This is a genomic window from Bradyrhizobium sp. WSM2254 (assembly GCF_000472645.1).
Classification (GTDB): domain Bacteria; phylum Pseudomonadota; class Alphaproteobacteria; order Rhizobiales; family Xanthobacteraceae; genus Bradyrhizobium; species Bradyrhizobium niftali.
Window position 1 is genome coordinate 1 of record NZ_AXAB01000053.1, and the last position, 56176, is coordinate 56176.

Genomic DNA, 56176 nt, shown 5'->3' on the forward strand with positions numbered 1-56176 from the left:
CCCTTCACGCCCACGCAGGGGCAGTATCTGGCTTTTATCCACCTCTATACCCGGCTGCATCGCAGGCCCCCGGCCGAGACCGACATGCAGGAATATTTCCGAGTCAGCCCGCCGTCGGTTCACCAGATGGTGCTGACGCTGGAACGTGTCGGCCTCATCAGACGGCAGCCAAGGACGCCTCGCAGCATCGAGGTCCTCATTGATCCGAAACTCCTGCCGGAGCTAATCTGACCGCCGCACCCAACCTGTCAAAATCACTGTGCAGAGCCACTAGGTGATCGGCCTGATTCGGCGCAGCAGCGAGTCGGCATACTCCTCGCGCTCGCGCATGAAGCGCTCTTGATGCGCTTTGAAGCACTCGACCCGCTTCCTGATCTCATCGCGTTCGCTGGCGCCATAGTCGGGCAAGCTGAGGCCGACTCGCTCGTCGACTTCTTTTGGGTGCGGCCGGGGCCGCTCAATCTCCACCTTCAACGATTTGGCGAACGCCATTGTTTCAGCGACGAGCGCATCGAGTTCGCTCTTCCAGTCATGCATTGACGTACCCCCCACGACTCGACCACGCTAGACGAGCCAGTTCATCACAAGCCAGGCATGCGACCATGGCGCAGACGCCAATCGCCAGATAGGGCAGCGTATCCCTCATCCGCTTCCTTGAAAAAGGCCGCCAACAATAAATATTGCCGGCGGCCCTCCGGGTTCAAAATGCCCATCGTGAAACAATGCAGTCCAGCCCCGGTCGCAACGATCCTAGACCTAGAACGCGTCGTTTCCTAGTTTTGCCATTCAGGAAGCTTAACGTAGCACGATGCGGCCCCCGCTGGGAACAGGGTGCGGTCTGGAAGGGATTACCACCACCCTCTTTCAAACAATGTGCACGGCCTGGACCTCTCTCGGACGGCTTGCATCAAGGCGTGTAATGGTCTTGTCCGACGCGGTCAGCCGTATTACCGCGACCGCAAGAGGTGTTGGCCAAGATTAGCAGTTGGTGACGTCCGGCCATACATCGTAAACTGGATTTCTGAGTTAGTGAGCGGTCGAAATGATAGATTGTGTGATTGTTCGGGCCTCTGGCAGGCAATTAGACCATTTGCGCGAAGAGGCATCGCGCATTGCACGAAAAAACAAAGTCGGCTGGTCGATTGAGCGGGGCTCCGAAGGGGCGCATTTTTCTTCGAGGACACAGAGGCGAAGAAGGCATTCGTCTCGATCTGCGAAGAGACTTCGCTGTTTCGTATAGAGATGCTAAACGGCCGAGGTCATGTGCAATACGTAGCGATGAGCCAAAGTGACACTGTGCCTTTTCAGGCGCAGATTCACATGACTGGGAGAGGATTCGATCCGAACAGAGAGCCAGCAGAAAGGCCAGCGTGAGCGGCGGTGGGCTCGCAAGCCTGCTCCCTTGGCGAATGCGTCCGAGAAGGAGCGATCGACACTATCCGCGGCAACAAGCTTCCGCTTGATGAGACCCCAGCGGAAGTAGAGGTCGATCGTGCCCTGCTCGTCTTTCGTCACACTGTCGTCGATCGGCACAATGCGCACCTTTGCGCGCGCGAGCCAATTCAGCGGCACCACGGCCGGCGATATGGGATTGCCGGAATGCCGGCCACCCTGTAAACGATCCCGGCACGCCGTCCGGCCGCCTTTCAGCGATTGCCCGCGGCGGGGGCCTGTAGCTCAATGGTTAGAGCCGGCCGCTCATAACGGTCTGGTTCCTGGTTCGAGTCCAGGCGGGCCCACCATTCTGAACGCTCAGGCGGAATCTGCCTCTTGCCGCCTCCTGAGCCGAAGGGTGGCGCGTCGATTTTCGCAATGATATCGAAGGGTTCGCGGTAGGTCACCGAGAGATGGCCTTTCTTCCAAGTGCAGTTCGATAGTGCGAATTTCAGAAGCCGCTTCTTGTCTGCGACGCTACGCTTCTCGAAAATCTCCTGTGCCCGATCGGCAAGGTCGAGAAGCCGAATACCATCTTCAAGGTAGGATTGGTCGGCCGCTTGGTGGAAGGACAGCTCTCGCAGCAGGGTCGCCTGTTCGTCACGCCATTGCGCTGACGTGCGGTCAAAAAAATCGCTGTCTATGCGTCCGTCCAGCTTATCCATGTACATCGCATGGAGGCGCTTCTGGATGCGATCGTATTCACCCTGGAGCCGGATGACTGCCGCATCGTGCTCCTTTCGCTGGTCAGCGTGGCTATCCCGTAGAGCCTCTTTCAGCCAAATGAGTTCATCTTCGCCAAATTTAAGCCTTGCGAGAGCCTCACGGAACTTCTCTTCCAAGACCTCCTCACGAACGTACCGCTCGCCACAGTCCCCCTTGAAGCCGGTGCAGTGATAGTAAACGTATCGGCCCTTCTTAAGTTCGCCGACGAAAGCGCAACCACAATGCCCGCACTTGATGGCGCCCGAGAATGCGAACTCATGCTTCACGCGGCGCAAATTAGACAGATTGCGACCGTCGAGCATTTGCTGGACGCGTACCCATAGCTCTCGGGTGATCAGAGGCGCATGCTTACCGGTGTAGACCCGCTCCTTCCAGACGAAGTCGCCGCTGTAAATGCGATTACGAAGGATGTGATGAATTCGGCTCTTTCCGACCGTTGAACCTGTAAGGCGGTTCACCAGCCCGGCGTTGCGCGCCTTTTCTGTCAGTTCGTCAATTGAGACGCCGCCCCCTGCATACCAGCCAAAGAGTTGCGACACGATCGGCCCTAGCGTCGGGTCAACCTCGATCGTCTTGCGCCCATCAGACCCGACCACGTTTCGGTATCCGATAGGAGCTGATGACGGCCAGATACCTTGCTCAGCTTTCTCTTGCATGCCCTTGCGGGCTTCCTCGGACAGATTGTCGACGTAGTTCTTTGCCATTAGCACCTTGATGCCGTGTACGAACTTTTCTGATGACCGCGAGTCATCGGAAAGAACGATACCCTCCTTCACGAGGTGAATCTCGATGTCGAGGTCGTCGAGCGTCACCCAATCCCGTAGATTGCGATACAGGCGGTCGGTCTTTTCGACGAGCACGGCCCGAACATCGGGGTGCTTCTTGAGATAGTCCACCATCTCCAAGAAATTCGTGCGACCGGCCATCTTCGCCGTTTCGACGTCGATGAACTCCTTTACGATCGTTAGCTGGGCTGTGGTGGCATAGGCCTTCAGCAGCTTCTGCTGGGCCGGAATGGAGAAGCCTTCTTTGTCCTGTTCCTTGGTAGATACGCGCGCGTAAGCAACGACCTTGGCGACCGCCGGAGTTGCTCTCTGCTGTGATTTACCGCGCATGATTTTTCTCACACATTATGTTTCTAGATTCTGCCTGTGAGCAGAGTCGCATGCAATGAGAAAGTAATTTTCTGCACGAAAAGTGATGTCAGCCGCTAGCTCCGCTTTCGGTGCTGCTCACTGGAGCCGCATTCGCGACATCAGCTTGCTTCTGTGCGCGGCGATCTTCTTCATCCCACTCGTGCAACAACTTGAAGAAGCCGGTCATGTTTTCGATGATCTGCCGAGCATCTTCACGCGTCAGTTCACGACCATATTTCGGCCCCCAGAACGCGATGGTCTCATCAAGGAATTCTGGGGTCGATTTCGCGGCAAAATAAGAAGTGCTGCCATGGCGCAGAGCCTCGGACCCGCCCTTGCGGATCCGAGGCCTCTTACCTCTCGTGCGCTTGGCGCCCACGGCTTACTCGACCCTCAAACTTCTTTGGCGAGGGTCTTGGTGCGGCGCTTCGTGTTGGGCCGCCGCACACGAACAGGGGCGACCTCCTGTGACTGATCGTCCGTGGCTTCATCGATGCGCCCGCGAACGACTGCGGCAAGCAGGTCCTCGGGCGAAGTCAGCATCAACTTGCTCTGTGTATTTCCTTCTTGGTCCGTCCAGGCCAACCGGCTCAGGTATGACTTCGTCGGCGTGAAGTTCTCGGCAGGCACGAAGGTCTCGACACGAAAGCCGACGGCAGGGTTCGTCGCCGCGCGATCGTTGGCAAGAAACCGGAAGCCGTGATCGGCCGCGAGTTGTTCTGGCGTTTCTTCGGAAAGGACACTGTTGCGGTCGAGCAAGACCACTCGCGCCTTGAACTCGCGTTCCGACCGCAAGGGATTTGCCGGCGGAACGAAAGGTTCGAACAGCGCAATCTGTTCGATGGGGATTAAGTGTTTAGAGATACGGATGACGTTCTGCATGATGTGCTCCTTTTTGTTGACCTGACGAGCACACCGCATTGCGGTCTCTGGCCGCAACGAGCCGCTTTGTCGAAAAAGTTTTTTTCAAGCAAATTGAGCGGTGCTCGTCTCAACGCACATCGCAGAGCATCGTGAATTCGTGTAAGACAGAAACGCGATATCGAAGTTTTCGCTTACACGGGCGGACGGCGATGACAGGATTGAAACGCAAGGCCTCTGAGGGGATAGACAGCGTAACGGGTTGGACTGCAGATAGTGATCAGAGTGCGGCCGCATTTGTGCTTTTCAACGAGCTTGTCGCTAGTCGCGACCGGCTGGCGAGTTTGCCACCGCTTACGCCGCAAGACCTCGAAAGGGTCGAGCAAGCCATGCACGAGGTCATTTGGTACTTCCTGACCCCACCGCAGGGCCGGCGTACCGAGTTGCCTTTGCCTGAGCCGGCCAAAACGTTCCTGCTTAAATGCGCCCGCAACCGGGCTCTCGACCTCTACGTGGCGACAGTAGCTCTGGTGGCGCAAAAGCTCGCCGCCTCTGATCGCGAGCCGTCTAGTTTACGAGGGGAACTAGCCGCATTGCGGGATGGGTTGGACGCCTTGACCTTCGACCACCGGGCGACCAAGACCAGCCTGCTGGCGGTGCTACGGGACCTGCGGAAAGACCTGGATGAGCGGATCGCTCATGTCGCCTCTACCCCGCCAAAGGGCTATCGGTTTGCGGTGCCGCCGGAGAAATACAAATCTCGGAAGAAGAGGTCAGAGAAGCCCGACCAGTTCTTCGGGCGTGTCTATGCTGCGCATGTTCCAAGGGGCCTGACGCAGGCCGATATCCGAAGAGCCGACCCCGCGTTTTACAACGTGCTGCATGTTTGGTGCTCGCGCCACGAGAAGAAACTATCGGGTCTCGTTCCCGCGACGCGGACTCGTCGCGGCTGATAGGTGGGATTGATTTTCCTCACTTTTTTGGGCAACCCATAAGTGCGCCTTCGCGAGACCAACCCTTTTCCCCGACCCTCTCCACCAACCCCCGATTGCCGTCGCCCGTCCTTTCCGACCTGCCGATTTCCTACCCCGCCACGCTGCGGCAAGCGCCCGATCGAACGCCTTGCTGCTCACGTTTCGGCCTTACCCGGACGCTCCGCAGGTGCATCGCCGTGCCCCGGCAGGAACGCCCCGCGAGACAAACGGAGTGCAAAAAAAGCCGCTGGAGCGGGTGCCCCAGCGGCTAGCGGTAAGCGACGGGTTACGTCGGCGCGGGCGCGTCGCCGTGGTCGGCGGGGCTGCCGCCGCTGCCGGCGCGGCGGCCTTTCTGGTCAATCAGGACCATGCCGGGGGTCATGGCGACGAACAGGGGCGTGACGTGGGTGCGGCGTGCCTCCTCCTCGACATGGGAGACATGGACGATGGCGGCAGTCCTCTCGCCGTTCACGGTACACGGCAGGAGCATGAACGGCTCCCGCGTCAGCACGGAGGTCGTCAGCGCCTCGAAGGCTTCCTCCATCCACGGGTCGATCTGGCTGACCTCCGCCGGAGCCGCCGCGCTGGCTTTCCCTCGGGCAAGGATGACGGGCGCGCGATTACCGGCCGGGGCCGGATTCGTGACGAGAGCCGCCGTTTCGCGGGCCTCGGCCTTGATGTCGCGGAAGGCGATCATTGCGCACCCCATTCCGCCGCCTCAACTGCGGCCGCGAGACTCTCGATTGCTCTGTGCGTACTCTTACTGAACAGATACGAGACTAGCTCGTGATTGAGCATCATCAGCACATCCTTCGCGCCGATGTAGAGGTCTTCGGCGGCGAGACGCGTCGCCAACTCCTCGGAACGCCAGGTTAGGGTTTTCCCGTTGGGGTCCTCAACGGTGATTTCATTGACCGGTAGCTGCCCGCTGAACCGTTCGAAGTGAAGCTTATCCGGATCGAGAGCCTGGGCGGCTGCCATGGCTTCGTTCGGACTGCGCGCTGCAACCTTGGTTTCGGCGAATTCGGTGTCGGTGCTGAGTTGAACGTTATAGATAGGCATGATGTCTCCTTGTTCTTGTTGCTTTAGCGTTCCTTGCGGAACGTGGAGTTCTTCGGCCGGGCGGCATCAGCCACAGCCGTCATCGCCGACACGGGGGGCGGCGCTGCCCGCTGCGCCGCCCCGTGGTGCGGGCTGGCGATTGACGGCAAGGCGCCGTCTGGCTTGCTCCACGATTCCGCAAGGTGCGCAGGCAACGAGACGAGCGAGCGATAAATGATCGAAGCGGTAAAGTAGGCCACGGCAGATGGCACGAGCCGAGCCGTCAGTAGAAATGCCTGCCGTCCTTCCAGACCCGCAACATGAGGGTGTTGACGTTCGTGCCGGCGGCACTGAACGAGCCTGCGGGTAGATCGTCAAACCGCGCGCGCATCTTCTGCATCAGCGCCCGGAAAGCGACCGCCTTGCGCGTTTCGCGGAACTCGGTGCCGGCCGACATAATCGCGATGAGAAATCCGTCTGGCTTCAGGAATTCGAGAGCGTGCACGACGTGATCGATGTCGCGCTCGCGATCGAAGGGCGGGTTCATGACAACGCGATCGTAAAGGCGCTGAGGATCGGGCTTCAGCGCCAGGAAATCGCACTGATAGACGTGGCGATAGATGCGCTCGCCGCGCAATGCTTCGGCGAGCGCGGGCTGGATCTCTACGCAATCGACGAGCGCCCGGTACGTATAGCTTTCGGACCTATGGTGTTCATTCCCGGCGCGGATCATGGCGCAAGGGCGCGCGAGGTTACCCGTTCCGGCGCTGGGTTCGAGGATGGTAAGCGGCGGGTCCTCCTTGGCCCGGTAGAGCGCCGTTGCGTCTATGACGCGGTCCGCCACGCCATCCGGCGTCGGATAGAAACCGTAGTTTTTCGCAAGGCTGGTTTTGGGCGTGAACAAACCGCCGTCGTCTTCGGGCGTTTGGCCGTCCGGGATCACCTCGCCGTAATAATCGGCGAGAAGCTTATTGACCTTCTCGACGAGGTCATCGCGCTTGAACCAGACGTGGGCGTTTCCGTTCTTGTAGACGCATACCTTGAAGAAATCGTTTTCGACGATGTCTTGACGGGGGCCATGTCCCCAGCCTCGGCGATGTCTGAGCATTCCGACGATACCGCCGTAGCTCGGCGGCACCGCAAGGCCTTCGATGACGAAAAACGTGCGCTCGATGTCCAACAGCGTCGCTTCCATATCGCGGTGATAATTCCACCAGCCATGCTCGTCGAACATGCGATCGAGGATGACGCGGCTTCCGATCTTGAAGCCGTCATGACTGCGAAACCGGCGATCGAGCTTCGAAAAGCAATTGGCGATGCCGCGCTTGAATATCGTGTCGGCATCGGCGATGAATTGCCGCAAAGTAGCGTAGATATTGTCGACCGTCGCTTCGGGCGGATCGGTCAAGAGCTGCTGATAGAGCTGGTCTTTGGCTTGCCGATCCATGAAGCGTTCGAGATCGGTCAATCTGATGACGGCGCTCCATAAGTCGGTATCGACGATCTTGCGCGCCTGCCCGAGATAGTTATCCCGGTTGGGTAGCTCGGGCACGGCAAGAAACTGTGCCTTCTCGTCGCGCTGGTGATGATTGTAACGGTCCTCATCTGCGCAAAGCTCCTTTCCCGCGCGGCAAGCCTTTTCGATGGCTTGCGACGCACACGATAACGCTTGATGTGCTTCGCCGAAGAGTGACAGGGCGAGGTTCCGCTTTCCGACAAGCGCTTCGACAGTAGCGCGGGGCATTAACCCGGTCCCCGCGGCGTGAGTCTCCTCGATATCGGTTGTCGCGGGTGCGAAGGCTGCTTTCATGGCGTCCCCCCTCACGCCACGATGCACTGATGAAGGCGGGCTTCCTTGGCGTAGGCCGAAAGCGACTTGTTCGCCTCGAAGTGGATGTCGCGCTCGATGCGCAGGCCTCCGGGGCCTACAAGCTCCTCGATTTCGCTCAAGCTGACGTTGCCGAGCTCGGGAAAACCCAAACCGAGGTCGCAAAGTCCAAAGGCAATGTCTTCATCTTCCGGGTCGAGTTCAGAGATGAGCCACGTCGCGCCTCCCCATGGGCAGAACAGTTTGACGACGGGATTGAAGTCCTGTTCGGCGAGTCCGTTTTCACGGAGGATGGCGTTCGCTCTTCCGTTTGCGAGCAACTCGGTGCGTTGTTCATCGAGTAACAATTTCATTTGGGGGTTCCTTTCTTGGTCGTTGGTTTTCGGCGCTGGGCGCAAGCCCGCGCTTGAAAACCAATGGACAGCCCTCTTTCGGGGTAGCGGGATGCAAGCATCCGCGCGGAGGGTCCGCACGAGGGGCCCCATTCAAAAATCAAAATCAAAAAGCATGGGGAGGCGTGTGGATGCCGCGCGGACTTGTCTTGTGCTTGCAGCCCGCTGGAGGGGTGTCCCCTCCTAAAGAGAAATGCGCGCGATAGCGCGGGGCACCGCGATCGTTACCCGAAGGGCCGAGACCCTGCGTAGCCTCGTGCGAAGCAGGGGCTCGGGGCGCGAAGCGCCTAGAGCCGGTTTCCGGCGAAGCCGGATGCCCCCTTCTAATAAGTTTGGACGTAATCCTTCTCGCCGGAATTCCGGCTGAGTGATATGTTCTTCACATGGATAGGAAGAAGGTGGATGCTGAGCTTGTCGTGCTGCGAGGTTTTATTGACTTCGTAAACCGTCAGGTTGGCGTCTATTGCGACTGCCTTGCTGGCTTTCAGGGAAACAAGGTGCGCGTCGAACGGCAGATGCCGCGCCTCCAGCGGCCGACCAGCCGCAAGATCGAAGACGGTCAACCCGTCATTACCTATGTGAGCGTCGAAGATCCTAGTCGTCCGGACGTACTGCACCATCGCATCATCCGGGCTGACGAATTCATCAACGTCAATTCCGAGGCGGCCTTCAACGAACAGCAGGTATGCTGGGCGATTGTGGTATTCATCTTTGCGTATTGGGATGAGGAGATTCGGCCTCAAATTGCGAGCATCCGGGGTATCGCGCCCAATGAGGTCAAGCTTGATGAGATGGGCGACCTGCGTACCCTACGCAAGGTGATCATCCATAACGGCGGGACGATTGCTGCCAACGAGCACGCCAAGTTAAAAGTCATGGCCGACATCTGTCACCCGGATACGCCACTATCCTTTACCCATGACCAGATGCACACGCTGTTTGTGCACGTGAAGCGGTCTATCGCCCGGCTTATTCTCGAACATACCGGCCATCTCCCCGGAGCCCCCGACGCGGACTCCATTGTGGGTGTGGCAATCTCCAACCATCGGTGACGCGGTCTGCTGCGAAATCCTAGGCGCATGCCGAAGGACCATAATCCGTGGTATTTTCCGGGTGGTCATTGAGAGCGATTCGGTATTTGCCGTTTTCCAAACGAGGACACGATGGTTGAAAAAGGTCCCGATGAGCGGGGCAAAAAGCCAACGCTCAAGGATGCCATTTACGGTCATATGCCATTGATCGATACGCGCCTTGCAGCGGACGAATCCCTTCTCGCTGTTCGTCCGTTTGAAGCGGCCGCGATGTTTGTGAAGGATTGCGTCTTCGAGGTCAGTAACGATCCCGACAAAGACGATTTTGCGGCCAAGCCATGGTTTGCGATCATCTATCACCACGTTGAGGCGTGGTATCGCGAGACATACGGCGACGCGATGAAACGCGGCGCCGGCAATGTGGCTTGCGGCGTGGTTCTCGTCCGCGATCTGCCGGTCGAGTTGGCGGTTCCTTTGACCCGAAGCAAGGTTGAAACGCCAGGCGAAACTGCGTGGCTATTCTTTCCGGTGACCGTCGAGCAGGATGAGGACCCTCTTGACTGGCTAATGGCAGCGCCAAGCCTTGCAACACTCAACAAGGCAGCCAAAGAAGGGGTTGGCAAGGATGCGGTCGCCATAGCGACAGCCCTTCGATCCATCCGGATCGACTTCATGGGTATAGAACCGCACGACGATGCGGTTTTCGGCCTATTGGAGGGCGTGCTTGCGGAATTTGAATCGGCGGCACGGCAGATGCTCCGGGCAGAACCAACCGGCCGCGCAAGCGCGTTGTGGACGCTACAGATGGCCGTGGAGCGAACCTTGAAGGCCTTCGCCCAGCACAAGGCCGGAACGTTTCGGCAGATTCATAATCTCTATGAGCTGTTCGACGACGTGGCCGGTTACGGGACCGGCGCGGATCGAAATCTCTTGAAAAAACTGCCGCGTGATCGTGATGTCATGAGCGACCGATACGGGCTGCGCGGAACACCCACGATTTGGGAAACCTACGAGGCTTACAAGGCCGCTTTGTTGCTGGTCAGTAGCTTATCCCGTCATTTCAAGCGCAAGATCAATGTTGGCGGTGGCGGCGTCTTGCTGCGCAAGCCTCCGTGGACCACGTTGCCGTCAGAGCAAACCAAAGCAGAATTTGGGAAGGCCACCGCAGGTGAGCCAAGTGGCTAAATTTAGTCCGCGTGGCGATTTCCACCCGCCGGTGACGGGGTCTGCCGTTGACGGGCAGCCCTACAACCCTAAATCTCTTATGGGCACCGCTCCGGCCTTTGGTCCATAATCGCGGCACCCCACTGGCCTACCAGCACTGCGGAGCCCCGATTGGCCCCAATAGAGATTTTCATTGGCGCTCCGATTGAGCACGCTTCCGAGCGGGCTACTCTCCAGCGCGCCTGTGAATTTTTGTCGGCGCAAGGCATTCCGGCGGTCATCCTTGCGAATGCGAATTTTGGTGACCGGCAGGTCGATCTCGTCATCGCGCTCGACCGGGCCGTGCTTGTTACCGAGTCAAAGGGATTTACTTCCGCCGTGCGCGGGGGCCACAACGGCGATTGGGAAGTTCGCCTCGCCTCGGGGGTCTGGAAAAAGACCGGCAACCCGTATCGCCAAGCCGACAGCGAGAAACTGGCGTTGCGCGATGCGATGCGAAGCTTCGCGGGGACCGATGTCCCTTATCCGAGTGCGGCCCTGATCTTCGTTCCCGCCATCCCAGCGGACTCGGTGATCCCGCAAAGCGATTTCAAGGTTTCGATTGGCGGGCTCAATGAACTTCCGCAGCTTATCACATGCATGAAGCGTGACGGATGGCCGCTCGATCGGTGGCGTGCCTTCGCAGCCCATCATCGGTTGCTCGCAGTACCGTCAATCGACGCGGCCTTGAGCCCGGAACTGCTCGAAGCCGAACAATTACTCGGTGCCTACAGCGAAGCTTTCATTCGAACCTACGGCGGGCCGGCGTCCGGGATGATGGCCATGTCCTGCGTCTGCGAAAGCAAGACACTTTCGTCGGAGGACGTGCTGGAACGGTCCACACGTGATGACAATCTATTGCTGACGGGGCCTTCAGGCTGTGGCAAGAGCCTGCTCTCCCAGAAGATCGGAATCATCGGCTTGGCACGCGGAAACGTGCCCATCATCGTCCCAGCGAAGGATTTTGAAGGAAACTTGCGCGACGTGGTGAACCGCGAAGCAGCCTTGCTCGATGCAAGGTCTGCCGCCGCGGTACTTTCCGCTGCACGGCGGCTCAACCGCCGCCTTGAGCTAGTCGTGGATGGCTACAACGAATGCACGCCAGCGGAACGACAGCGCTTAACGCGAAGCATTGCGGCGGCCGTGAAGCGGTATGATGCGCGGGCCGTCATCTCCAGCAGAATTCCAGTCGAGCGCGGCGATCTCTTGCCCGCGCGCAGTTATGCGGTACAGCTTCCAGACATCAAAACCAAACTCGCCATCGCGCAACAAGCCGCTGGCGATGTTTCGGTCGAACCGTTCACTGAATTGCTCGGTACAATCAGCAGCGGCCTCGAAGCCAAGATGATTGGACAGTTGGGACAACAGCTACCGCTTGGCACCAGCAGATATGGTCTATTCGACGCCTATGTGCGTGAGCGGCTTGGTTCATTCGCTTCCGACGGCATCCGCGCCTTGTCCCGTATCGCTGGCATGATGACTACGCGCATAAGTTTCGGGCTTTCCGTTCGGGAGCTCGATCGCCTGTCAGACCGCGAAGGCGTCTCAGGCGCTTTATTGCAGATATTTCAAGACGCTAACATTCTGGATAGGCGCGGCGACCGGGTGAGTTTCAGCCATGAAATGTTCCTCAATGTATTCGCAGCCGAGGCGATACTCCGGCGCGCGGGTGATGATCCCGAAGCGGTGGTGACGGCGCTACGGTTGCCGCAACACCTTGAGATGAAGCCCTTCGTACTGGGAGCGATCGACGACAACAGCTTCCGGCGTCAGGTGTTACCCCATGTATCCGATACGCGGGTAATCCAGGCGTGCCTTGCGGGGCAATGTGGACCTGACGCGCAACTTTGGGCGAACGATAGTTGCGACGACGTACTGGCGCGGGTCGGCCAAGAAATCGAGACCGTGCGGTTTGATGTTTCGGAGGAATTCCTCTGGCACGTCCAGGCAAAGCCGGAGACGGTTCAGCCGTGGTCCGCGCAGGACCGTGCCATCCTTGCGGCGCTTCCGCACGAGCTAGTAGCGGGCCGCCGTCTCGATGAATTGCTCGATCTCATAGGGAAAATGGACATCCGGCTAGCTGAAGAGCACCGCCGATTGTTTGATCAAGCTAAGGAAAAGAAGCTCAATCTGCGAACGGGCCTGTATGCGGTCTGCTACGCGGGCGTGGGGATGCGCGAAACCGGCCTTTCTCGCATTTGCAATCCCATTTCCAGTGGTAACCTCTACAGCGGACCAAAGGTCGCGACGTTCGCGAAACTTCACGGGCGGCTGCAATCCGAAACCCTGAGCCCTGGTCAGGTTGGCCTGCTGATCGAACTCGACAAGTATTCTGATCGCGGCGCGCCCTCCATCGGAACGATACTCCCTGGGCTCCTCACGCGCCTCTGGCCGATAGCTGCTCATCATCTGCGGCTCGCGCTTATGCATGCAGCGATGATGAGTGCCCACGCATTAAATGACGGGGAGCGCCGTGCGTTGATTGCCGCTATCGAGGCAAAGTGCATGGTCAATGGCGGTTTTGATGCGTGGGGTATCATTGATGCGCTCAAATCGCTCGGCGCGCTGGATGACGATCAAGAGGGGCATGTCGCGACCGTTAAAGCTGAGATGGACGCAGTACTGGCCGATCGGGACAATCCCGTCATGTGGAGGCGTGCGGCTGGCCTATGGAATGCGCAATTCGATCATCCCTACGACGGCGCGTATTGCGAATGCTGGAACAGTCTTTCAAGCGACGACCGCAAGGCCTTGCAGATCATGGCCGCGAAAAGCATCGATAACGAGCCGATGTTCACTTCTTCCCTGATTGCGGACGTCGCATCCCATTCGGACCCGGCGGTCGGGCCAATCATCGAGCGATGGACAGCGTTACCGCCCAAGAGGGATGCGTTTTTTCAGGACAGTATTCACAAGTTTGAAATGGCCCACGCGGCGCTCGCGCGCCTGCGCTGCCCCTTGCCTGACCGTTCGGCAGAAGCGGCATCTGCGGCGGACCATGCGCTGTTGGCCTGCGGCGGCATTCTCTACTGGCTGAACCGCGACGATCTTCCATTGCCGGAGCGCAAACTGAATTGTGCAGCCCCGCTCGCCATCCTGGCATACCCCGAAACCGGTATCGCGGCAGCCGTCGTCGGCGAATTCTTCAGATCAGATCACATTTTTGCTGAAAGCGCGCGGCGGCTTCCGGGTTCGGAGCCGGTGGTGACGTCTTTTGGGCAGTTCTTCCCCGATGAGGTTGCAGCGGTTTACCGGGCGGCACTTGAACAGCCGACCGCTCAATCCGGTTATTACGAGTTCTTCCGCATTGAAGACGTGATCGAAAAGGCTTTGGTGAATTTGGGCCGGTTCGGCAGCGTGAGTGACATTCCGCTGCTTCGTGCTTGGTCAAACTATCCTGATCTGGGACGCTTCGCGATACAAGCGATCAGGGAGATTGAAGAAGCACCCAGTCAAATGAAGATGCGCGCGAAGCGTTAACGCTAGGGCGAGGTGATCGATGTTCGGCCGGATTTGGATGAACCATGAAATTCGCGCTTGTTGAAGGTGAATGCCGCGAAGCTCAGCCGGGTCTTTCGGGACAATGCCGGGGTTGTGGCGATGCAACGGTTGCCAAATGCGGGCGCCATCGCATCTGGCATTGGGCGCACCGGGGAAGTCGCACGTGTGATCCGTGGTGGGAAAGCGAAACACAATGGCATCGGGATTGGAAAGACCACTTTCCCAAAGATTGGCAGGAGATAATCCATTCCTCGGATGCCGGTGAGAAGCACATCGCCGATGTGAAAACCGAGGCTGGTGTGGTGCTGGAATTTCAGCACTCATTCCTGGGCGACGGTGAACGGCAGTCGCGTGAGCTCTATTATCCCAAGATGGTCTGGGTTGTTGATGCGCGAAGGCGCGTGCGGGACCGGGCGCAGTTTTTCGCGTCGCTTGGCCTCGTCCTTCATAAACAGCCGCTAATTGTTGCAGCTCATAGTAACGATGCCGCACTTTTTCGAGACTGGAAAGCGAGCCGCGTGCCGGTGTACTTCGATTTCGGGGTGAGCGAATCCTCCGATCCTGTGCGGTTCGAGGCACCGACCCTATGGCGGCTTAACTCCGGCGGCGCAAACGGCAGAGCTTATCTATCGCCGGTCGCCAAATCTTGTTTCCTGGAAGTCCACCGCAGCGGGATGCCTTTCGATGAGCCATTTACGGAGCTCGTCGGGCTCGTTGCCGCCAATTATCTAAAGCGCCAGGTTCCCCAGTACCGTCTGCCAACAGCCTTTGATCAATACATGGCTAGGAAGCAACGCGCGAGGCGTCGCTTATAGGCAAGCGACCACTAATGGGGCTCAAGCACGAGGCGTGATCGCAAAACACGCCTCGATTGGTGGACAATGCCGGATACGCAACCATCCATCGCCGCAATTAGATCAGTTCAACCGAGCCCAATTCAGCAGTTACATCGCGGACGCCATCTGCTTTCCACACATCGTCATGCAAAATGAACTTGTGGCTGTTCGTGTGAGGGACAAAGGTCGCGCGGGCGGCCACCACGCTATAGGGAATGAGTGCCGCCTTTAGTACGTCGTAGGATTCCGTGAACAGGACAGCGGCCAGGAAGTCAAAGTGCTTTCCCTCGAATTCGCGGATGCTGCCCAATTGGCGCGATTTGTTATGGCGGGTCGTACGTCTCCCTTTGATTTGGTAGCGCGCGCCATCTGGGGCCGTCGCGTCGATGTTTGTGTTTGAGTTACCCGCTTGCGTCCAGCCAAACGCTTTGCAAAACAAGTATTCGGCAAGGTCGCCTGTGGGATTGTTTGAACTGCGCGTGATGCCGCGCGCTCGCAATTCCTCAGCTACTCTAGAATGGAGCGCCAGTAATTCTCTCGGGGGCAGCTTTGAGACGTCGATCATGTCGAGCGTGAGCTTTCGGAATGATGGCTACCGCGACTCATGTCAGAAGTTCCTCTAGAACCGACCCAAAGTACGCTGGAAATTGATGGAGGATTTCGCGTGCCTGCGCGGCCGCATTGCGAGCGGCGATCCGCGCCGATTGGCGGTCGACGACGTCTGGAAACGCTTCTGCTAATGACTGCGCGACCACACGGTCTGCAAACCCCGCCTCAAAGAACCCAAGCGCTGCAAGAGACGGCAAACCGCATTTCAATTGCCTCTGAAGAAATGTGAGTGCACCGGGCAGATCTCCCTCATCTCCATCCGCAAGGTCGGCAATGGTGGCAAGGATCATGGCTCCTTCATATCCCAAGCCGCTTTCGCAGATCGCGACGGCATCCTCGACCGTTGGATGGCGGTTGTTGCCGCCGATGCGAATATTTCTCTCCACCATTAGTTGGTGAACGGTTGCGAAGGTATCCCCATTGACCCACTTCCCAACAATGAGCGGCATGACCGTCGGATCGGACAGGGATGTTATCGTGCTGCTGCGATTGAATTGAAGTACGACGGCCGTTATGGAAGCAAGCAGTGTCCCGGCCCCGAGCGCTTCGGTGAGAGCTGCACGGTTGGCCTCCAACCACGCTTTCAAGGTATTGACCGTGGTCGGCGCAAGCGGGGAGCGCCGCAGGGTCGCGCGTAACTCTTCGGTTGCCGCACCTTCGAGAATTCGCTCGGCGATGGTTCGAAACACAGTTTCGATCTGCGTTTTCTTATCGTCGTCAGCGAGGTAGTGAGCCAGGGTGTTCTTCGCAAGAACGACCGCGCGTTCCGCCAAGCCGTCGCCCGCAAAGTCCAGATGAGCAAGAAGGAACGAGGCAATGCCGTGTACGATCTGTACACGCTCCTGCAGGAACCTGCGAAACTGCCGGGCATCGATGCCCGGAGTGCCGTTAACAATGCTCGTCACGCTGGCGTCAACAGTAGTTTCGTCGTCGAAAACCAGATTGTGCAGCAACTCCACATTTACCGTGATTATCTGGCCGCGACGCCCGTATGAGAATGGCGTAAAGATCGCCGATATGCTGCTGCTGGACGGCTCTGCATTGGATGGGTCTAAAAGATTTTTTGCGGTGCTCCAGCGCCATCTTTCCTTTACGTCATACTTCTTATCGAACACCTTCGTGTCGGCAAAGATGATGCTGCCTTCGGTATGCATGCCGGCACGGCCGGCGCGCCCGATAAGATTGTGAAAGTCACGGACGAGCATTCGTTCGCCGCCCTGGTAGACGCCCGTTACAATAAGATAGCGGATGGGAAGATTCACGCCTTGCGCCAAGGTGGATGTGCAAACCACGAAGTTTATGAGGTCGGTCTTCATTGCGTATTCAACCGCAAGGCGCAATCCGTTCGGAACGCTGGCGTGATGGGGAAAGATGCCTAGTTCCGCAGCCTTCGTCGTTGAGGCAGCCTCGCCGATATGCCGGGCAAATAGCGACGACAGCCTTTCGACTTCTCCCGGATCAGCTTCGTCTACCGGCTTATTGAAAGCCGTGGTCCGGTCAAATATTTCAACTGCTTTCTTGCAGATGTTGACAGCCGTGTCCTTGCGGCCGCAAAAAATCGCAACGCTACCCTTGGAAAACAACTTCAGCCCGAGATAGAGGCCAGTCGAGTTGCCATCCCCAGCCGTTGGGAAGTATTGGTTCTTGGATTTCGGCGTGAGTTTTCTAAGCGCAACGCGGTCAATCACGCGCGGTACGAAGAACTCGGTATCGTCCGGATCGAGCGGGCTCACATACTCAAGACGGCCCAGTTGTGTTTGCCAGCTCGCGAATGCAACGCGGCGGGCCGTTGGCATGAGTCCTGCGCCATCGACGATGGCGTTTTCATCATTGATCAGCCATCCTGCGATACTCCGGGCGTTGGCGATCACGGCAGAAATCAGGACAATCTGGGTATTCTCGGCCAGTGACAATTTAAGCGAGGTCAACAACAGCTCGTAGGTGACGCCTCGTGCACCGCTATCAAACTGGTGTCCTTCGTCGTAGATGACGAGGCCGATGTGCTGCGCCAACTCAGGCGTTCTTCGCAGCAGATAGAGGAGCTTTTCCGGCGTGACGATTAGGATCGTCTTCTGCTCCCAAAGGGCTTCGACCGTGAGATCCTGCTGAAAGCTATCGGTCGCCTCGTTCAATACGACATTCTCGCCCGAAAAGGCACGCGCCATATCCCCGCGAATATCGTGGCAAAGCGACCGGAAGGGACAAACGATAACGGCCAGTGAGGCACGGTCACTAAGAAACCCGCTTCGAAGGATCAGCTCGGTGGCCCGGGTCTTACCGGCGCTTGTGGGCATTTGTATAATGGCTGACGAACCGTGAAGTACCCCGGCCTCACAAATACGTCGTTGTGACGGCCATAATTCGCGGGGAAAAGCAACGCGCTGCAAGGCGGGCAGCCAGACGTCGAGGGCGAGCCCCGAAGCAGACGGCAGGATTTCACGGGCAGAGTTCTTTATTTTCCTGCGGACGATCGCGTTTGCAACGTCCGCGTAAAGCAGTTCCCGGCCGTCCCCCGAGCGATAAGCTTCTTCGCGAACGCTATCCACGAGGCTAAGGGCGTCATCTTCGCCGGCCGCACCGCTTAGGTATGAGGAAAGCGCGGCCAGTATCCGATCAGAAAACGCGCCATAGACCGCATCGCCGATGGGTTCGTAGCTTGATAGCAGAAGTCGATGGCACAACAGAGCCAATCCCGCGCCAAGCGTGGCCGGAGGCGGCTCGGCTCCTCTCGCGACGACCATCGCGCTTCCTGGATTATCCGCCAGATAATAGGCAGCCGCGCCGAGGATTGAAAAATCGGCGTAAACGTCGTCATTGAGGCGGCTTTCGTTGAACGCTTCAAAATAAGTCGCGGCGAACACCAGCGATTGATCGGTAGTCTGCTCGCGGCCGGCGACCGCCTCGCCAGCAGCGACAGCCGCCGCACCATCTCCCAAAAGGCCGACAGCCAATGAGAACAACACCTCTGGCCGCTGCGGAAGATCAATATGCGCATCCAGTGGCACGTCGTACTCATACATCTTGGCTTTTGAGCGCGTGACGGCGAGCAGGCGCTGTGCATTGGATTCAGGCCTCATTTGCGGCCCTCCCATACAGCGCGTTCACCAACGTCATCAACGTCGCACCGCGAATGACAATAAGCTTGAGATTGGCACCGTTGAAATGACCGTTTGTAGTGGTTTGCGCGAGTAACGCCTCGTCATACAGCGGCGAATTCAACACGGCTGCTGCGCCGCTTATCCGCTTAAACGGTCGATCGGCCATGTCTTGAAAGCGCTGCACCTTTAGCGCCGGTGCAGATTCCCCGCGGTCGAGGAAACGCTGCTTGATCGCACTCAACGTCATCGCTTCCCGCAACGCGTCCTTCCCGGAATCAGTTACGGCATCCTGCAAGCGATTGATCGGCTTGTTTCCGGACATGGTCGCTTTGGACTCAAAGACAAACAGCTCATCGTTCGGGTCGATGCCATCGCTCTTTACGAACTGAAAACCGATAACATCGCAGCCCTTGGTCGATTCATTACGGTTCAATTTGTGATCGTAACGCAATTGCCGAGGACACCAATATCCGAGCTTATATTCTATGTAGTCGGCAACGAGGATTTCAGCAAAGTCCCCGGAACGTATGCTTGGACCAGGCGGAGCCTTTTCATCGGGGAATTTCACTTCGAGAAGGAATTCTCCAGCGGTCTTCCCTGTGCCCGCGATAAGCTTCTTCAGCATATCGTCGTCGCAATAATGCTCGCGAAAATGCTTCGCCCATGCCGAGAGCACCGCGGGATCATCGCCGTATTTGAGTTCCCAGACTTCAATTTCAATACCATCAGCGGATGTCAGTCGCTCGCCGGTATCAACGAGCCAATCAAGATAGGCAGGCGTAGGCATGGCAGGGGAAAATCCTTGAAAAACAGAGATAGTCAGCGCAAATCGTTTTCGAGATTCAAGAAAGAATATGTTCGAGGCGTTGTTTCCGGCGGCGCCAATCCGGCATTAGGGATTCTAGCAATTCATAAAACGCTGGCCCATGATGGGGATGGATCAAATGAACCAGTTCGTGGGTGATGACATAGTCGATGCATCGCGTGGGTGCGCGTATGAGATCGGGATTGAGGGTTATCCGGCCGCTGCGGCTCCGGCTTCCCCAGCGCCGCGGCATGGAGCGGATGATCGGCGCCGGCGGCTGACATCCCATTTTTGCGAAGCGGGCCGCGATGATCTCGAAGCGCTCGGCGATCCGCAGCTTCCCTTTCTCACGATACCAGCCTGAGACAAGCCGCTTGACTGCGCGCGGCTCGCGGGGTTCCGGCGAGGCGACGTGAAGGAACGCTCCCTTCAGCTTGATCTCCTCCAGGGCACTCTTGCGGAGCTTGAGACGGTATTGCCGGCCAAGATAAAGGTGAGTTTCCCCGCCGACATAGCGGCGCTCAGGCGCACGCGGACGAAACTGCTCAAAATGCAGGAGCTGGCGGATCAGCCAACGGGCGCGCTTACGCAAGCGCTGTTCCACCTCCTGCTGCGATGTTGCCCTCGGTGCGATGACCCGTATCGCGCCGTCGGGAAACACGGTGATCGCCATCGTCGCGCGATCCGAGTACTGCGCGGTATAGTCGAAGGTATGGGCTGAATAGGCGATCGTTCCCTGCATGGCGTCAATCCGGCAAGCGGGTGCGCGCGATGCCCAAGACCCGGTCTATGATCTCATCCATGAGATCGGGCGTGAGGCCATGGCCTTTTTCATCGCGCACGACGTCGAAGAGATAATCGTCTAGGTCGTTGCGCATTTCATTCTGAATGTCATCGCGCTGCTTCCAGTTGACCACGCGCCTGCGCGCAATGAGATCGAGCATGGCCTCGGCGGCTTCGGCGGCATCCGCGCGCACGTCGCGCCCCTGTGCAGTCGCCGATGCAAGTTGCTTTTCGATCGCATGATAGAAGGCGACGGCGGTGGCGTTGTCGCGCAGATGCTCCGGCACGTCGTCGTGGCGCGGGCGAACCACCTGTTCGCGCGCATCGCGGACAATGTTGAGGAATTCGAGTTGGGAAATCCGCTGCGCCCGGTGGTCGTCGATGGCCTTTTGAATGAGCGCCGAAATTCTCTCGAAATAAACCGGGTCTTCCTCCATGCGCTCGGTGATAGTGCGCTGGGTGAGGCTCGCGATCATATCGGCCTTGGAAGCCGGCGTAGACTGTTCACCGACGGCCTCTTCGAACGCTCTCTCATCAAAAATATCGACGGGGGCGGTGAGAGTGATGACTTCGCTTGCGTGAATATGCTGGTCGAGAAGCTTGCGCACGCGCTCTTCGTAAAGCTTGAAGTCGATATCTTCCTGATACCGTTTACGCACCGCCGTCCGAAGCTTTTGGAAACGGCGCAAATCCTCTTTGTACGACGCGATCGATGCTTCGTTCCGAGGATCATTGATCCAGTCGGCCGTCGAAAGCGCAATGGCAAGCGTGCGTGCGAACAATGCAAGCCGCTCATAGAAATCCTCGCGGCGCTCTTCATCGCCCAGGTGCCGCTCGAAGCCTTCCTCATCTATTTTGTTGGGCAATTCCTTGAAGAGGTCCCAGAGCTGATGCTGTCGCTGGGGCAGCTTCTCGACCTCATCCAAGGTACGGCTGATAACACCCTGGACATCCTCGGCCTCGAACTCCGCGAAGGCGGAATAGGTCTTGAGGGCGGGGTCAAGCTCGCCGAGCACGCCAGCGTAGTCGATGATGTAGCCGTATTCCTTCTCGTCCTCGACACGGTTCACGCGTGCGATCGCCTGCAACAGACCATGCGCCTTGAGCGGCTTGTCGAGATAAAGGACCGTGTTCTTTGGTGCATCGAAGCCGGTCAGAAGTTTATCAACGACGATGAGGATGTCCGGGTCCTCCCGGTCTTTGAACGATGCGACGATCGAGCGGTTGTAGTTCTTCTCGTCGCCGTAGCGCTCCATCATTTTTTTCCAGAAACGCACGACTTCTTCCCGCGACTCATCGCCAACCTCCTCATAACCTTCGCGGTCGTCGGGGGCGGAGATGATGACTTCCGACGTGACCATGCCGATCTCATCGAGCGCCTTCTTGTAGAGAAGGGCGGCCCGCTTGGAACGGGTGGCGAGCTGGGCCTTGAAACCGGTTCCTTTCCAGTTCTTGGCAAAATGCTCCGAGAGGTCATAAGCGATGCAATAAATCGTCGGTTCGGTTTGGCCGATCTCACTGTAGCGCGCGAACTTGCGTTTAAGGTCGGCGCGCTGGTCGGGCGTGAGCGGGCGGCTGACGCGCTCAAACCAGGTGTCGATACCCTCCCGGTTCACGTCTTGCTCGACGTGGCGGCCTTCGTAAAGCAGCGGAACAACTGCGCCATCGCGGACGGCCTGATCGATGGCATAGATGTCGATGATGCCGCCGAACTTGGCGGCGGTGCTCTTCTCCTTCTTCATAAGCGGCGTGCCAGTGAAGCCCAGATAGCAGGCGTTCGGGAACATGCGCTTCATGCGCGTGTGCATTTCACCGTACTGGCCGCGATGACTTTCATCGATAAGCAGGAACACGTCGCTTGACGGATCGCGGTAATCGCGGACATTCAACGCCGTGTCGAACTTGTTGATGACCGTCGCGATGACCGAGGCGCGGTCTTGCGCCACGAGTTTCAGGAGATGCCGGCCCGACGTGGCATTCTCCGGCTCGGCTCCGCAGGCGGCAAAGGTGGCCTTAAGCTGCTCGTCGAGGTCGATGCGGTCGGTGACAAGCACAATGCGGGGATTGATGATTTCGGGGTCAAGGGCCAGTGCCCGCGCCAGCATGACCATGGTGAGGGACTTACCGGACCCTTGGGTATGCCAGATAACGCCGCCCTCGCGGCGGCCCTCTGCGTCGCGCTGCTTGACCTTGGCGAGGATATTCCTGACCGCGAAGAACTGCTGATACCGGGCAACCTTCTTGATCCCGAGATCAAACAGGGTGAAGCGCCGGGCGAGATCAAGAAGGCGGTCAGGGCGGCACAAGGCATAGAGCGTGCGGTCTTGCTCGGTCACTTCGCGACCGTCTCCGATCATCCGCTCGAAAGGTGCCTGCTCTTGTTCAAAACCGTCCCCGAAAGTGCTTTTTGCCTGAGCGGTGGTGAGCGGCGTGGTCAGGATCGGACCGATATCGCTATCGGTGAATTCCCGCTCACGCCACAAAGCCCAGAACTTGCGCGAGGTACCGACGGTGCCATACCGCACCTTGTTCTTGTTGGTGGCGATGAGAAGCTGAACGGTGCGGAAGAGATGCGGGATTTCGTCGGCGCCTTGGTTGCGAAGGCTCTGGGAGATTGCTTCCTCGAAATCCTCGTTCGGTCCCTTGCATTCGATGACGCAGAACGGAATGCCGTTGACGAAAAGAACGATATCGGGCCGGCGCGTTTTGGCGGAGCCGGAACGCTCGACGTCGAACTCTTTGCAGACATGGAAGGTATTGTTCGCGGGGTTGACCCAGTCGATGTATTTTAGGGACCGGCCACGCGTATCGCCCTCGACGGCTTGATCCAGCGACGTGCCGAGCTGCAACAGGTCGGTCGTGCGCTCATTGAGCCGCATGATGCCAAGTGGCTCGCGGCTCCGCAGCCGCTCGATCGCGGTTTGAATGTTGGATTCCGAGAACGGATATTGCTTGCCGCGCACCTCGATGGCGTTGAGGCGCATGAGCTGCGTGCGAAGGATGTCTTCAAGCAAGACGTTCGAAAGCTTACCGCGCCGCTCGCGATCCACCTCCGCCTTGGACAGCATCACCCAGGCAGGCGCCATCGTCTGCAAGAGATGAAGCGCCGGAATCTGCGACAGATGCTTTTCGCCGTCTCTGAATTGATGCCGCTTGCTCATTGTGCGGCCTCCTCGGTGACGCGGGCGGCCATTGCATCAACCTCCCCATCACGAACTGGCACACGCCATTCTCCAGTAAGCAGCTTCTGCATAAGGCCACGCTTTTGTCGGCGCAGCGCTTCCATTTGCGCTTGGAGAAGCTCAACTTCCTGCTGGAGACAATCCAGCCCCGTAGCCATTGCTTTTTGCGTGTCGATGGAGGGGGGTAACAGAAGTGGCGTTTGGAGCAGCCACTCAACATTGAGAACCATTTTCTCAATATCGACGCCATAGCTGCAAATGAACGCTTCATGCTGAAGGCGCTCGGTGCGGCTGAGCCAATCGAAATAGGGCATCCAAAGTTTATTGGGCTTGCTTCTCAGGCAAGCGTACTCCTTCGAAACGTGACCTCCATCGAATTCCGGCGGCACCATTGCCCATGCGCCATGAACAACTTGACGTTTCGAGATCAAGAAATCACCGGCCCGCACCGTGTACATATCTTTGGTGAGAATCTCGTGCCCCTTCCGATCTCCACGAAAAACTAAACCGCCGCAACCGCGCTTAACCGTGATAAGCCGATAGGTCGCCTCCTCATCCCACTTCACACGCTGTTGTATGAGGGTTGCAACCTCCCCGATCGTGGTTCTTTCCCAGCCGTCTTTTTTTACGGCTTCTCTGGCATCGCTAACGCATTCCGCGAGCTTTCCACGAATGAACCGGTTCTTAACTTCGATTAGTCGACTTGCGCGATCAGTCGCGTCATCCCATGCATGAAGAATTTCTGCGATCCGGGCTTGTTCGGGGAGCGGAGGCATCGGCACCTTGAACAGTTCAAGGTCCGATAAATTCAACCCGGGCTGCGCTCCGCCTTTGACGTATCGGTATACTTCTCGTTGCCCGATATCTGACTTGAAGTATTGAATGATGTAATTCGGGTCAGCCGTCTTTTCATTGATAGCGACCCTTGCGGTCGTCTGAGTGATGTTTGCGCCGTCAAGATAATCAGGCACACAAGCGACGTTACCAGTCTTTGCGCCGACAATGGTAACAACAAGGTCTCCGGCGCGAAGCCGCGACCGCTTGTACGGCGCGTCGATTTCCGGCCGAACTCGTTTGATGGCTGAAAGAGGAGCCCAGCTAGTTGAGTAGTCGCCACCACGCACAAGCGGGACTCCATCGGATACGAAATCACCGGGCTGCACGATGCCATAGGTGATCTTTCGTTCCGACTGCACCAATTTGTACAGCGGGATCAAAGGCCATTGATTATGCATCAACACCGAGCTCCTTCAGATAGCCTTTCATTGTTTCCTTGGTTTTTGTGAGCTCGGCCTCCAGAATGTGAATCTCGGCTTGCACGGTAGCTATGTCGATTTGTTCTTCTGCCTCAAACGTATCAACGTAACGCGGGATGTTCAGATTGAAGTCATTTTCCTTAATTTCGCTGACGGGTACATCGCGAGAGTATTTCTCGGCGTCTTTCCGGCTCTTAAACGTATCCACGATCCTTGCGATGTGCTCTTCGAGAAGAAGATTCTGAGTTTTGGCGGGCTGAAACTCCCGGCTCGCATCGATGAACAGCACGTCTTTCCGTTTTGCAAGCGGGCCCCCAGCTTCCCGTCGACGGTCAAAGACAAGTACCGCTACCTGGATTGCGGTTGACTGAAAGAGGTTCGGGGGCAGACTGACGACTGCATCGAGCAAGTTCTCCTCGATAACTTTTTGACGAATCTTGCCTTCTGCGCCGCTGCGAAACAGAACACCGTGCGGGACAACGACAGCTACGCGACCGGCCTTTTGTTGGGCGGTTTCGATCATGTGCGTGATGAAGGCCCAATCACCCGTGCTCTTGGGTGGCACGCCGCGGTGGAAGCGCTTGTACTTGTCAGTGGGCGCATTTTCTGCGCCCCACTTGTCGAGGGAGAACGGCGGATTGGCGATCACGACGTCGAACGCTAAAAGTTTGTCGTCCTCGATCAGCTTCGGGTTATTGAGAGTGTCGCCCCATTCCAGCTTTGCGCCGTCGATGTCATGCAGGAACATATTCATCTTGGCGAGCGCGTGGGTACCGCCATTCACTTCCTGGCCGTAAAGCATGACGTTCTTTGAGCCGACTTCCTGCGCGGCTTCGATCAAAAGGGAGCCGGAGCCACACGCCGGGTCGGCGATCTTCTCGCCTTCCTGTGGTACGACGAGCTTGGCTAGAACGCGCGAGACTTGGCGGGGCGTATAGAATTCTCCGGCCTTCTTTCCCGCATCAGAAGCAAAGCGCTCGATCAGGTAGATATAGGCATCGCCGATGATATCGCCCTTGGCGAGCTGCTTGGGACGAAGATCCAAATCCTTGAAATCGCCAAGCAGATTCTTCAGGCGGCGATTGCGGTCCTTCGTTTCACCGAGCTTATTGGCGGAGTTGAAGCTGATATTGCGGAAGACACCGTCGAGCTTGGTCTTGTTCGCTTCTTCAATGGCATCTAGCGCGATATCGATCAGCTCGCCGAGATTATCGGCGTCTTTGCTTTCCCAGACGTCTTGGAAGCTTGCGCCTTTAGGCAGCACAAACCGTTCGCGCTCCATGCGGCGGAGCAAGCGTGCCTCGTCGCCGCCATAGCGGGCCTTCGTATCTTCGTAGTGCTCACGCCATGTGTCTGAGATAGCTTTCCAGAACAGCGTGACCAGCACGTAATCCTTGTATTCGGAGGCGTCGATCAGGCCGCGGAAGGTATCGCACGCCGCCCAGGCTTTGCGGAATACGTCGTCCTTCGTGGTCTTCGGCGCGTTGTTGTTTTCGTTGGTCACGGAGAACTCCTGTTATTATCGTTGAGAGATTGAATGAGTGGATGATTTCGTGCGCGCGGCGGCGCGCGTGGTGGCAAGCAGATGTAGTTCCTGCATGCGCAGATGGTTGAGCCGCGCCTCGATGTCGGCCTGTTGACGCACCAAGCGGCCTACAGCAACCAGCTTATGCTGATCAGAAAGGTTCGGGAGCGGCACTTCAAGCCGCTCGATCGCGTCGCGACGAAGATTGGGGATGGTAGAACCTGTCGCCGACTGGCGAAGAACTACTTGCGTCGTCGGAAGGTTGAGAAAAAAAACGAGATAGTCGGCGAGAAGGCGGGACGCATCGGGACGGAGAATGAAAAGCGATCCCGCGGCCACCATAGGCGGCGTCGGGTCAGGCACGGATGCCGCCCGGTAGGAAACCCCCCGCGTTTGAAAAACCAGCTCACCCGCGCTCAAGGTATCCGGTGCGCCTTTGCCCGGCACTTCGGTCACGCGGGCCATCCCGTCGAGAACCAGCAAGCCGTCGGCCCCTACATCTTTGCCTTGCACGACGAGGAATTTCCCGGTCGGCTCATGCAGGACGCGCTCGCGGAACGAGGTTCCAAGCCGGACGCCTGCAATGTCAGCGATTCGTTTCATTTGCAATAAAGCCTTTCACGCAAATGCAGATACGCCAAAGGACCTGCCACCGTCAATAATAATTTTTCCGAAAGGCTTTACTGCAAAACAAATTATAGGGTCTGAGAGGAAGATCTGGCAAGTTGTGGAAACTAATTCAGAGGGTTAGGTCGCGAAAAGCACATGGGTACAACTCACCGCAATTGACTGTCCCAGCTTGCAACCGGACGCTATCGTCGCGCGGGGAACTGCTACCCGGGGGGCGAACTATGATCTTCGGTGATTCTCTCAGGCCAACCAGGTACATCAGCACCGCTATCGCTCTGGGCTCAAGCCAACTTTCCGAATGCTATCGCGATCTCGGTGATAGCGCCGATGGTCGCAGCCGGGAGTAGTGGAAATGGCTTCAGCGGAAGACGACGAACGGCACGAGCGGGCTTTCCGCCTAGTCGGTGAGATTATTGACGGCATCGTTGCTCAAACCTGTGCACGGCATTACCTCGCGCCGACCCAAGAGCATCAATTCACGAGCAAGATTACAGACCGCATTGAAAGCGAACTCCACGACCTGAACGTCTTCGGCATGCACGTCGCCATTCACGCACAGGATTTTCCGGATAAGGGTTCTGGTAGCTGGGAGAAAAAGTCGGGTGCAGACGTCTACATTTCCATGGTGATGAACGCGCCCGGCCATACCATCAACAAGGGCCTGATAATCCAATCCAAGTGGGATGATTCAAAGGATCGCGAAGGTCTCGCCGTTCAAACACGAAAGATGAAAGCGCGGTCAAAATCTTCCTATGTGTGGGTTTATGGCCCTTCGAGCATCACGGTCGTACCAGCTACGGATGTAAAGGGTGGCAAGCTCGATTTTTCGAACGCGATGACGGTCGGAAAACTCATCACTGAGGGGCTTCGGTGTCACGAAGGTGATCCTGGGCTTGGCCGAGATTTGCACACACCAATCCCGCAGTCCCTCACTGCGATGATGGAGAAGCTGACGGTGCCGCATGGCTTCAGTGTCACCCTCACCGAGCGCACGCACTGACATGCTCCTAGAATCGCAGATACTCGATATGACTACCGAACAGCGCGCAGTGGCAGCTAAGGGCGCCGTCATAAGAGGGTGTCGGAAGCTGCTCAAGCGTGACCTTATGCTCCTTGCAATTGGCGCACACGAGCAATCAATCTGTCATCGGCTTGCCGTCTACCTAGAGAGCTTTTCCGAACTCAACGTGGATTGCGAATATAATCGGCAACGTGTGCATCCCAAGTCGATACGTGATGGACGCATTAAGCCGGATATTCTGATTCACAAGCGGATGGATAGCCGCTTCAATCTCATGGTGCTGGAGGCCAAGGCAGGCGCCGAGACCTCGACCCGCGACAAGCAAAAGCTCAGTGCGATGCTGGAAGTCCAAGGCATGTACCGCTACGCGCTTGGCGTCTACCTCCACGTTGAAAACAAGCGAAAGCGAGTGCTTCAGACCGGCAGAGTAAAATTAAGCCTGCGCTGGCATGGCAGTGACGATCCGTACGAAATGGAAAGCGATATTCCGGCAAACATCCTAAGAGAAATCGCGGCCCAGCCGGATTGAAACCGAAGTCAAACAGGTCACGCCCGACAATGCCGAAGCGCCAGCGCAGGCCAGCTAAAAGAGGCACCCGATTTCGGGACAGTGATAGCGACGCCGGCATGAAATGACGGCGGGGCCCGAAAGCGAGTGCAGCCGCGAGACCGGTTAACAAGGCACCCGCACGACGGGCAGTGATAGCGGTGCCGCGAAGCGGCAGCCCTTCGTGCGAGTGCCTCCGGCGAGCGGCGCATGAAGGGTCTTGTCCCGCAGCCCATTCAGGATGAGTTCTCTTTTAAGAGCTTTTGAAGTTGAAAGCAGACGCTCCCGTTTGGCTATATCTCCGTCATAGCCAAAGCGAGGATTTCTAATGCAACAACGACAAGAGGCGGGAGAAAACCCGCCCAAGCCTAGCATACGCAGCGTAAGCGTCGCATATGCGAATGCCCCCGATCACTTGAATAAGAAGGGCGCTATGGCGCTGGCGAAGCGGTTAGAGCGCTACTGGCACGAACGCGGATATCCTGCCGCGCGGTTTTGGACGGAGCCGATTGATGAGCGCTTCGCCAAGATTGGCACATACGAGATTTACCGGGTGGCCTGCAATCTCGTGAACGGGTTGCCGCCGCGCTACCGCGACTAATCGAAACGCGCAACTGCGCAAAGGGACCGGCCGGTGAGACTTAGCGATTCAACGCAGGCTCGCCGCAACAGGATGATGCGCGCTTCACCTGTTGCCGCCGCTGTAAAGCGACCGGCCGGACCATGCGAAGGGTTTGCTGCACACGAACGTGTGCTGCACGCTGAAGCAATTCGCCGCCGAACACTGCAGAAGCGCTGAGGTTCGCTGGTTAAAAATTCTGAATTACCGCTTCGATAACCGTAATCCGCCTAGCATGGCGAATACATCCAACAACGCACAAACAAAATGAGGATGTCCTCATTGGAATGATCGCATCGCAACCAACATCCAAAATAATTCCATCTAACAGTAGGTTTGCCGCCCCGCCAGAGACACGTGAAATGCTCAAGGAGATGAATGCGTTGGGAGGGCATGAAACCTCCTCCATCAGCCGCTTGATGCTTCATCCTGGAAATATTGACTGGAAGTGGGAGCAGAGGCCCAATGGCGAGATTTTGTGCCAGATTAGGAAAGTTGGAATGGCCGTACTGGGGGCCGAGATAACATTCGATGCGGACGGTCGGGAAGATCGTCAGAAGCACGAAAATGATGAACGGTTTGCGATAGGACGGCAAACGGCCATGCTCACGCGGCACTATGATACGATCGCAAGATCGTGGCCCGTTTTCGAACGCACGCGGCAGCTTGTGGGACTCGTGTACGCGTTGAACATGCTTCGGGAGTTGGGCTACCAGCCATCTGCGCAGATACGTCAAGCGGCTCACAGCACGCTTCGAAAGTACCTCAGTCGCGGTCGCATTCCCGAACATCACCGTTTGAGGGCATAGGAGACGTTCATGGGCGTGAATTTTAGAGGTGCGACATTCAACAGCGCAGGAGGTCAAGACCCCTTGGCAGATGTTGGCGATCAAAAGCGGTCCCAACAATGCGCCGACGCTGAAGCTGCCGTCGGCGTCAATGTCGGCGGCGGTCGAGGCGGCGGTGGAAACTCTGGAGGTGGAGGCGCGAATTCATCTGATGGGCCGTCGGGAGGATGGCTGGATTGGAATATGGCAAGAGAGACATCACGAACGTCAGATGGCAGTCGCCTTACGGTCGTTACGGTCGGATACCAAGGATATACACTTTCCGTGCATCACCCAACATTGGGGGACGCGCATATCACCGGCCATGCGGATGGCACTCAACATCGCCACGAATACATGAGTGACGATCCTCAGCGGGGTGATAAAGTGCGCTCCAACCTCGGTTATAGCGGTGGGCTGGATATCATTGGAAAGCCGAATCCCAGAGGGTAGCGCAATGAGAGCATCTGAAAAGATCAAAAGCGCTTTGCGCATGACGGACTCTGAGATGATTGAGTGGACCGCCCTCTTTCAGCAAGAGGCATCTCTTATAGGGCCCGAGGAAAACAAGCAACGTCGGCTTGAGGAGATAAGGCAGGATGTTGATCGGTATTTCCTTGCCGAGATGGACAGGCGATTCAGGGATGAAGCGCCGTTGTCCGATCCCGAATTGTTTGAGCTCATTGATGCATACCTCATCGAAATTGGAATTATTGGTATTCCTGCGAGGCGCACGCGTACCTCCCGTGAACCCGAACGTACTGCATAGTCATTCCCGGACGGGGACCTGTGCGGAATAGTCCGCTGGATCATGTCTTGCCTCCTAGCGACCTTTGAGAGAAAGCCGGTAGCGGTTGACCGCTTTCCGGAAGCGGCGCGAGGAGTGCCGGCGCGTCTTTCCCGTGTTGTGCAACTCCCCCAAGGCCGCGATGGCTGCTGCGCGCTCCGCTCGCAGGTTCGCAAGGATGGCATCTAGTTCGTCGCGCCGGGCGTAGCGGATGGCTTCTGCGATACGGGTTGCGTACTCGCCGATGAGTGCCGCGCGCGCCGAACGATAGCCGACATTTTGTTTTGCTAGCCCAAACCCGAGGTAGTCGCGCGGCACCACGACAGCGGGGGATCGCCCCGCCGAGGTGGCGGCAAGCATGTACCGCAGATTTTGGCGCGACTGCACCGCCGTTGCGTATTGGGGTGAACGAAATCCAGATCGGGTAACCTCCCGCGCTGCTAATGCGAATTTTCGTGGAACAGCACCCCGGGCGGTCGACGTGATGCGCTGGCGGATGGCGCCAACCGATGGCAGGTCATTGAGGGAGATGTCGCGTAGCTTGTCGCGGACCATAGACGTATTCACGCCATCGATGCGTCGGGCCAAGGAGTGCACGCCCCCTGAGCTGTCGACCACGACAAACACCCGCCGGTCGCCACGGGCGAGCGTGTAGCCGGCTTCTTCGAGTTTGCGGCGAAACTCCGCTCCGCTGCCGGAGCTACGCCAGAAGGCCGTAAGTTCACTGGAAACGGTCGAAATCGCGACGGCAGATCGTTCTGCTTGGCGAAGCTCATGGTCCTTCGCTGGCCGCTGTGCTTGGCGCTTGCCGCGTGCGCTGCCGGAACTTTCGAGGAGCCGGTGGCCGAACATGCGTTCGAGTTCGCGGGCAGCTTGTTCGTGCAGGCGGTAGTTCCATGAATAGGAAATAGCGTTGCCCGTTTCGGCTTCGATGCGCGACCAAACGACGTGAACATGCTCGCGCTCCTTCTTCCGGTGTACGACCACAACACGTGGCTGGCCGTGGAGCCCGAGCCGCTCTTCGAGGTGGTCGACCGCTTGCTGTATCTCGTGATCCTTAAGCGGAGCCGTTGCCTCGGGGCTGATGGAGGCGTGGTAGAGGGAGCGCTTGGTGCGGGCAGCCGCGCTCCGGGTCTCCATTTCGATCAAGGCCCCTTCGATGTCCTGTGCAAGGGTGCCACGGCATTCATACAGTTGTATGCGCTCGTTCTGGTCAGCACGCATGAGATGCGCGGCGAGTTGGCGGGCGCGGCCACGCGCTTGCCCCTTGATGATCAAGGTTTGGGTCGCTTGCCTAAGGCCTGGAGGAGAAGGGGCCGGAGGCTGCGAAGCTCGTTCAGACTGCGAGCCAGATCCCGCTCAATACCGGGCAGGCTTGCAGGCGACCCTACCTGCAACGTGCAAGTAATGCGGCCAAGGTTGGAAGCGATACAGCCGAGGCGGTCGAGGAGGCTTACAACCAGCGAAGCTTCGATTGAGGGCCGCCGCGACGAACGAACAGGCTTGGCATCCACCAGTACGCGGCGGACATGGGCGGAAAGAGTAAATCCCGCCTCGCGTGCGGCCTCATCGAGTGCGGCACGCTCCGCAAACGAGACCCGGATGGTGATGCGGAAGCGGCGCCGCTGTCCGTCGCTCGAAGTCATGCGATCCTGTCGGTTGAGTAACCCAGCCTTGAACCGGGGATGCAACGGGGCGGAGCCCCTTGCCAAGCGCGCTTCAGACATTCACCGCGAATGTCTGACAGCGCATGGCTTGCCTGCTACTAATTCGTAAAGCCTACCAAATCGGACTTAGTGGTTCGAGCGTGTGGTTTTTTCAAAAAGCGATTTTCTTCACGCTCTGGATCGTGTTGGCGATAAGGTCGCCTCGAACAAGGAACGCTTGCGATGGCAAAGACATGCATCATTTGCGGAAAGCGCGCCGGATCGGGCGAGCATGTGTTTCCGGCCGTGCTCGGCGGGCGGCGCGTGAACAACGGCATCTATTGCCATGCCCACAATCAAGGCTTTGGGCCTCTTGCGAAGATCATCGGCAACCAATTGAAGCCTATCAACGCGCTTCTGGCCGTTCGGCCTGACCACAAGAAGAAGGCGGAGCCCTTTAACTACACCTCTCCAGAAGGCGAAGAACTCGTCATTTTTGATGGCGTGGTGAAGCATGCTGACCCCAGCGCCAACACTGGACGGCCACATATCCAGCTTGTGCTTGGCCGCGATGACGGCCTGCGGGCGGTTGCCTACATCGCCATGACCTTTTTCGCCGCGTACTTCCAAGAGCACGCGCGGAAGCCGGAGCTGCAAGCGATCAAGGATTACCTGCTTGGCACGGGAAAAAACGATTTCATTTGGTGGGAACTTGGCGCCTCCATCGCTGGCCTGCCACCGAATCCATTTCCGTTCGGGCACACCGTTGTACTTACAAGCTCGGCCGGCACCGGAAGGGCGATGGGCTACGTATCGTTCTTTGGTGCTCTCAACTTCGGAACCGATTTCGGCGCGGTTCCGGGCCTGGCCGATCGGACTGTGATCATCTTCATCGATCCTCACGCCGATGCCGCGCCAAATGATATTAAGAAGGAAGATCACGCCGCCGCGTTGATCGAACTTAGCAAGCCCAATCCCCTTCACGCGCATCTAGCCAAGATCGTCTCGGATGGAATCGGTCAACGTGCATTGCAGGGACTGCTTGAGCGAATAGAGGAGTGGAAATTCGCAAAAGAAATGACGCCGGTGCTGGAGCAGTTCAATCGTGCGCGGTCATTACCGCCCGACGCGCGTAAGGCTGAGATAGCAAAGCTTGTCGAGCTACAGGTCTCACGCATCTACCGGATTATGAGCCACCTCGCAGAAGATTTCGCGGGGACGCAAAACGGCCCCGGGGCGGATCAGATAGCATCGATCCTCAAACGGATGGTGAAGACGAACCCTCCACCGGGCCCGACCTTCGATGCCGACGGTGATCATGTAATGGGTACATCGATTGCAGCAGTTGTGCGTGACCTAGATGCAAAGCTCGGCAGCGGCGATGCCGACATGGAATATCTTTTCCGCCTGTTCAGCGGTGGCTCTGGTGCCGGAATCATTGGAAAGATCATGTTCGACCGCGCGCAGGCCGTGATGTTCGGTGCCGGTCGCTAGCTCGGCTTTCAACGACCTCGATCGATGTGGCGCTCTTTATCGCGCTGATCGAGATACGCTTCGAGTTCTTTCTGCCGCCACTTGGCGATATCCGCCTCATGCGTGCGCTGAGTCTGCTCGCGCAGGTTTGCCTCGACCCGTTGCTGCTGCGGGGTAACCTGCTTCTCGGCCATGTTCTGCTCCTTGTCCTCGGGGTCGCGCTGCGGCCCGTCAAAAATGGATTCCAGCGATTTAGAAATTTTCCCAATGAGCGAAAGGCCTGCCCCGGCGATCATGTCGGTCGGGCCCCGCTTCGCAGTGCGCTCCGAACTATGCGGTTCGCCGATGTTGTTTTGCAGTGGACGCCACGTCCAAAGCTCGTAGTTCTCGCGTTGCTCCTCGGTCCGTGCGAGGTCCCGCATGTGGAAGGCCACAAGCGTGCTAAGCGGGTCGCTCGGATCGTCGGGCATGGTGCCTGATTTGGTAGATTTCACATACAGGTCGTGGAGTTGCCGCTCGGCGGCGACGACGCCAGCCATGGCACGCTCTTGCTCGGCGTTGCGGTCCTTGCGGTCTTCGTTCTCCTGCCAGCGGGTCTTGCCGTCATCGATGACAGGGTAGTTGACGGTAACCTGCACCGGCACGCCGTCGATGATGCGGGTGACCTGCTTTTCCTCGCTCCGGAACTCGTGATCCTTCTCGTGCAGGTACTTCGAGGCCGCGCCGACGTGGATTTGCGGTTCACGGCCGATGCCCTGGTCCTTGAGGCTGCGCTTGTCGATCCGTTCCTCAAATCCCTCCCGTTCCAGCGCCCGGTTGACCTCGTCTTCCCAACCATCGCGAAAGCGCTGGGTGCTGCCCTGCTCGGTGGTGAGCATCACGCGCTTTCCGGCCAGCCAGTCACGGTCGCGGAAGATGATATGGGCGTGGGGATTGTCCCGATCGTCGGGCCCGTCATGGATGGCGGCGGCCCATGAGGCGCGGCCCTCGGTCAACCGTTCGCAGAAGCCCTGAAGCAATTCCGCGTTTTGCTCGTGGGATAGCTCGATCGGCAGGGCGACTACGACTTATCGATGACCCGGGCGTTTCTCCGGTCTTTTTCCTCTTGGCCGTCCAGCCAGCGCATCATGGCGGCCCGGTCCAGCGGCATGCGCTCGCCGACGACCTCGGTGCAGGCTTGCGGGCGGGTGATGTAGCGCGCGAACAGGCTCGCCGACCCCTTCGGGTCGGTGCTCCGGCCGATGAAGCTGTGGTTCAGGCTGAATATCGCCATTGCCCGCCCGTGTCCGTCGTCGCACGAACGATAGTACATTGGAGCTGTTTCAACTTCCAGTCCCGCCCGTTTAATGGCAGGTTTGGAGAAGGAAGGGGCAGTGGCAGGCTGCCCTCTTGGGGATGGGAAACTGCCGGAATGTCGGTGCACGGCACGGCCCGGTTTGCCGACCGGGATGAGCTTCGCAAAGCCAAATTGGTCCGTGATCGGCCTCCGGGTGACCTTCCCGAAGGCCTGATGGTCGGCTGGTGGTTCGAAGACCAGTACGACTTCACCCCGATCGAATATAGCGGCGACCTCCACCAGCTTATCGTGGGCGGGACGGGCGGCGGCAAGTTCACGACGGCCATTGCGCCCATGCTTCTGGGCAGCCGGCTGGGTACGAGCACCGTTGTCGTGGTCGATCCCAAAGGGGAAATCGCCAAGCTCGTCGGTCCGTACTTCGAGACGCCGTTTGGGAGCAAGCCGACGGTTCATCTTCTCGACCCATGGGATCAGTGCGGCACCGGCCAGACCAGCGCGCTCAACGTTCTCGACCACATTTCGGAAAGCAATCCGAACCATGTCGACGATGCCCGCGCGCTCGCCGATGCCATGATCATCCCGTCTGGCGGCGAGAACACGCATTGGGACAATGCCGCGCGGAATTTCCTGACAGCGATCCTCCTTTACGTGGCCTTGTCGCCTAAGGAGAAGGACCATCGAAGTTTGCTTCGTGTCCGTGAACTTGTTTCGATGACCTGGGCCATGCCCAAGTCCTATACCGGCCCGAAGCGGCAGACGCTTTCTGCGATCTTGATCGAGTTACTGGATAGCGACCTGGGCGATGGAGCCATCAAGCGGGGCGTGAGTTCCCTTTTTAACCGGGAGGACAAGGAGCGCTCCGGCATTATCAGCAGCATTGACCGGGATACGTCGTGGATCGACAGCCCGCAGATGAAGAAGGTCCTTCAGGGCGACGGGCTCGATCTCAACGAAGCCGCGCGCGGCGGCCATAAATATTTCGTGGTGTTGCCCCCTGAGTTCTTCATGACGCATCGCGCATGGCTGCGCCTAATGGTCACGACCTTTGCCAAGGCATTCAAACGAACGACATCGGGCGGAATGCTGTCGAATTCGCCGCGCTGGCGTCATATCGTGATCGATGAATTCGCCAACCTCGGCGAAATGAGCTTCATCCTGAACGATATCGCCGTCGCGCGCGGCTACAACGTCAAGTACCACCTCGCCATACAAGACCTCAGCCAGCTCGCGCGCGTCTACACGCAAGGCTGGGAAAGCTTCATCAATAACTCGTTCCAGCGGTTCTTTGCGGTGAGCGATATGTTCACGGCGGAATATGTATCGCGCATGCTCGGTGGTGCGACGGTGCAAAGCACCAGCACTAATATTGGCAGCAGTGGCAGCCGCAGCTACGGCGACAGCTTCGGCACAAACAGGGGTGAGTCGCGGAGCTCCAGTGCAACGGGATCCGGAGGTAGTAGCTCGACCAGCCACGGCAGGAGCCACACGTTGTCATATAACGAAAGCTCTGGCTGGTCTCGCGGGCAGAGTACGACACCAACGCAGCGTGCCTTGCAAACGCCCGATGAAGTTCGTCGATTACCAGAAGATTGGCAATTCGTGTTCTTTCGGGGATTGCATCCCGTGCAATGCTGGCGGCCGGCCTACTGGGAAATCTTCCCGTCATTGCCGAACTTCTCTCTAAAGGAGGTTCTCGGGACGATTGGGCGCAAGCCGAAGGACGACGAGTTCGCGTATTTCAATCGCTGGGTCGCGGGCACGTTGCTGATGAAGCCGAAGGCACGGCCCGAAGTGCCCAAGCCGTTGCCGCCCGAGCCCAAGGCCATACCTGCACCGGAACCCGCCAAGCCGCTCGATTACCGCATCAAGCTTGCGATGGGTTGTGCCGCCCTCGCGTTCCTGTGGTGGTTGATGCCGGACAGGCCCGCGCCCCCGGCCAATGCTCCCGCGCCTGCCGTGATCGTGCGGAATGAGCCGCCAACCCGGCCTCCCGAGCCCAAAGCGCCGCCCGCACCAATACGTACAAGGGCACCCGTACCAAATGATGATGCGATGCGCTTCATGCCGGCTGGAGCCGTGAACCGCGACTTCATCATTGGATTGATGGACAAGAATGTCGCGCTCTGCGCGCCGGGTCATGGGCAAGACGAGCTAAAGCTCATGGATTCGCTAGCGTTTTGGGCCAAGTCCAAGCGCGTGGATACAACAGTTGACGCCGCCTTCGCGGCTGATCACCGCGAGCAGGAAGCTGGAGGACGAGGAACGGTTTCGGCCGACATAGCCAGCTTAGAAGACCACGGAAAGCATTAGCCGACGGAGAAACAATGCTCAAACTTGCTTCATCGATCTTGGAATGTGATGCGCGGTTTCGCGACCTAGTGGCCGTGGATGCGGGAGGGACCCGTCCGATGGCAATCGCCGATCTGCATGCGATGATCGAGCCGATCCAGCTATCCGATGCCGTGCCTGAAGAGATCCGGCGTGAGTTCGATACGGCGCGCAATGCCTTTGTGTACTCGTGGTTTGTATTCGAATTCACGACGCTCGCCGAACTGGGCGGCTACGCGCGTTGGCGCCGACGTCGTCATTCATATGAACAAATCCTTCGCAATCGCGCACGGACAAATGCACCTGCCGAATTTCGATAGTGAGCGGTAGTGGACCGGGGATGCAGCACTGCACTTGCTGCTTCTATGTTGCCGCGTTGTCGAACGGGCCTGGGCATGACGCGGGACAATCCACCTATCCTCATTTGTAAGGAATGTAGGCGGCGCATGGATTTCCTTGCGACGCTCCCAGCTATTGCAACGTTACCAGCGGTATACGCCTATCGATGCTTACCGTGTCGAAGGGTCGACACGATCACACTGCGGACGGATGTATCGTTGCGAGTGCTCTCGCGGCGCTGAATCTACTAGTTGCCCGCAGACGCCAACCGCGAGGGTAAGATTCGAGTGATTTGCAAACACGGAGGGCCTTCGCAACGGGCGTTGGTATCAAGCGTCGCCGAATACAACTTGAAGTTTTGCAAGAGATGGGATATAAATCAACCGCTCGCTAACGCACGAGCTTGGTTTAGCAGGGAGGCCCCACGCGAATGGGGCCTTTCCTTTTCCTACAGCCTGATGGTGAAGCTGAACGCGAGTTCTAGCCCCTTCCATGCAAGCCTTAGGAAGGCGCTCGCTGTACGCATCGCGACCTCCTTTTTCTTCTTGGTTTAGCACGGAGGTGCGTTGCCCTTGCGAGCAGGCGCAGTGTGGCGGCGTCGCCTCCCGCCAGCAATCCGCCGGCCGGGAGGGACATCCTTCAAATGAGCCACTTGCAGAACCGCAACGTCGTCCCATAATGCGGGCACACACGCCTGCCGTTTTCGCCCCTGGGCGATCGGCCTTTCGTCACCGCCTCCGGGCGTGACGGAGGCCTTTCCAAGGGGAAACTACATGACCAAAACTATCAAAGTGACGTTGGATGTTCCGGTGAGCGACGATGGCAAGTTGCTGCTGCCCGGCAATCTGTCAGTCAGTGGCGACCTCTACCTAACGGACACGGAGATCACGGCGCTGCCCGACAACTTATCGGTCTGTAGCTGCGATGTCGGTGGTGACGTCGTTTCAATCTGCGCGAATGCCCGTTCAAACAGCCGCTCTCAGAATTCAGCATGCACTGCGACCGCTCGTCGACGAGCTGTGCCGATTGTGGTGGCGATGGGTATCGCGGCGATGGCCGCGGTCCTCTTGATCAACATCTTCCCGTTCTGGTTCGTCATCAACAAGGCGGTCTTTACGGAACTTGGTCTTACGGACGAGGACGACCCCATTGGTCAGATCGACGTCGCCGCGATCGAGCCTGACCACTTCGCCGGAACGTAGCCCGTGCTGGCCAATAGTCCGATCAGCGTCGCCATCATGAGGCCTCTGAGAGGAATCCCTGGCGAAATGAAGCTGCATGCGTCGATAAGCGACGCCAGATCAGCCTCGCTAAGGATGCGCGGCGGCGGAATCGCCCTAGATCTGGAGAAGGCTCTGCGCTCCAAGGCCTCGGTTTGGGGGTCGTAGACGGCCAGGTACTCGTAGAATCGGCGGAGCACGCCGTGACGGACGGCGCGACTGTTGGCGGCGCCGCCGAACGACAGGACGAAGTCCAGCGCCATCGTCCGGGTGGCGGGCGCACCCAGCTGAGATCGCTCGGCGTAGCGAACGAAAGCCCGCAGCGTGCCGGCTTGCTTGTTGAAGGCGTAGCCGAGGGAGCGGCGTAGCTCGATGTAGCGCTCGACCTTGTCGCCGAGGAATGCGGCGAAGGCGGTCATGCGGCGCCTCCCGGAAAGGGGAGCGCGACCTCAGCGAGCTGCGAGGCCGCGACCTTCACGTATAGCGCCGTTGTGTTGATGCTTTGGTGCCCTAGAAGATCGGCGACCTCGTTGATCGGCCTTCGTCGCCCGACGAGCTGGGTGGCTAGACTGTGGCGCAGGAGATGTGCGCCTCCGACGCGACCGAGCTCGATCCTACCATGCTGCAACCGCTTCCGCACGATCCTCGAAACAGACGACGCGTACTTGAATGGTCCCACGGGCGGCGTGAAAGACAGGAACAGATGCTGACAATCGACCTTCGGTCGAGCCCGCAGGATGTACTCAGCGAGCGCGGCGCCGGTCTCCTCGATGAGCGGGGCCACTCGGTCACGCTTGCCCTTGCTGCGCCGGACAAAAACCTCGCCAGCTCGCCAGTCGATATCCTGGAGCTGAAGAGCGCGCAGCTCGCCGTTGCGAATGCCTGTGGTGGCGAGCAGCAGCAGGACGGCTCGATCGCGAAGGTCGATCGGCGTCGCCGCGCTGATCGCATCGATGGCGTGGCGAACATCATCCCACGAAAGCCGGGGCGGCAAATGGGCCAGACGCCAATGGGGCGTTCTTGGAACGACGGGGGCCAGATCCTGCTCGTGGTGGCCAGCCCAATGCAGAAAGCGGAGAAACGCTCGGATGTGAGAGGTCGCCGCCGTGCGAGTGGCGGAGGTCGCCGAGAGCGATAGCCGATACTCGACGGCGGCAAGGACATGCTCCGCCGTCAACGTCTCGAGGTCTTGGCCAGGATGGCGATGGCGGAGCCAATCCAGAAAGCGCCGTGCGCCCAAGAGAACGCCATCGCGGGACCTTGGCTCAAGGCCTCGTACCCTGCTCAGATAGTCAGAAAAGGAGCTCAAAAGCGGAGCGTCCGGATCATCGACTATAATGGGCGTCGAAGCAATGAATCGTTCGGGCGCCACCCGTCGCGCGTGTTGGAGCGCAGACACTGCCGCAATCCGCGGTGAGTCCGTGGTGAATGTGCATAGATAGCTATCGACGATAGCGTCGCCGATCGGCCGTGAACCGCAATGTGCTGCAGCAAAACGGCTGAACCGCGCGATCCGGCTCAGATAAAGCTTAGCGGATGCTTGCTTGTAACCGAGCGAGAAAAAGTGCCCCGCGATGCGATCCATCTCGGCGCCGAGCGCCCCGTTACGAAGGCGCTTAAGCACCCCGCGGTACGATCGAGCATTGTGCCCCTCCGGCATCACGGCGCAGGGGGATCCCGCGTCCGCACGAGAGGCACGAAATATTATGTGGCGGAGGAATCCAGCCGTGGCCGGCCCTGGCCTGGCGTTAAGGCGCCTCCGCCACATAATCTCGCCCAACACATAAAAAAGGATCTCGCCCGAGGCCCTCCTGCACCAGCAATGCCAGACCCTGCATGCCCTTGCGCATGTCCGTGTGACCGGTTGCGATCCAGATCCTCGCCCCTGCTGCGATCGGGATCATCGCCGCTCCAGCAGATCCAACACGCGAGACAACGCGGTCATATCAACGCCGGCGTCCACGATCACGCGACATGCCGCGTCACTGGTTTCCACGTGAAGACCTCGATCCGGATAGCTTTGCCTTTGGCGTCCAGTTCGGCCGCCGTCCCGATGACCCGACGCCCCGCAAGATTGACGCTGACGCTTGGTTTGACCGTTCCGATGCTTCCCGGTTTGTGGTGCGGGAACAAACGGTGCGCATCAGTGAGGATGAAACACTTAGCCTGGTCCTTGTCGAGGACGAGCACATGCTCGAAGGTTAGCCCTCTACACTTTGTGACGCGAATATTCTGCCAGTTGTCAGCCGAATTATCATGCGCTTTACGAAATCGGCAATTCTCCACGAGTTTGCGCGGCAAGACCGATCCTATCGGCTGGCCATCATCTCGAGCCATTGGCTCCAAGGCGGCGCTCAGTATAAGCCAAGTGCTGTTGAAGAAGCGCGAGGCCTACAGATGAAGGTACTCGACACGTGGGTGTCTTACTCCGATCTTGCAATGCTGCTTGAGCAAGACGCGTCGCGGTTTTCAATCACTACCGACTTTGTGCTTAACCAGCTTCATGCCCTCATTCGCATCCCTTTCGAGCTGCTAAGCGACTATTGTGAGGATTTTGATCGCGCAGGCACCGGAAGTGCGATGGTCAAAAAGCTTCGCGACGCGGATTGGTACGAATATGCGCGAGCCATCCGAAACACGGTATCGCACAATTTCCGTTTCGATTTTTCGCGATACAAGCCGGAGAAATTCCCCATCACGTGGCGTGGCATCTCTCTGACTCCGGACCTCGATGGGAAAACCATCACGTTCGAGTCATTATGGCACAAATCCGGCATGCGCTCTTTGTTGCGATGCGGGCCTTTGCCGAGGCTTTGCCAGAGTAAGGGGACAATTGCTTCATGATCGTGCGAAAGCGATAAGTGGCCCGAGGTCATGGTTGTCGGCAGCCCGAAGCGCAGCGATATAAGTCGCACGGGCAGCGCCAGCAGTCTGCAAGTCGGCGCCGCCCCATGTGAAGCGTTGGCCGCCAAGCTGCACGATCAACACATCAGCAGCCAATCGTGACCAGCGGCCGTTGCCGTTTGGAAACGGATGTACGGATACCAGGCGGTGATGGAAGCGAACGGCAAGTTCGTCGGGCGGATAGGGGTTGTTCTCGACCCAATACCTGGCGTCATCGAGCACTTGGCGCAGCGAAACTTCGATTAGATGTGGCGCGACGCCGAGGTTGCGCTCCGTCGTTCGAAATTTGCCGCCCCAGCGCCAGACGCGTTCGAACATGCGCCGATGCAAGCTCTTGAGAACACTTTCTCGCGTCGCAACCTTCCGGCGGCCGAATGCCCAGCGGTTTGCCGTAGCGATATTCTGCTGTTCAAGTTCGTTCAACTCGCTGCGCAAAGTAATGTGCGTTGGGATAATCGATGTGAATGGCGCCAATTCACAAGGTCATGGAAGCGGCGTGACCTTCAGCTGGCTGAGCGACGCGACCTTGTCGGTGCGCGTCATCTTGAACTTGGTGTCCAGACCGAGCCACTTGTCCCAGAGTTGGTTGATCTCGCCGGCCTGGTCCATGGCGAGGAGGGTCTCGTTGATCTGCGAGCAGCGCCGGCTCATCCTTCTTCATGCCGACGCCGAGCGGCTGCAGCACCACGGGCTCCTCGATCATCTTGAGCGGCTGACCGGCCTCCTTGGACTGGTTCACAAGCTTGGTAATGGTCATGGTATTCGACACCATTCCGACCGCCTTGTTCTGTTGAACCGCCATGAAGGCCGAACCAATATCGACAAATCAACGGATCGCGCGTCAAGGGCTTAGCCCTTAAGCAGCAGAACAAAAGTGCGAGCGGCTTGCCGCGCCCACACCTTGAGTGCGCGAAGGATTGAAGCCGAACGGCCAGGACGCGTTTGCGGCCTGGTTCACGAAGCTCCATGGGCGAAGCGAGGTGTTCGCCCTACATCACAACGGAGGGGGCTATTTCTTCCAATCGAAGTGATTCTTGTCGTATATACGCTCCGGTGTAACGTTCGGGAGCGAGAGTGATGGCCAACGCGCTCGAGATCTATAAGGCTCACCCGGTAAGATCGCAGCTCGGCAGGAGAGCCGCACAGTATGTGCGCATGTCGACACAACGGCAGCAATACTCGATTGAAAATCAGGCTGCTGTAATTGCAGCTTACGCGCACGCCCACAACCTGACGATTGTACGAACCTATCGCGACGAGGGAGAGAGCGGTCTGCTCATCAAGAACAGGGCCGGTCTTATGAAGCTCATAAAGGATGTCCAAGCAGGAGAAGCCGATTTTGGTCATATTCTGGTCTATGACGTAAGCCGGTGGGGCCGCTTTCAGAATGTCGACGAGAGCGCGCATTACGAATTCATCTGCAAACAGGCGGGCATCAACATCGCGTATTGCGCGGAGCAGTTTGATAATGACGGCAGCGTGCTCTCCAGCATCATCAAGAACATCAAGCGCGTGATGGCAGCAGAATACAGTCGCGAGCTTTCGGTAAAGGTTCACGCTGCGCAGTGCCGGTTCGCCCGATTTGGCTTCAAAGTCGGAGGTCGCCCCGGTTATGCTCTCTTGCGAGAACTTGTCGATCAGAGTGAGCGGTCGCGAGGCGTGCTGAAGAACGGTGATCAGAAATACCTCTCAACCGATCACGTCCGAGTGCGCCCCGGCATCCCCGAAGAAGTAGCCGTGGTGAAGTGGATCTTCGAACGATTTTTGCAGGTAAAGTCTGAAGCTACGATCGCCCGGGAGCTAAACCGGAGGGCCGTACTCACGAGCACAGGAGTTCGGTGGACGCGTGCAGCGGTTAACGCGGTGCTGCGAAACGAGAACTACATTGGAAATATGACCTTCAACCGCCGATCACGCAAGCTGCGGAGGAACAGCACCTGCAATCCTCCCGAGCTTTGGATCACCAGCGAGGGATGTATCGAGCCAATCGTTGAACGCGAAACCTTCCTGAAGGTAAGCAAGATCATTGAAGAACGGCGTGTCGACCTCACTGAAGAGGAGATGCTTGCCCGCCTACGCAAGACGCTGTTCAAGGAGGGACGCCTGAGCTCTGCTATCATAGCCAGCACGGTAGGCCTTCCTTGCGCCTCTACCTACCAAAACCACTTCGGTGGCATGATGAACGTGTATCGGCTGATCGGTTACGCTCCCAAACGAAACTATGAGTTTCTTGCATCACGTCCACAGTGGGCTGAGGAAAAGGCAAAGCTCGCCGCGGAAATCGCCATGGCTGTTAGAAAGGCCAGAGGCCAAGCTGCCTCTCGCGTCGGGACGAGTTCCTTGCGCGTAAACGGATCGATCAACATCTCAATTCGAGTAGCCCTCTGGTGCGGAAGGCAAGACCGCGCACCGTACTGGTCTATAAAGCGCGGGACACGCCTGCCTCACGGCTGGATTGCCGCACCCAGAATGGCTGAGCATAACAAGTCGGTGCTCGATTACGTACTGCTGCCCACTGACGGGAAGGTAAAACGAACCATGACGTTTTCTGAAAGGGCTCGCATTCGCCGTGGGATATCTCGCTTCGAAACCGCTGACGGCCTGGCACGAGCAATCGTCGGGCAAGTAGTTGGGGCAGGTCGTTCCTCCCCAGCGCCTCACGACAAGCGATCGAGACCAAAGCAACCCAAGACCAAAAGAGCCCCCGCGCGGCGTTGATCGAACGCAGATACAAGACCTTCCGCGAAGCAGTGCTTCATAATGCCGTCTTCAGATGTCGAGGAGACACAGCAGTCTCAGTTTGCCATGTCTCAGTTTCTGGATCAAAAACCAAACCGACCAGTCCGACGGTACAATCAAGAAAATCATTTCCAGGATCTGTCCCAAAAATTGCGCTGCTCCAGCTTGGTTCAACTTTCTGTTAGCGGTTCTGGACGACGTCGTGTGCAAGGCACGCACCGGCCGTAATCCGTCTCGCCGATTTGCTCCGCCAAGGCGGACTTCCCGCTTCCGGATTCGCCGACGAGCAAGCACGCGCGGTCCCGGTTGAGCCAATCGCGCACCTTGGCGTGGGCTTTATCGGAGGTAGCGGCGGCAAGCCAGAAATCTGGCTGCGAACATCGGCCATAAGCTCGCGGCTTGAGCGATCTAGGACTTCCCAATCGTGCCGATAGTCGGGATGGTCATGCAGATCGAATTCGTCGCGCAGCTCGACAAGCAAGCCTGCCAGATCGATCGATCCGCCCGCCCGATTCCCTAGGCCCGCTCGTCGAGCGAAGAGGCGGGCAAATATTGCGGAGTTACCTGTTATTGGCAGTCAGAATCCCAAGCGACCGGCCACCTAGTGTCCTGAACCAGAAGTTCGCAACATCGGGTCGTGTTGTACCGGGGCATTGTAACGGCAGAAGCGCTCGATGGAAGCAAGGACGTCATCGGCTGACTTGGTCCACCGGAACGGCTTGGAATCGGCGTTGTGTCGTTCGATGAACGAGGTGATATCGGCCCTAAGGGCGGCGACACTGCGATAGACGCCGCGCCTGATCTTCTTGTCGGTAAGGAGTGCGAAGAAGCGCTCGACCTGATTGAGCCATGACGAACTGGTCGGGGTCAGGTGCACATGCCAGCGCGGCCTATTAGCCAGCCATTTCCGGATCAGCGGCGATCTCGTCCAAGAACTTGCGGAACTCGGCGGCCCGGTGCCGTCCGTAGCACTTTCCGATGACCCGTCCGGTCGCAATGTCGAGGGCGGCGAACAGCGATGTGGTGCCGTGTCTTTTGTAGTCGTGGCTCCTTCGGGCCGGCTGGCCGGGACGCATCGGCAACATAGGCTGACTGCGGTCCAGCGCCTGGATTTGAGACTTTTCGTCCACACACAGAACGATGGCATGCTCTGGCGGGGAGACGTAAAGGCCGACGACGTCACGCACCTTGGCCACGAAGTTCGGATCGGTCGAGAGCTTGAACGTCTCCAGCCGGTGCGGCTGGAGCCCGAAGGCTCGCCAGATGCGTTGCACCGTCGATACCGACAGGCCGCTGGCCTTCGCCATATCGCGGGAACTCCAATGGGTGGCGTTCTCGGGGCAGCTTTCCAGCGTCCTCAGGATCACGGCTTCGACACGACCATCGGCAATGGTGCGCGGCGCCCCCGAGCGCGGCTCATCGTGCAGTCCGGCCACGCGCTGCTCCACAAATCGCCGCCGCCATTTGCCTACCGTCCCCCGCTCAAGGCCCAGCTTGGCCGCCACTTCCTTGTTCTGACCGCCTTCCGCGCAGGTCAGCACGATCCGGGCTCTCAGAGCCAGCGCCTGCGCCGTCTTTCGCCGCATCGTCAGCGACTGAAGTTCAGCATGCTCAACATCGCTCAAAATCAGGGGCGCAAGTCGCTCGGCCGCCATCAGATCCTCCCTCGCTGTGTAGCCGCCATCTCTGGCACAGCGACGCGAATCTAATGCGAATCTACGATTGCGAACTTGTGACTCAGGACACTAGGTTCAAGCAAACACTCCGACCAACCGGCCCGGGGATGTTCTTTGCACTCGCAGGGGACGGACTAACAGCAATTGGGAGGACAAATGGACCTGAAGAGCGAAAGCCCCGACGAATACGGTGATGACGTATTGGTGGGAGGAGCCGCGATCGCCGAATACCTGTTTGGATCGCGGGAGCTTCGGCGCAAGGTGTATTATCTGGAAGAGACTTCGAAACTGCCGATCTTCAGATTAGGTTCAATGCTGCGCGCACGGAAGTCGCTGCTCAGCGACTACATCAAGGGACAAGAGCGGCGCCCCGTCAAGCTGCTTCAGCTCCAAGCTCAAATTGCCGCGCTATCGGGGACGATCGACCCGCTTGAGCAAGCCGGATTCGATGCGGCTGAAGCACGACATCTCATGGCGGAGCGTCGGAAGGAGTTGAAAGACATGTCGCGCCGGTAAGATCGGCGAGAGGCTTATTTGAAGAGAACCTTTTCAAGGCCCGTAACGAGTTCCGCGCGCTTTTCCTTCGATAGCTTATCGAGATTCTGCTGACGCCATTTGACGGCAGGCAGATCGGCGGCAGCGGGGATGCCAAGGAGATCCCAATTGGGCTCGCCGCGCTCGAATGAGACGAGAAACTTCCGGTGCGCGTCCGGCATCTTGCCAACAACTTCTTCAATCAGGGTCTTGCGTGCCGCAATGAGGCCATACTTCAGAACGGGCTCTTCAGTCATCCCCTCGAAGCCGTGGAGGAATTCATCGCTGATGTCCTTTTGAGACGAGGCAAGCACCTCGAACATCGGCCGGTCGTGACTCAAGAGATAGATGATGAAGGCCTTGCGGAGTTCATCGGTGATACCTTCATTGGCCAGCAGGTCGCGAATATCGAACAGATCGCGCGGATGCTGGCGATCCAAGGCGGCGACGATTTTTCCGCCATAGAGGTCAGCAAAGGAGACCGTGCGAGCCTCAGCGAATCCGAACGCTTCCTCAACGGCGGGACGCACCGAAGTCACGACCGGCTCGAGAACACAGCCGCGCAGCACAGGCGTGACTTCAATCTTGATCTGGACGTTCTGCGAGCGAACCACGAGCTTGACGATCGTGTCCTCTTTTCGAGTCTCGTGGACCTGCGCGCCCGGGATCTTCTCTTTGATCCGGGCCACGATGCGCTTCATAGCCGCATCTATCTCAGCAAGGGATTCCGCTCGCGGCGCAACCGGAACATAAGTTAGATCGATGTCGACAGAGAGGCGCGGCATGTCGCGAACGAATAGATTGATCGCGGTGCCACCTTTTAGAGCGAAGCACTTCTCTTCGGTGACAAACGGAAGAACGCGCAACAGCAGCGTGACCTGTTTTTTGTAGACGTCAGCGAACGCCATCGAGATCTCCCGGGACGGTTATTTGATAGGTCGGATCGAGAATACCACCTCGGACGAGCATACGTTTGCCATGCCCAAGATCGACAGCTTCCTTGTTAAGCCGTTTGAGCCAGGCATGGTTGTGACGGTCGGCGAAATAAAAGAAGAGACGCTTCACCTTTACACTCGCGCAATCCTTCAGGAGCTTTTGCAAGCGGTCCGGACGAAGGTTGGCAAGGCCACCGAGCAGGGCATCGACATGCTCGAAACTTTCGTTGTTGGGCAATTCGTCGAGCAGTTCGAAAACGGCGCGCTCGGGCGTTGACAAGGTTAGAGGCCAGTCCCATTGCCCCCAATTCAGTTGAGTGACGTCGCCTCCCCGAAACGCCGTGACATCCGTCATTTTCCCGGTTTCGACATTCCAGCGGACGCTGCTTATGCCTTTCGTGACGGGATCGTTTTTGAAGAGCCGCCGATCGTTGTGGTAGATGAATTTGACCTTCAACGGCAGCTTGTCGACCCAGGAAGGCGGCGCTTTCGATCCGTAGAGATGCACGCGGGTCGTCGATTGCGGAAGGTAGTGCGCGTATCCTTCTAATTCGAGTGCCGTTCGTCCGCCAACAACAAGCGGTGAATAATTCAGGATGCCCTGCAGAGATATGATGACCTGCTGCCAGCTCAGTTCGTAGCGCGGCCGGCGGAAGACCCCTCGGGCTGGTTGTTCAAGCCAACCACGTTGCACATAGAGATGTTGGAGCTGTGTGGAGTAGCCCTGCCGCTTGAGCCAGGCGGAATCGACCACCAGCCCCTCGGGAAGGAACTTGTCGAGCTGGTTTAGCAGTTGCCCCTTTTGTCTATCCATAGTTTATATAATAGCATATTTTCAAACCATTTTCTAGTTCGAAATATCTAGCATAGATCAATCCACAATTGATTATTTAAGAAAAATATAAACCCAATGCCTTTTGCCTAATCAAGAATTCGCTTGATATGAGCACCGCGACCTTAAAATTCAGCAGCTCATCAGGCACTTGCCTTGAATCCGGCAGGCAGGATGATGGTGGTCTTGCTCAGTGCCGACTTTGGATAAAGCAAAATCAGAATATTGCGCTTGGTGTCGAACGCCTCAGCGACGGCCTCGTGCCGTTGGCCGTTGAGGTCCGTGAGAGCGACCGTTGTGGGGCGCGACATGCGCCGTCCAATCGGAATGATTTTCCCGAGAAAGTGGTCGGCGGTGGTCAAGGCGCATGTCGGTTTGCCGAATTGACTGCGAAAGGAGGGGGACGGCTCAATGCGTCGAACCTGGGCACGAAAGCCTTCGCCTTGCACAAACTCGACCGGTTCAAGCACGTATGAGACGCCTGAGCCTGGCGAGAATGCGTTGAACGAGCGGCGGCGGCCAAAGCATCTGTTCGCCGGCCTTGTGAAGTGCGGCTGCTGTGGCGGCGGCTACACAATGATCTCGAAGGATCTGCTTGGCTGCGCGACGTCGCGGAACAAAGGCACCTGCGACAACCGCCTAAACATCCGGCGCGATGCGTTGGAAGCCTCGGTGCTCAGCGGCCTCCGGACGCATCTTATGGAGCCAGAGTTGTTCAAGGAATTCTGCGACGAGTTCACCCGCGAGGTGAACCGGCTGCGGATTGAACGCAGCGCTAACATCATCGGTCAGCGCAAAGAGTTGGAGCGCGTCCAGCGGGATTTGGATCGCGCGATCCAAGCCATCCTGGATGGCGTGCCCGGCGCTCAGCTCAAGGATAAAATTGGTGGTCTTGAAGCCCGCAAGGCGGAACTGACCGAGCTGCTGGCAAACGCCGAAGGGCCACCGCCCCTTCTGCGTCCGAACATGGCGGAGATCTATCGCCAGCGGATCGCTGCGCTCTATGAGAGCCTGCAGAGCGAGGACGGCAAGGCCGAGGCGGCTGAATCGTTCCGAACACTGGTCGATCAGGTGACGCTTGTGCCTGACCAGGCCGAGCTGGCGATCGTGTTGCGCGGCGACCTGGCCGCGATCCTTCGGTTCGCGGCGAACAAGAAAAACCCCGACGTCCTTTGGGAAGCCGGGGTTTTGGGCGCCTTGCTTTCGCAAGAATCGTTGGTTGCGGGGATAGGATTTGAACCTATGACCTTCAGGTTATGAGGCCAAAGGCCGGAATGAAGCGAAAAGCGCCGCCAGGGCACGTCCCAGATCAATCGAAGCGGTTCGTCCTTTTCGTACGCCACAGCAACCCAGCAGCCATACCTGCGCACATGATTTCTTTCTTACTAGAGCAGCCTACGATCTCATCGCCTCAGACTGATCGTGGTTTGGGACCAAGGCATGAGCGGCAAGGACGAGAAGACTCCGATCGGGGCGTTAGGGTCGCCAATTGGTCGTAAAATGCCGCACGCCACGAAGCGCCATCGCAAGAACCGTGGCATGCCGCCGCCCGCGACGTTCGATATCGATACGCTGCCGGGCAGCTCTAATTTGACATCGCTCGAGGCGGCCGCGGTCATCCGGCGCACGCCCGGAGCGCTGGAGCAATGGCGGCGCGATCCGAACCATCCCCTGAAATGGCGCTACGTCGATGGTCGGCCCCTCTATCGTGTCGATGCGGTGCGGGACTATCTAGCCAAGTGCGATAAGAGCACTAGGACGCCTCAGCCGCATAATGCTCACGGAGACGGCCGAGGAGCTCGGCCTTGATCGGGTCAAGCGGATTCGTCCGCTGCAGGCGCACAATCTTGCCGACCCGTTTCGCGCCGACCAACTCTGCAATGTAGTCGTGAGCCGCTTCGAACGCCATCTTGCGGATGATCCACTGTTCGTCGTGATTGTAGACCTGATCGATTCCGCTAGGCTTTTGCCCAACACACAGCCGCTGGATTTCGTTGTCGTAGCCACAGCGTGACATGATGGTGCGCAAGCTGCGCCTTAAGTCATGCATGGTGAATTTGGCGACGCTCGCTTCCTTGACCAGGCGGTTGACCATCTTGGTGAAGCCGGACATCTGGCCGCCGGTCTTCGGTGACGGGAAGACATAGTCGGAGGTTGCCCGCTGGAAATGCTTCGCAGCCATGAGCACCTCGTCAACCAGGTGAGTGCGTGGCACGTCGTGATGCAGACCCATCTTGGTCCATGCCGCATCGAAGGTAATGCGGTCATCCATGACGTGCTGCGACCACTTGATCATGGTGGGCTCGCTGCGGCGCGGCCCCCCGAGCAGGCAAATGCGTGTCAGGAGACCAAAAGCCCCGAGCTTGCCGGATGCCTGCCAGACCTTGATGATCTCATCATCAGTCAGTGCGCGGCCCTTCGTTCGGCGTCCGACCCTTTGCGCACGGGTTTCTTTGGGCTCGCGATAGCCAGCGAGCACGTTGTGGTCGACATAGCCCTCGCTAACGCACCATTCGAGGAAGGTGTGCACGTGCTTGCGCAAGTCCTTGGCCGCGCCACGCCTGCCGGTCTTCGCAATCTTGTCGACCGCTGCCATAATCTGCCGCCGCGTCAGTTCCCCGACGCCGCTCTCGGCGTGGTCCTTGAGCCCGCGCCGCAGCGCCGACATTGCTGGCTTCCAGTTGACGACTTGACGTCCAGTCAAGGACATCTGGTAGGGACCATCTTCAACGATGAGGATCGCCAGCGTGGTACGCTGCTTCTCGGCTGCCTGTTGCCGCCTCGCCTCGCGCTTCGTTTCATTCGGGTCCACGCCTTTGACGACCTCGCCAGCGGCGATGGTGGCGGCCTTGCGCGCAGCCTTCTCATTATATTTGGGCCACGCACCGAGGGTCTTGCGCTGGGTCCCCCTCACCCCCGGCTTGGTGAAGAGGTAGACCCAGGTCCGACCACCGGTGGCGCGCATGCGCAGGGCGAGGCCGGGCAGCTTGTCGTCGTGGAGATAATGCTGGGCCTTGCCCGGCGGCAGCGTGGCGTTGCGGATCACCGCATCGGTGAGTGTCAGCTGAGTGGCCGGCTCCGTCATGATCCTACTCTTTCTTTGTGCCCTGGTGTGCCCCGCGAGAACGGCAATGAGCCTCAAACAGAACCAGGCCTCAGACCTTTCCCTCACTCTGTGCCCACGCAGGAAAGGATCGACAGACCCCGACAGAACCGGGTCTCAGACCTTCCCCCGTTTTGTGCCCCAAGGGAAAATCTGCAGGGGGCACAACAGGGGCACACAAAATGTAGTGTGGGCCGCTATGGCTCCCAACGGCCAAATATGGCCATAAGCCCCTGCATTGCAGTGACTTTTTATAATCTGACTATGGCTGGATTAGGTCTGCCGAGATCTAGGAATTGTGGTTCACACGGGAGAGGTCCAAGGTTCGATCCCTTGTGCGCCCACCATCCATCTTCCTGAACCCTGCCGGTTGCGGACGATCCTCGACGCTTGGCGGCTATCGGTACCGTCTCGTCAAAAAATCGAAAAACAACCCCATGCACAGTAGCCGACGTCAGTCGGATCAATGGGTTACGTATTTTCCGAATCCGATTGCTCCGTCGGGCAAGACACGGGCATGATGGCATCATCCGGGGGGAGAGTTCCTGAGCCCGTCATTGCGAGCCAACGGGTCCGCGCAAAGCGCGGCCCGATGACAGGCTCCGCGAAGCAATCCAGAATCCCTCCGCGGAAAGACTCTGGATTGCTTCGCTTCCGCCGTCGCTCTTCGAGCTATGGCGGACAAGGCGCTCGCAATGACGGAGCAAGAGATGAGACCGCGCCAGTTCACGGGGACGCAAGCTCTCAAGCCACCCGAGCCGGCCGCAAGGCCGCGTAGAGGCCGACGAGGGTCCCGATGGCGATCAGCCCTGCCGCCAGCAGCAGCTGCAATTCCCCATCATCGGTGGCGCCTACGGACGACACCAGTCTGGTCACGACGACGAACAGAATGCCCACACAGGCCGCTGCACCCACGCAGAGATGGGCGAGCTCTCGCGTCAGGTTCCGGCCGAGAAGTCCGAGCGCCGTGAAATACATCGCACAAGCGTTGGGATGAACGAACAGGGCGACGCGCGCGTAAGGACCGTAGGCGTCGAGGAGAGACTCACACCGGTTCAGCGCCGCTCTTGAGGCAACCCGCTGCAACAGCGGTCTGAAGAAACGAGCCTGTCCGTAACTCAAAACGGCGCCCGCAATGATGGCCAGCCAGGCCACGATAAAAACGGAGACATCCGCAGGCTTCGGATTGAGCGCCACGGACATCAGGATGAGGGCGGTTCCGGGAAAATAGCCGAAATACGGGAAGACCGATTCCAGGAACACGCAGACGAACATGAAGACCAGAAACCATGACGAACCGGTCGCGCCATGGACGATGGCGTTCAAGTCGAAGAGGTCAGTCTTGTACAGGACGAGGTACATGCACATGGCTAGTCCAGCCAGCGCATAAAACGGCAACGCCCCCGACAGAAAACGTCTCATCCAACCATCGGGCTTTGTTGCGCGGGCACAGCGGAGACCATCGATATCAGGACAAGACAAGGAAGACGCATGGCCCATGCTTTAGGCGAATGAGCTTGCTCCTGTCGATAGCAATCCTCGCCTCACCTGCGCGCCCCTACGCGATCGACAAAATCTCGATCTCCTGCGTCCCCGACCCCACGACGTCGCCCACCGCTTTTCCCATCAGCGACCTTGCGACCGGCGAGACGAACGAGATCGAGCCGGCCTTCGGGTCGGCCTCGTCCTCGCCGACGATGCGATAGGTCTGCACGCGGCCGTCAGGGCGGCTGAAGGTCACCGTGCTGCCGAAGGCGACCGTGTCGGTCGAAGCCGGGGTGGGAACGACCTGTGCGGTGCGCAGCCTTTCCGTCAGATAGCGGGCATCGCGCAGGGGGACCGCGGACTGCCGGCGCTTCTCGTTGACGTCGTCGATGGCTTGCGCGGCCTCATAGGCCTCGCGCGCCTGTTGAAGCTGGGTCTGCAATGCCTGCAAGCCGGCTTCGGTCACGAGGTTCGGATGAGGCGAGATCGGCCGATCGGGCAACAGCGTCTCGGACGCCGTCTCGGCGCTTTCTTCCTTGGTAAAGGCAACGCTCAATTCGTAGATCCTGTCGAACTGTCTTGGCTGACGGCGGCGCGTCCGCTCACGGGCGATTGCCCGGACTATATCTCAAGTTGGACGAAACGGCGCAGCTTGAAGACGAGGTCCGGCATGGCCTGGCGGAACCGCGTCGCGTTCTGGAACGTGGTCGAGAACGGCGCGAAGGTGATCATCGCGTTCCAATGCCGGTAGCCATAGACCGTGACCGAGACGCCGGACGCGGGAAAATCGTCCAGCTTGCGCAACTCGCCGAGCACGAGATCGGCAATCGCTTCCGCGGGCAGCAATTGCTTGCCATCCGGTGTCGTGGCGATCTTCGCGGGCGGCTCGACCGGCCTGGTGACTGCCGGCGCGGCATCGGACGCATGATCATCCGGCTTGACTGATGCCGCAGCGGGGATGGGCGCCTCGACCGGGTCAAATCCATTCGTCGGCGCTGTTGGTGGACCCTCGGTGAGCGGCGGCGGTGCGACGATGTCTGCGCGCTTGCCGCCTCCCAGGATGCTGCTGATCATGGCCACAAGGCCAGCATCCTTCACGTCGTCGCTCATCGCTTCCCCCGGCTTCGCCCTACTCTAGCACTGCTCCGGCAGACCGCCACAACGTATCTGTGGTCCGCTTCCCGCCTGGCCAGGGCCGCCTCCGTATGGCACCGGCGGCGCGACGCCGAATCGCGCCGCGCCGCCGTGCGATTCGTCACTGCTTCTCGAACGGAATGTATTGCTGGTACTGCTTGGGCACGGAACTGCGATAGCGCGCGGGCACCGTGCCGGTGTCGACCGAATGATCGATCTCCTGCTGCCGCGTCATCTTCTTCTTCGCCGGCTTCTTCGATGCGCTCTTCTTGGAGTCGGACGGCTGGGCTGACGTGTCGGTGGTCGCGCTCGGCGTTGTCGTCGTCGCGGCCGGCGCGGTGGTCGTCGCCGCAGGTGCGGTGGTCGTCGCCGCAGGCGCTGGGGTCCCGCCGGCGGCCGGCGCGCTCTGCGCCAGCGCGAGCGGTGTTTGCATGAGAAGCGCCAGCGCTGCTGTCGCAGCCAGCAAATATGACCTTTGCATCAGAACCTCCAAAATAACTGTCCCGAATGCGGCAAAGCGTAGGCCTCCGGGAGCGACGTGTGCAAGTCCGCGGACGATAGGCCGGAACCCGGCCTCGAACTGTGGCCGAGATCACATCACTCGCCGCGGCTGGCCTCATCATAGATGCATGTCGAACGCGGCGCCCACCGCGGACACCAGGACGAGCACGACAAAGTGTCGGGCAAATCCCGGCGAACTGACGCGAAGCCGCTTGCGCTGATCGATGACGAGAATGTTATCCGTCATCGCTTCGGGAAAAATTTGCAAAGCGCGGCCGCAGCTTGCTCGCAAAGCGCCTCCCTCTGAAGAACCGCCGATGCCGGACAAGTGTGATCTATCTCGCTTGTTGCGGGTGCGATCTAGCCTAGCCTGCATACTCCAGCGCGAACAACTTCAGCTTGACTTGTATCCATCGTGACTTTTCAGGGAGGTCTCATGAGCAGCCGCCACAGCATTGTTCCGCGCGGTCTGAACGCAACGCGCTCGCCGCTTTCGCAAGGCCGCTTCGGCCGCATGTTTCGCAAGCTCACACCGGCAAAGTTCGGCCTCAACGACGCCGACAACATCGCGAACCTTTCGGCGCTGGCCGACAAGATGGTCGGGACGTTCGATGCGCCGAAGGACGGACCGGACGCGGAGGAGAGCGGCATTCCTTCGCTCTACACTTATTTCGGCCAGTTCATCGACCACGACATCACGTTCGATCCGGTCAGCTCGCTGACCAAGCAGCAGGACCCCGACGGGCTCGTCGACTTCCGCACGCCGGCGCTCGATCTGGACAATCTCTACGGCCGCGGTCCGAACGACCAGCCCTACATGTATGACGGCATCAAGTTCCGCCTCGGCGAGAAGCTGACTGGCGCGGGCGTGCCCGATGCCAGCGACCTGCCCCGCTTCAAGGGCCGTGCGCTGATCGGCGATCCCCGCAACGACGAGAACAGCATCGTCTCGCAGTTCCAGGCCCTGATGCTGCGCTTTCACAACCGCATGGTCGACGACAATGACAGCCTGTCGTTCGAGGAGGTGCAGCAGCGCGTCCGCTTCCACTATCAATACGTCGTCATGAACGACTTCCTGCCGCGTATCGTCCACGCCAGCGTGCTGGACGAGCTGAGAACCGCCGGCCGCTACGACCGCAGCAAGCTCGCCTACTACCACTGGAAGACCTACCCCTTCATGCCGGTCGAGTTCTCGGTCGCGGCCTACCGGCTCGGGCACTCCATGATCCGCCCCGGCTATCGGCTGAACGATGCGGCCAACATGCTGTTGCAGATCTTCCCCGATCCCCACAATCCCGACCACAATGCGCTGACCGGCTTCCGTGCCATGGGTCCGGGGCGCGCCATGGACTGGGGCCGCTTCATCGATCTCGACACG

55 protein-coding genes, 1 tRNA gene and 3 pseudogenes (1 of these 59 cut by a window edge) are annotated in these 56176 nt (G+C 58.5%); 23 read left to right on the forward strand and 36 right to left on the reverse strand.

Going from position 1 to position 56176, the window contains the following annotated elements:
* Nucleotides 1-231, forward strand: a 231-nt coding sequence (locus A3M7_RS0131960) for a LexA family transcriptional regulator (protein WP_027547590.1), incomplete at its 5' end; no start/stop codon positions are given.
* Between the two features lie 39 nt (nt 232-270).
* On the opposite strand, the gene A3M7_RS0131965 is transcribed toward A3M7_RS0131960, so the two are convergent.
* Nucleotides 271-537: a hypothetical protein gene (locus A3M7_RS0131965; protein ID WP_027547591.1), complete on the reverse strand. Its 267-nt coding sequence runs from the start codon at nt 535-537 to the stop codon at nt 271-273.
* Between the two features lie 708 nt (nt 538-1245).
* Nucleotides 1246-1533 carry a hypothetical protein gene (locus A3M7_RS51340; protein ID WP_371090222.1) on the reverse strand — a complete coding sequence of 96 codons (288 nt, stop codon included), beginning with the start codon at nt 1531-1533 and terminating at the stop codon, nt 1246-1248.
* A gap of 133 nt (nt 1534-1666) precedes the next feature.
* Here A3M7_RS51340 and A3M7_RS0131975 point away from each other — a divergent pair.
* A tRNA-Ile gene (locus A3M7_RS0131975) sits at nt 1667-1742 on the forward strand.
* 519 nt (nt 1743-2261) lie between these two features.
* Here A3M7_RS0131975 and A3M7_RS51345 read toward each other — a convergent pair.
* The 3 genes and pseudogenes from A3M7_RS51345 to A3M7_RS0131990 all read right to left on the reverse strand — a co-directional run.
* A pseudogene (locus tag A3M7_RS51345) lies at nt 2262-3275 on the reverse strand (recombinase family protein); the annotation flags it as partial.
* Between the two features lie 88 nt (nt 3276-3363).
* Complete coding sequence (locus A3M7_RS45165) at nt 3364-3675, reverse strand: hypothetical protein (RefSeq protein WP_049823788.1); 312 nt, start codon at nt 3673-3675, stop codon at nt 3364-3366.
* A 14-nt stretch (nt 3676-3689) separates the two neighbouring features.
* Nucleotides 3690-4178: a hypothetical protein gene (locus A3M7_RS0131990; RefSeq protein ID WP_156937027.1), complete on the reverse strand. Its 489-nt coding sequence runs from the start codon at nt 4176-4178 to the stop codon at nt 3690-3692.
* A 191-nt stretch (nt 4179-4369) separates the two neighbouring features.
* Here A3M7_RS0131990 and A3M7_RS0131995 point away from each other — a divergent pair, with 191 nt between their 5' ends.
* On the forward strand, nt 4370-5110 hold the full coding sequence (locus A3M7_RS0131995; RefSeq protein ID WP_049823789.1) for a hypothetical protein: 741 nt from the start codon (nt 4370-4372) through the stop codon (nt 5108-5110).
* A 307-nt stretch (nt 5111-5417) separates the two neighbouring features.
* On the opposite strand, the gene A3M7_RS0132000 is transcribed toward A3M7_RS0131995, so the two are convergent.
* From A3M7_RS0132000 to A3M7_RS47425, 4 genes are all read right to left on the reverse strand, one after another.
* Nucleotides 5418-5828, reverse strand: coding sequence for a hypothetical protein (locus tag A3M7_RS0132000; protein WP_027547595.1), 411 nt, complete (start codon nt 5826-5828; stop codon nt 5418-5420).
* Nucleotides 5825-6193: a hypothetical protein gene (locus A3M7_RS0132005; protein WP_027547596.1), complete on the reverse strand. Its 369-nt coding sequence runs from the start codon at nt 6191-6193 to the stop codon at nt 5825-5827. Before A3M7_RS0132005 ends, A3M7_RS0132000 begins: the two co-directional genes overlap by 4 nt.
* Before the next feature lie 262 nt (nt 6194-6455).
* The gene (locus A3M7_RS0132015; RefSeq protein WP_084302707.1) at nt 6456-7982 is read right to left on the reverse strand and encodes a DUF4942 domain-containing protein; all 1527 of its coding nucleotides are present in this window, start codon (nt 7980-7982) and stop codon (nt 6456-6458) included.
* An 11-nt stretch (nt 7983-7993) separates the two neighbouring features.
* Complete coding sequence (locus tag A3M7_RS47425; RefSeq protein WP_084302708.1) at nt 7994-8353, reverse strand: DUF2958 domain-containing protein; 360 nt, start codon at nt 8351-8353, stop codon at nt 7994-7996.
* A 422-nt stretch (nt 8354-8775) separates the two neighbouring features.
* Here A3M7_RS47425 and A3M7_RS0132025 point away from each other — a divergent pair, with 422 nt between their 5' ends.
* From A3M7_RS0132025 to A3M7_RS45170, 4 genes are all read left to right on the forward strand, one after another.
* Entirely contained in the window at nt 8776-9444 is a 669-nt protein-coding gene (locus tag A3M7_RS0132025) for a hypothetical protein (RefSeq protein WP_027547600.1), read from the forward strand.
* 111 nt (nt 9445-9555) lie between these two features.
* Nucleotides 9556-10608 carry a hypothetical protein gene (locus A3M7_RS0132030; protein ID WP_027547601.1) on the forward strand — a complete coding sequence of 351 codons (1053 nt, stop codon included), beginning with the start codon at nt 9556-9558 and terminating at the stop codon, nt 10606-10608.
* Between the two features lie 150 nt (nt 10609-10758).
* Nucleotides 10759-14106, forward strand: a complete 3348-nt coding sequence (locus A3M7_RS0132035; protein ID WP_027547602.1) for a nuclease-related domain-containing protein — start codon at nt 10759-10761, stop codon at nt 14104-14106.
* 44 nt (nt 14107-14150) lie between these two features.
* The gene (locus A3M7_RS45170; protein ID WP_063629471.1) at nt 14151-14942 is read left to right on the forward strand and encodes a competence protein CoiA; all 792 of its coding nucleotides are present in this window, start codon (nt 14151-14153) and stop codon (nt 14940-14942) included.
* A 97-nt stretch (nt 14943-15039) separates the two neighbouring features.
* Here the strand turns inward: A3M7_RS45170 and A3M7_RS0132045 are convergent, their stop codons facing one another.
* From A3M7_RS0132045 to A3M7_RS49040, 8 genes are read right to left on the reverse strand one after another with little or no spacing between them, the layout of a single operon-like run.
* Nucleotides 15040-15528, reverse strand: a complete 489-nt coding sequence (locus A3M7_RS0132045; RefSeq protein WP_049823793.1) for a hypothetical protein — start codon at nt 15526-15528, stop codon at nt 15040-15042.
* Between the two features lie 37 nt (nt 15529-15565).
* A complete protein-coding gene (locus tag A3M7_RS0132050; RefSeq protein WP_027547604.1) occupies nt 15566-18649 on the reverse strand; it encodes a DEAD/DEAH box helicase in 3084 nt (1027 codons plus the stop codon).
* Nucleotides 18639-19457 (reverse strand): Hachiman antiphage defense system protein HamA, encoded by an 819-nt coding sequence (locus A3M7_RS0132055; RefSeq protein WP_027547605.1) that lies wholly within the window; start codon nt 19455-19457, stop codon nt 18639-18641. The genes A3M7_RS0132050 and A3M7_RS0132055 overlap by 11 nt, the downstream gene beginning before the upstream one ends.
* Before the next feature lie 55 nt (nt 19458-19512).
* Entirely contained in the window at nt 19513-20217 is a 705-nt protein-coding gene (locus A3M7_RS0132060) for a M48 family metallopeptidase (protein ID WP_027547606.1), read from the reverse strand.
* A 4-nt stretch (nt 20218-20221) separates the two neighbouring features.
* Entirely contained in the window at nt 20222-23419 is a 3198-nt protein-coding gene (locus tag A3M7_RS0132065; RefSeq protein ID WP_027547607.1) for a type I restriction endonuclease subunit R, read from the reverse strand.
* Nucleotides 23416-24675: a restriction endonuclease subunit S gene (locus A3M7_RS0132070; RefSeq protein WP_027547608.1), complete on the reverse strand. Its 1260-nt coding sequence runs from the start codon at nt 24673-24675 to the stop codon at nt 23416-23418. The genes A3M7_RS0132065 and A3M7_RS0132070 overlap by 4 nt, the downstream gene beginning before the upstream one ends.
* A complete protein-coding gene (locus A3M7_RS0132075; RefSeq protein WP_027547609.1) occupies nt 24668-26200 on the reverse strand; it encodes a type I restriction-modification system subunit M in 1533 nt (510 codons plus the stop codon). Before A3M7_RS0132075 ends, A3M7_RS0132070 begins: the two co-directional genes overlap by 8 nt.
* Before the next feature lie 15 nt (nt 26201-26215).
* Complete coding sequence (locus A3M7_RS49040) at nt 26216-26824, reverse strand: hypothetical protein (protein ID WP_027547610.1); 609 nt, start codon at nt 26822-26824, stop codon at nt 26216-26218.
* A gap of 379 nt (nt 26825-27203) precedes the next feature.
* On the opposite strand from A3M7_RS49040, the gene A3M7_RS45180 reads away from it, so the two are divergent.
* The 5 genes from A3M7_RS45180 (at nt 27204) to A3M7_RS0132110 (ending at nt 30634) form a co-directional block, all read left to right on the forward strand.
* Entirely contained in the window at nt 27204-27851 is a 648-nt protein-coding gene (locus tag A3M7_RS45180; RefSeq protein WP_049823797.1) for a hypothetical protein, read from the forward strand.
* Between the two features lie 28 nt (nt 27852-27879).
* On the forward strand, nt 27880-28401 hold the full coding sequence (locus tag A3M7_RS0132090; protein WP_027547611.1) for a hypothetical protein: 522 nt from the start codon (nt 27880-27882) through the stop codon (nt 28399-28401).
* A 451-nt stretch (nt 28402-28852) separates the two neighbouring features.
* On the forward strand, nt 28853-29020 hold the full coding sequence (locus tag A3M7_RS49045) for a hypothetical protein (RefSeq protein WP_156937029.1): 168 nt from the start codon (nt 28853-28855) through the stop codon (nt 29018-29020).
* A gap of 836 nt (nt 29021-29856) precedes the next feature.
* Nucleotides 29857-30318 carry a hypothetical protein gene (locus A3M7_RS0132105; RefSeq protein ID WP_156937030.1) on the forward strand — a complete coding sequence of 154 codons (462 nt, stop codon included), beginning with the start codon at nt 29857-29859 and terminating at the stop codon, nt 30316-30318.
* 4 nt (nt 30319-30322) lie between these two features.
* Entirely contained in the window at nt 30323-30634 is a 312-nt protein-coding gene (locus A3M7_RS0132110) for a hypothetical protein (protein WP_156937031.1), read from the forward strand.
* 54 nt (nt 30635-30688) lie between these two features.
* Here A3M7_RS0132110 and A3M7_RS45185 read toward each other — a convergent pair whose 3' ends face one another.
* Together A3M7_RS45185 and A3M7_RS0132120 are read right to left on the reverse strand one after the other, a co-directional pair.
* Entirely contained in the window at nt 30689-31930 is a 1242-nt protein-coding gene (locus A3M7_RS45185) for a relaxase/mobilization nuclease domain-containing protein (RefSeq protein ID WP_049823799.1), read from the reverse strand.
* Nucleotides 31927-32298, reverse strand: a complete 372-nt coding sequence (locus A3M7_RS0132120; protein WP_156937032.1) for a hypothetical protein — start codon at nt 32296-32298, stop codon at nt 31927-31929. The genes A3M7_RS45185 and A3M7_RS0132120 overlap by 4 nt, the downstream gene beginning before the upstream one ends.
* Before the next feature lie 243 nt (nt 32299-32541).
* Here A3M7_RS0132120 and A3M7_RS0132125 point away from each other — a divergent pair, with 243 nt between their 5' ends.
* On the forward strand, nt 32542-33792 hold the full coding sequence (locus A3M7_RS0132125; RefSeq protein WP_027547616.1) for a hypothetical protein: 1251 nt from the start codon (nt 32542-32544) through the stop codon (nt 33790-33792).
* A gap of 8 nt (nt 33793-33800) precedes the next feature.
* Here A3M7_RS0132125 and A3M7_RS0132130 read toward each other — a convergent pair whose 3' ends face one another.
* Together A3M7_RS0132130 and A3M7_RS49955 are read right to left on the reverse strand one after the other, a co-directional pair.
* A complete protein-coding gene (locus tag A3M7_RS0132130; RefSeq protein WP_198033834.1) occupies nt 33801-34790 on the reverse strand; it encodes a MobA/MobL family protein in 990 nt (329 codons plus the stop codon).
* A gap of 41 nt (nt 34791-34831) precedes the next feature.
* Nucleotides 34832-35044 (reverse strand): hypothetical protein, encoded by a 213-nt coding sequence (locus tag A3M7_RS49955; protein ID WP_049823801.1) that lies wholly within the window; start codon nt 35042-35044, stop codon nt 34832-34834.
* 138 nt (nt 35045-35182) lie between these two features.
* Between A3M7_RS49955 and A3M7_RS0132135 the strand changes: the two genes are divergently transcribed.
* The 3 genes from A3M7_RS0132135 to A3M7_RS50755 all read left to right on the forward strand — a co-directional run bounded on the left by A3M7_RS0132135 (nt 35183) and on the right by A3M7_RS50755 (nt 38937).
* Nucleotides 35183-37378 carry a type IV secretory system conjugative DNA transfer family protein gene (locus A3M7_RS0132135; protein WP_027547617.1) on the forward strand — a complete coding sequence of 732 codons (2196 nt, stop codon included), beginning with the start codon at nt 35183-35185 and terminating at the stop codon, nt 37376-37378.
* Between the two features lie 14 nt (nt 37379-37392).
* Nucleotides 37393-37716 carry a hypothetical protein gene (locus A3M7_RS0132140; RefSeq protein ID WP_156937033.1) on the forward strand — a complete coding sequence of 108 codons (324 nt, stop codon included), beginning with the start codon at nt 37393-37395 and terminating at the stop codon, nt 37714-37716.
* 792 nt (nt 37717-38508) lie between these two features.
* Nucleotides 38509-38937 carry a hypothetical protein gene (locus tag A3M7_RS50755; protein WP_245284357.1) on the forward strand — a complete coding sequence of 143 codons (429 nt, stop codon included), beginning with the start codon at nt 38509-38511 and terminating at the stop codon, nt 38935-38937.
* Here A3M7_RS50755 and A3M7_RS0132145 read toward each other — a convergent pair.
* The 3 genes from A3M7_RS0132145 to tnpB form a co-directional block, all read right to left on the reverse strand.
* Entirely contained in the window at nt 38889-39374 is a 486-nt protein-coding gene (locus A3M7_RS0132145) for a hypothetical protein (RefSeq protein ID WP_245284358.1), read from the reverse strand. The genes A3M7_RS50755 and A3M7_RS0132145 overlap by 49 nt on opposite strands.
* The gene (locus A3M7_RS47430) at nt 39371-40540 is read right to left on the reverse strand and encodes a site-specific integrase (protein ID WP_245284359.1); all 1170 of its coding nucleotides are present in this window, start codon (nt 40538-40540) and stop codon (nt 39371-39373) included. Before A3M7_RS47430 ends, A3M7_RS0132145 begins: the two co-directional genes overlap by 4 nt.
* A gap of 163 nt (nt 40541-40703) precedes the next feature.
* Entirely contained in the window at nt 40704-40859 is a 156-nt protein-coding gene (tnpB, locus tag A3M7_RS51350; protein WP_084302710.1) for an IS66 family insertion sequence element accessory protein TnpB, read from the reverse strand.
* 70 nt (nt 40860-40929) lie between these two features.
* On the opposite strand from tnpB, the gene A3M7_RS0132160 reads away from it, so the two are divergent.
* Entirely contained in the window at nt 40930-41160 is a 231-nt protein-coding gene (locus A3M7_RS0132160; RefSeq protein ID WP_027547620.1) for a hypothetical protein, read from the forward strand.
* 51 nt (nt 41161-41211) lie between these two features.
* Nucleotides 41212-41799: a hypothetical protein gene (locus tag A3M7_RS0132165; protein ID WP_027547621.1), complete on the forward strand. Its 588-nt coding sequence runs from the start codon at nt 41212-41214 to the stop codon at nt 41797-41799.
* Here A3M7_RS0132165 and A3M7_RS45200 read toward each other — a convergent pair.
* Together A3M7_RS45200 and A3M7_RS50760 are read right to left on the reverse strand one after the other, a co-directional pair.
* Nucleotides 41794-42333, reverse strand: coding sequence for a mobile mystery protein B (locus tag A3M7_RS45200; protein WP_084302711.1), 540 nt, complete (start codon nt 42331-42333; stop codon nt 41794-41796). The two genes, A3M7_RS0132165 and A3M7_RS45200, sit on opposite strands and share 6 nt — an antisense overlap.
* A gap of 9 nt (nt 42334-42342) precedes the next feature.
* Nucleotides 42343-42685 (reverse strand): annotated as a pseudogene (locus A3M7_RS50760) (transporter substrate-binding domain-containing protein); the annotation flags it as partial.
* A gap of 251 nt (nt 42686-42936) precedes the next feature.
* Here A3M7_RS50760 and A3M7_RS45210 point away from each other — a divergent pair.
* On the forward strand, nt 42937-44577 hold the full coding sequence (locus tag A3M7_RS45210) for a recombinase family protein (protein WP_063629472.1): 1641 nt from the start codon (nt 42937-42939) through the stop codon (nt 44575-44577).
* A 622-nt stretch (nt 44578-45199) separates the two neighbouring features.
* On the opposite strand, the pseudogene A3M7_RS0132200 reads toward A3M7_RS45210, so the two are convergent.
* Nucleotides 45200-46253, reverse strand: a pseudogene (locus A3M7_RS0132200) (IS630 family transposase).
* A 177-nt stretch (nt 46254-46430) separates the two neighbouring features.
* Here A3M7_RS0132200 and A3M7_RS49965 point away from each other — a divergent pair.
* Nucleotides 46431-46790: a hypothetical protein gene (locus A3M7_RS49965; RefSeq protein WP_049823803.1), complete on the forward strand. Its 360-nt coding sequence runs from the start codon at nt 46431-46433 to the stop codon at nt 46788-46790.
* A 14-nt stretch (nt 46791-46804) separates the two neighbouring features.
* On the opposite strand, the gene A3M7_RS0132210 is transcribed toward A3M7_RS49965, so the two are convergent.
* The 3 genes from A3M7_RS0132210 to A3M7_RS0132220 all read right to left on the reverse strand — a co-directional run bounded on the left by A3M7_RS0132210 (nt 46805) and on the right by A3M7_RS0132220 (nt 49045).
* Nucleotides 46805-47716: a nucleotidyl transferase AbiEii/AbiGii toxin family protein gene (locus A3M7_RS0132210; RefSeq protein ID WP_027547622.1), complete on the reverse strand. Its 912-nt coding sequence runs from the start codon at nt 47714-47716 to the stop codon at nt 46805-46807.
* Nucleotides 47703-48557, reverse strand: coding sequence for a type IV toxin-antitoxin system AbiEi family antitoxin domain-containing protein (locus A3M7_RS0132215; protein ID WP_027547623.1), 855 nt, complete (start codon nt 48555-48557; stop codon nt 47703-47705). Before A3M7_RS0132215 ends, A3M7_RS0132210 begins: the two co-directional genes overlap by 14 nt.
* A 161-nt stretch (nt 48558-48718) precedes the next feature.
* Nucleotides 48719-49045, reverse strand: a complete 327-nt coding sequence (locus tag A3M7_RS0132220) for a hypothetical protein (RefSeq protein ID WP_198033838.1) — start codon at nt 49043-49045, stop codon at nt 48719-48721.
* A 31-nt stretch (nt 49046-49076) separates the two neighbouring features.
* On the opposite strand from A3M7_RS0132220, the gene A3M7_RS45220 reads away from it, so the two are divergent.
* Nucleotides 49077-49835 carry a zinc ribbon domain-containing protein gene (locus A3M7_RS45220; RefSeq protein ID WP_245284360.1) on the forward strand — a complete coding sequence of 253 codons (759 nt, stop codon included), beginning with the start codon at nt 49077-49079 and terminating at the stop codon, nt 49833-49835.
* A gap of 180 nt (nt 49836-50015) precedes the next feature.
* The gene (locus A3M7_RS47445; protein ID WP_198033837.1) at nt 50016-50384 is read left to right on the forward strand and encodes a hypothetical protein; all 369 of its coding nucleotides are present in this window, start codon (nt 50016-50018) and stop codon (nt 50382-50384) included.
* Here the strand turns inward: A3M7_RS47445 and A3M7_RS0132230 are convergent.
* From A3M7_RS0132230 to A3M7_RS49050, 6 genes are all read right to left on the reverse strand, one after another.
* The gene (locus A3M7_RS0132230) at nt 50329-51660 is read right to left on the reverse strand and encodes an integrase arm-type DNA-binding domain-containing protein (RefSeq protein WP_027547625.1); all 1332 of its coding nucleotides are present in this window, start codon (nt 51658-51660) and stop codon (nt 50329-50331) included. The two genes, A3M7_RS47445 and A3M7_RS0132230, sit on opposite strands and share 56 nt — an antisense overlap.
* A 762-nt stretch (nt 51661-52422) precedes the next feature.
* A complete protein-coding gene (locus A3M7_RS0132235) occupies nt 52423-53100 on the reverse strand; it encodes a hypothetical protein (RefSeq protein ID WP_027547626.1) in 678 nt (225 codons plus the stop codon).
* A gap of 136 nt (nt 53101-53236) precedes the next feature.
* Nucleotides 53237-53719, reverse strand: coding sequence for a transcription elongation factor GreA (greA, locus tag A3M7_RS0132240; RefSeq protein WP_027547627.1), 483 nt, complete (start codon nt 53717-53719; stop codon nt 53237-53239).
* Nucleotides 53720-53784: 65 nt separating this feature from the next.
* Entirely contained in the window at nt 53785-54273 is a 489-nt protein-coding gene (locus A3M7_RS0132245; protein WP_027547628.1) for a hypothetical protein, read from the reverse strand.
* 145 nt (nt 54274-54418) lie between these two features.
* On the reverse strand, nt 54419-54778 hold the full coding sequence (locus A3M7_RS0132250) for a hypothetical protein (protein WP_027547629.1): 360 nt from the start codon (nt 54776-54778) through the stop codon (nt 54419-54421).
* A 138-nt stretch (nt 54779-54916) separates the two neighbouring features.
* The gene (locus tag A3M7_RS49050) at nt 54917-55126 is read right to left on the reverse strand and encodes a hypothetical protein (RefSeq protein ID WP_156937034.1); all 210 of its coding nucleotides are present in this window, start codon (nt 55124-55126) and stop codon (nt 54917-54919) included.
* Nucleotides 55127-55234: 108 nt separating this feature from the next.
* Here A3M7_RS49050 and A3M7_RS0132260 point away from each other — a divergent pair, with 108 nt between their 5' ends.
* Nucleotides 55235-56176, forward strand: partial view of a heme peroxidase family protein gene (locus A3M7_RS0132260; RefSeq protein ID WP_027547630.1) — the 5' portion only. The gene runs 594 nt beyond the window's last position; only the first 942 of its 1536 coding nucleotides appear in the window; it begins with the start codon at nt 55235-55237; its stop codon lies off the right edge, out of view.

Bases quoted from the DNA above. Each gene is read 5' to 3' on its own strand.
- A3M7_RS0131995 (WP_049823789.1), top strand. From the start codon at position 4,370: ATGACAGGATTGAAACGCAAGGCCTCTGAGGGGATAGACAGCGTAACG.
- A3M7_RS0132060 (WP_027547606.1), bottom strand. From the start codon at position 20,217: ATGCAGGGAACGATCGCCTATTCAGCCCATACCTTCGACTATACCGCG.
- A3M7_RS0132105 (WP_156937030.1), top strand. From the start codon at position 29,857: ATGGGCGTGAATTTTAGAGGTGCGACATTCAACAGCGCAGGAGGTCAA.
- A3M7_RS0132125 (WP_027547616.1), top strand. From the start codon at position 32,542: ATGGCAAAGACATGCATCATTTGCGGAAAGCGCGCCGGATCGGGCGAG.
- A3M7_RS49965 (WP_049823803.1), top strand. From the start codon at position 46,431: ATGGACCTGAAGAGCGAAAGCCCCGACGAATACGGTGATGACGTATTG.
- A3M7_RS0132160 (WP_027547620.1), top strand. From the start codon at position 40,930: ATGCCGCGTCACTGGTTTCCACGTGAAGACCTCGATCCGGATAGCTTT.
- A3M7_RS0132230 (WP_027547625.1), bottom strand. From the start codon at position 51,660: ATGACGGAGCCGGCCACTCAGCTGACACTCACCGATGCGGTGATCCGC.
- A3M7_RS0132165 (WP_027547621.1), top strand. From the start codon at position 41,212: ATGCGCTTTACGAAATCGGCAATTCTCCACGAGTTTGCGCGGCAAGAC.
- A3M7_RS0132210 (WP_027547622.1), bottom strand. From the start codon at position 47,716: ATGGCGTTCGCTGACGTCTACAAAAAACAGGTCACGCTGCTGTTGCGC.
- A3M7_RS49040 (WP_027547610.1), bottom strand. From the start codon at position 26,824: ATGAAACGAATCGCTGACATTGCAGGCGTCCGGCTTGGAACCTCGTTC.
- A3M7_RS0132005 (WP_027547596.1), bottom strand. From the start codon at position 6,193: ATGCCTATCTATAACGTTCAACTCAGCACCGACACCGAATTCGCCGAA.
- A3M7_RS0132245 (WP_027547628.1), bottom strand. From the start codon at position 54,273: ATGAGCGACGACGTGAAGGATGCTGGCCTTGTGGCCATGATCAGCAGC.
- A3M7_RS0131990 (WP_156937027.1), bottom strand. From the start codon at position 4,178: ATGCAGAACGTCATCCGTATCTCTAAACACTTAATCCCCATCGAACAG.
- A3M7_RS0132140 (WP_156937033.1), top strand. From the start codon at position 37,393: ATGCTCAAACTTGCTTCATCGATCTTGGAATGTGATGCGCGGTTTCGC.
- A3M7_RS47445 (WP_198033837.1), top strand. From the start codon at position 50,016: ATGAGCGGCAAGGACGAGAAGACTCCGATCGGGGCGTTAGGGTCGCCA.
- A3M7_RS0132145 (WP_245284358.1), bottom strand. From the start codon at position 39,374: ATGACCGCCTTCGCCGCATTCCTCGGCGACAAGGTCGAGCGCTACATC.
- A3M7_RS0132070 (WP_027547608.1), bottom strand. From the start codon at position 24,675: ATGCATAATCAATGGCCTTTGATCCCGCTGTACAAATTGGTGCAGTCG.
- A3M7_RS0132090 (WP_027547611.1), top strand. From the start codon at position 27,880: ATGACTACCGAACAGCGCGCAGTGGCAGCTAAGGGCGCCGTCATAAGA.
- A3M7_RS0132250 (WP_027547629.1), bottom strand. From the start codon at position 54,778: ATGCAAAGGTCATATTTGCTGGCTGCGACAGCAGCGCTGGCGCTTCTC.
- A3M7_RS0132235 (WP_027547626.1), bottom strand. From the start codon at position 53,100: ATGAGACGTTTTCTGTCGGGGGCGTTGCCGTTTTATGCGCTGGCTGGA.
- A3M7_RS47430 (WP_245284359.1), bottom strand. From the start codon at position 40,540: ATGGATCGCATCGCGGGGCACTTTTTCTCGCTCGGTTACAAGCAAGCA.
- A3M7_RS0132055 (WP_027547605.1), bottom strand. From the start codon at position 19,457: ATGCCTACGCCTGCCTATCTTGATTGGCTCGTTGATACCGGCGAGCGA.
- A3M7_RS49955 (WP_049823801.1), bottom strand. From the start codon at position 35,044: ATGGCGATATTCAGCCTGAACCACAGCTTCATCGGCCGGAGCACCGAC.
- A3M7_RS0132025 (WP_027547600.1), top strand. From the start codon at position 8,776: ATGGATAGGAAGAAGGTGGATGCTGAGCTTGTCGTGCTGCGAGGTTTT.
- tnpB (WP_084302710.1), bottom strand. From the start codon at position 40,859: ATGATCCCGATCGCAGCAGGGGCGAGGATCTGGATCGCAACCGGTCAC.
- A3M7_RS0132215 (WP_027547623.1), bottom strand. From the start codon at position 48,557: ATGGATAGACAAAAGGGGCAACTGCTAAACCAGCTCGACAAGTTCCTT.
- A3M7_RS0132030 (WP_027547601.1), top strand. From the start codon at position 9,556: ATGGTTGAAAAAGGTCCCGATGAGCGGGGCAAAAAGCCAACGCTCAAG.
- A3M7_RS0131965 (WP_027547591.1), bottom strand. From the start codon at position 537: ATGCATGACTGGAAGAGCGAACTCGATGCGCTCGTCGCTGAAACAATG.
- A3M7_RS0132000 (WP_027547595.1), bottom strand. From the start codon at position 5,828: ATGATCGCCTTCCGCGACATCAAGGCCGAGGCCCGCGAAACGGCGGCT.
- A3M7_RS0132110 (WP_156937031.1), top strand. From the start codon at position 30,323: ATGAGAGCATCTGAAAAGATCAAAAGCGCTTTGCGCATGACGGACTCT.
- A3M7_RS45180 (WP_049823797.1), top strand. From the start codon at position 27,204: ATGGCTTCAGCGGAAGACGACGAACGGCACGAGCGGGCTTTCCGCCTA.
- A3M7_RS45210 (WP_063629472.1), top strand. From the start codon at position 42,937: ATGGCCAACGCGCTCGAGATCTATAAGGCTCACCCGGTAAGATCGCAG.
- A3M7_RS49045 (WP_156937029.1), top strand. From the start codon at position 28,853: ATGGCGCTGGCGAAGCGGTTAGAGCGCTACTGGCACGAACGCGGATAT.
- A3M7_RS0132015 (WP_084302707.1), bottom strand. From the start codon at position 7,982: ATGAAAGCAGCCTTCGCACCCGCGACAACCGATATCGAGGAGACTCAC.
- A3M7_RS50755 (WP_245284357.1), top strand. From the start codon at position 38,509: ATGACCAAAACTATCAAAGTGACGTTGGATGTTCCGGTGAGCGACGAT.
- A3M7_RS0132050 (WP_027547604.1), bottom strand. From the start codon at position 18,649: ATGAGGCCTGAATCCAATGCACAGCGCCTGCTCGCCGTCACGCGCTCA.
- A3M7_RS0132135 (WP_027547617.1), top strand. From the start codon at position 35,183: ATGTCGGTGCACGGCACGGCCCGGTTTGCCGACCGGGATGAGCTTCGC.
- A3M7_RS0132045 (WP_049823793.1), bottom strand. From the start codon at position 15,528: ATGATCGACGTCTCAAAGCTGCCCCCGAGAGAATTACTGGCGCTCCAT.
- A3M7_RS0132120 (WP_156937032.1), bottom strand. From the start codon at position 32,298: ATGACTTCGAGCGACGGACAGCGGCGCCGCTTCCGCATCACCATCCGG.
- A3M7_RS47425 (WP_084302708.1), bottom strand. From the start codon at position 8,353: ATGAAATTGTTACTCGATGAACAACGCACCGAGTTGCTCGCAAACGGA.
- A3M7_RS45170 (WP_063629471.1), top strand. From the start codon at position 14,151: ATGAAATTCGCGCTTGTTGAAGGTGAATGCCGCGAAGCTCAGCCGGGT.
- A3M7_RS0132065 (WP_027547607.1), bottom strand. From the start codon at position 23,419: ATGAGCAAGCGGCATCAATTCAGAGACGGCGAAAAGCATCTGTCGCAG.